General features: G+C 71.8%; 50 protein-coding genes, 1 tRNA gene and 3 pseudogenes (1 of these 54 cut by a window edge). 24 read left to right on the top strand and 30 right to left on the bottom strand.

Annotated features, from left to right (window positions below; translation table 11 throughout):
- Positions 1-48 precede the first annotated feature (48 nt).
- The 4 genes from ACLIN4_RS18440 to ACLIN4_RS18425 all read right to left on the bottom strand — a co-directional run bounded on the left by ACLIN4_RS18440 (position 49) and on the right by ACLIN4_RS18425 (position 4,211).
- Entirely contained in the window at positions 49-585 is a 537-nt protein-coding gene (locus ACLIN4_RS18440) for a YbjN domain-containing protein (RefSeq protein WP_019324907.1), read from the bottom strand.
- A gap of 192 nt (positions 586-777) precedes the next feature.
- Positions 778-3,378 carry an ATP-dependent chaperone ClpB gene (gene clpB, locus ACLIN4_RS18435; RefSeq protein WP_289908617.1) on the bottom strand — a complete coding sequence of 867 codons (2,601 nt, stop codon included), beginning with the start codon at positions 3,376-3,378 and terminating at the stop codon, positions 778-780.
- 331 nt (positions 3,379-3,709) lie between these two features.
- Entirely contained in the window at positions 3,710-4,045 is a 336-nt protein-coding gene (locus ACLIN4_RS18430; protein ID WP_100047935.1) for a hypothetical protein, read from the bottom strand.
- Between the two features lies 1 nt (position 4,046).
- Entirely contained in the window at positions 4,047-4,211 is a 165-nt protein-coding gene (locus ACLIN4_RS18425; protein WP_179342527.1) for a hypothetical protein, read from the bottom strand.
- A 128-nt stretch (positions 4,212-4,339) separates the two neighbouring features.
- Here ACLIN4_RS18425 and ACLIN4_RS18420 point away from each other — a divergent pair, with 128 nt between their 5' ends.
- Together ACLIN4_RS18420 and ACLIN4_RS18415 are read left to right on the top strand one after the other, a co-directional pair.
- Entirely contained in the window at positions 4,340-5,377 is a 1,038-nt protein-coding gene (locus ACLIN4_RS18420) for a helix-turn-helix transcriptional regulator (protein ID WP_179350471.1), read from the top strand.
- Positions 5,374-6,357, top strand: coding sequence for a helix-turn-helix transcriptional regulator (locus tag ACLIN4_RS18415; RefSeq protein WP_289908614.1), 984 nt, complete (start codon positions 5,374-5,376; stop codon positions 6,355-6,357). The genes ACLIN4_RS18420 and ACLIN4_RS18415 overlap by 4 nt, the downstream gene beginning before the upstream one ends.
- On the opposite strand, the gene ACLIN4_RS18410 is transcribed toward ACLIN4_RS18415, so the two are convergent.
- On the bottom strand, positions 6,320-7,357 hold the full coding sequence (locus ACLIN4_RS18410; protein ID WP_289908613.1) for a helix-turn-helix transcriptional regulator: 1,038 nt from the start codon (positions 7,355-7,357) through the stop codon (positions 6,320-6,322). The genes ACLIN4_RS18415 and ACLIN4_RS18410 overlap by 38 nt on opposite strands.
- 146 nt (positions 7,358-7,503) lie before the next feature.
- Positions 7,504-8,613, bottom strand: a complete 1,110-nt coding sequence (locus ACLIN4_RS18405; RefSeq protein WP_373420311.1) for a sugar ABC transporter substrate-binding protein — start codon at positions 8,611-8,613, stop codon at positions 7,504-7,506.
- Between the two features lie 323 nt (positions 8,614-8,936).
- Between ACLIN4_RS18405 and ACLIN4_RS18400 the strand changes: the two genes are divergently transcribed.
- The gene (locus tag ACLIN4_RS18400) at positions 8,937-9,497 is read left to right on the top strand and encodes a hypothetical protein (protein ID WP_411576022.1); all 561 of its coding nucleotides are present in this window, start codon (positions 8,937-8,939) and stop codon (positions 9,495-9,497) included.
- A gap of 95 nt (positions 9,498-9,592) precedes the next feature.
- Here ACLIN4_RS18400 and ACLIN4_RS18395 read toward each other — a convergent pair whose 3' ends face one another.
- From ACLIN4_RS18395 to ACLIN4_RS18375, 5 genes are all read right to left on the bottom strand, one after another.
- Entirely contained in the window at positions 9,593-10,060 is a 468-nt protein-coding gene (locus tag ACLIN4_RS18395) for a heat shock protein transcriptional repressor HspR (protein WP_043371601.1), read from the bottom strand.
- Between the two features lie 5 nt (positions 10,061-10,065).
- Complete coding sequence (dnaJ, locus tag ACLIN4_RS18390) at positions 10,066-11,256, bottom strand: molecular chaperone DnaJ (protein WP_052836527.1); 1,191 nt, start codon at positions 11,254-11,256, stop codon at positions 10,066-10,068.
- A gap of 42 nt (positions 11,257-11,298) precedes the next feature.
- The gene (grpE, locus tag ACLIN4_RS18385; RefSeq protein ID WP_107478443.1) at positions 11,299-11,985 is read right to left on the bottom strand and encodes a nucleotide exchange factor GrpE; all 687 of its coding nucleotides are present in this window, start codon (positions 11,983-11,985) and stop codon (positions 11,299-11,301) included.
- The gene (gene dnaK, locus ACLIN4_RS18380; RefSeq protein ID WP_043371594.1) at positions 11,982-13,835 is read right to left on the bottom strand and encodes a molecular chaperone DnaK; all 1,854 of its coding nucleotides are present in this window, start codon (positions 13,833-13,835) and stop codon (positions 11,982-11,984) included. The genes grpE and dnaK overlap by 4 nt, the downstream gene beginning before the upstream one ends.
- A gap of 95 nt (positions 13,836-13,930) precedes the next feature.
- Entirely contained in the window at positions 13,931-15,049 is a 1,119-nt protein-coding gene (locus tag ACLIN4_RS18375; RefSeq protein WP_411576021.1) for an MraY family glycosyltransferase, read from the bottom strand.
- A gap of 280 nt (positions 15,050-15,329) precedes the next feature.
- Between ACLIN4_RS18375 and ACLIN4_RS18370 the strand changes: the two genes are divergently transcribed.
- Entirely contained in the window at positions 15,330-17,612 is a 2,283-nt protein-coding gene (locus ACLIN4_RS18370) for a (Fe-S)-binding protein (protein WP_289908610.1), read from the top strand.
- 164 nt (positions 17,613-17,776) lie between these two features.
- Positions 17,777-18,814: a Yip1 family protein gene (locus tag ACLIN4_RS18365; RefSeq protein ID WP_289908609.1), complete on the top strand. Its 1,038-nt coding sequence runs from the start codon at positions 17,777-17,779 to the stop codon at positions 18,812-18,814.
- A 75-nt stretch (positions 18,815-18,889) separates the two neighbouring features.
- Here ACLIN4_RS18365 and ACLIN4_RS18360 read toward each other — a convergent pair whose 3' ends face one another.
- Entirely contained in the window at positions 18,890-19,387 is a 498-nt protein-coding gene (locus ACLIN4_RS18360) for a phosphoribosyltransferase (RefSeq protein WP_043371585.1), read from the bottom strand.
- 13 nt (positions 19,388-19,400) lie between these two features.
- A complete protein-coding gene (gene dcd / locus ACLIN4_RS18355; RefSeq protein ID WP_019324877.1) occupies positions 19,401-19,976 on the bottom strand; it encodes a dCTP deaminase in 576 nt (191 codons plus the stop codon).
- A gap of 528 nt (positions 19,977-20,504) precedes the next feature.
- Between dcd and ACLIN4_RS18350 the strand changes: the two genes are divergently transcribed.
- Positions 20,505-20,578: transfer RNA gene (locus tag ACLIN4_RS18350), tRNA-Gly, on the top strand.
- Between the two features lie 74 nt (positions 20,579-20,652).
- Here ACLIN4_RS18350 and ACLIN4_RS18345 read toward each other — a convergent pair.
- Entirely contained in the window at positions 20,653-20,877 is a 225-nt protein-coding gene (locus tag ACLIN4_RS18345; RefSeq protein WP_309032766.1) for a hypothetical protein, read from the bottom strand.
- 45 nt (positions 20,878-20,922) lie between these two features.
- The gene (locus tag ACLIN4_RS18340; RefSeq protein WP_289908607.1) at positions 20,923-23,316 is read right to left on the bottom strand and encodes a type I restriction-modification system subunit M/S; all 2,394 of its coding nucleotides are present in this window, start codon (positions 23,314-23,316) and stop codon (positions 20,923-20,925) included.
- 371 nt (positions 23,317-23,687) lie between these two features.
- On the opposite strand from ACLIN4_RS18340, the gene ACLIN4_RS18335 reads away from it, so the two are divergent.
- Both ACLIN4_RS18335 and ACLIN4_RS18330 read left to right on the top strand, forming a co-directional pair.
- Positions 23,688-23,903, top strand: coding sequence for a type II toxin-antitoxin system VapB family antitoxin (locus ACLIN4_RS18335; RefSeq protein ID WP_411576020.1), 216 nt, complete (start codon positions 23,688-23,690; stop codon positions 23,901-23,903).
- The gene (locus ACLIN4_RS18330; protein ID WP_107478538.1) at positions 23,900-24,322 is read left to right on the top strand and encodes a PIN domain nuclease; all 423 of its coding nucleotides are present in this window, start codon (positions 23,900-23,902) and stop codon (positions 24,320-24,322) included. The genes ACLIN4_RS18335 and ACLIN4_RS18330 overlap by 4 nt, the downstream gene beginning before the upstream one ends.
- A 138-nt stretch (positions 24,323-24,460) precedes the next feature.
- Here the strand turns inward: ACLIN4_RS18330 and ACLIN4_RS18325 are convergent.
- Positions 24,461-24,697, bottom strand: a pseudogene (locus ACLIN4_RS18325) (DNA-binding protein); the annotation flags it as partial.
- Positions 24,698-24,729: 32 nt separating this feature from the next.
- The gene (locus ACLIN4_RS18320) at positions 24,730-25,647 is read right to left on the bottom strand and encodes an alpha/beta fold hydrolase (protein WP_381911006.1); all 918 of its coding nucleotides are present in this window, start codon (positions 25,645-25,647) and stop codon (positions 24,730-24,732) included.
- A gap of 119 nt (positions 25,648-25,766) precedes the next feature.
- Between ACLIN4_RS18320 and ACLIN4_RS18315 the strand changes: the two genes are divergently transcribed.
- The gene (locus ACLIN4_RS18315) at positions 25,767-26,384 is read left to right on the top strand and encodes a TetR/AcrR family transcriptional regulator (RefSeq protein ID WP_411576019.1); all 618 of its coding nucleotides are present in this window, start codon (positions 25,767-25,769) and stop codon (positions 26,382-26,384) included.
- Positions 26,385-26,493: 109 nt separating this feature from the next.
- Here ACLIN4_RS18315 and ACLIN4_RS18310 read toward each other — a convergent pair whose 3' ends face one another.
- A complete protein-coding gene (locus ACLIN4_RS18310; protein WP_411576018.1) occupies positions 26,494-29,238 on the bottom strand; it encodes a tetratricopeptide repeat protein in 2,745 nt (914 codons plus the stop codon).
- 482 nt (positions 29,239-29,720) lie between these two features.
- Here ACLIN4_RS18310 and ACLIN4_RS18305 point away from each other — a divergent pair, with 482 nt between their 5' ends.
- The gene (locus tag ACLIN4_RS18305; protein WP_411576017.1) at positions 29,721-31,097 is read left to right on the top strand and encodes a hypothetical protein; all 1,377 of its coding nucleotides are present in this window, start codon (positions 29,721-29,723) and stop codon (positions 31,095-31,097) included.
- Between the two features lie 212 nt (positions 31,098-31,309).
- Here the strand turns inward: ACLIN4_RS18305 and ACLIN4_RS18300 are convergent.
- Positions 31,310-32,430 (bottom strand): annotated as a pseudogene (locus ACLIN4_RS18300) (SPFH domain-containing protein).
- Positions 32,431-32,537: 107 nt separating this feature from the next.
- Positions 32,538-32,975, bottom strand: a complete 438-nt coding sequence (locus tag ACLIN4_RS18295) for an NfeD family protein (RefSeq protein WP_107478533.1) — start codon at positions 32,973-32,975, stop codon at positions 32,538-32,540.
- Positions 32,976-33,201: 226 nt separating this feature from the next.
- On the opposite strand from ACLIN4_RS18295, the gene ACLIN4_RS18290 reads away from it, so the two are divergent.
- The 6 genes and pseudogenes from ACLIN4_RS18290 to ACLIN4_RS18265 all read left to right on the top strand — a co-directional run.
- Positions 33,202-34,440 (top strand): cation:proton antiporter, encoded by a 1,239-nt coding sequence (locus tag ACLIN4_RS18290; RefSeq protein ID WP_307652436.1) that lies wholly within the window; start codon positions 33,202-33,204, stop codon positions 34,438-34,440.
- Positions 34,441-34,547: 107 nt separating this feature from the next.
- Entirely contained in the window at positions 34,548-36,650 is a 2,103-nt protein-coding gene (locus tag ACLIN4_RS18285; protein ID WP_107478531.1) for a SpoIIE family protein phosphatase, read from the top strand.
- 177 nt (positions 36,651-36,827) lie between these two features.
- Positions 36,828-37,094, top strand: coding sequence for a GlsB/YeaQ/YmgE family stress response membrane protein (locus tag ACLIN4_RS18280; protein ID WP_100046545.1), 267 nt, complete (start codon positions 36,828-36,830; stop codon positions 37,092-37,094).
- 56 nt (positions 37,095-37,150) lie between these two features.
- Positions 37,151-37,726, top strand: a complete 576-nt coding sequence (locus tag ACLIN4_RS18275; protein ID WP_411576016.1) for a TerD family protein — start codon at positions 37,151-37,153, stop codon at positions 37,724-37,726.
- A 24-nt stretch (positions 37,727-37,750) separates the two neighbouring features.
- Entirely contained in the window at positions 37,751-38,335 is a 585-nt protein-coding gene (locus ACLIN4_RS18270; RefSeq protein WP_100046543.1) for a TerD family protein, read from the top strand.
- Positions 38,336-38,393: 58 nt separating this feature from the next.
- Positions 38,394-38,750 (top strand): annotated as a pseudogene (locus ACLIN4_RS18265) (GNAT family N-acetyltransferase); the annotation flags it as partial.
- Between the two features lie 25 nt (positions 38,751-38,775).
- Here ACLIN4_RS18265 and ACLIN4_RS18260 read toward each other — a convergent pair.
- Positions 38,776-40,065 (bottom strand): phosphatase PAP2 family protein, encoded by a 1,290-nt coding sequence (locus tag ACLIN4_RS18260; RefSeq protein WP_307652438.1) that lies wholly within the window; start codon positions 40,063-40,065, stop codon positions 38,776-38,778.
- A gap of 222 nt (positions 40,066-40,287) precedes the next feature.
- A complete protein-coding gene (locus tag ACLIN4_RS18255) occupies positions 40,288-40,911 on the bottom strand; it encodes a VOC family protein (RefSeq protein ID WP_307652439.1) in 624 nt (207 codons plus the stop codon).
- Positions 40,912-41,262: 351 nt separating this feature from the next.
- Here ACLIN4_RS18255 and ACLIN4_RS18250 point away from each other — a divergent pair, with 351 nt between their 5' ends.
- The 3 genes from ACLIN4_RS18250 to ACLIN4_RS18240 all read left to right on the top strand — a co-directional run bounded on the left by ACLIN4_RS18250 (position 41,263) and on the right by ACLIN4_RS18240 (position 43,693).
- Positions 41,263-41,466 carry a cold-shock protein gene (locus ACLIN4_RS18250; protein WP_019324834.1) on the top strand — a complete coding sequence of 68 codons (204 nt, stop codon included), beginning with the start codon at positions 41,263-41,265 and terminating at the stop codon, positions 41,464-41,466.
- A 247-nt stretch (positions 41,467-41,713) separates the two neighbouring features.
- Positions 41,714-43,315: a DEAD/DEAH box helicase gene (locus ACLIN4_RS18245; protein WP_411576015.1), complete on the top strand. Its 1,602-nt coding sequence runs from the start codon at positions 41,714-41,716 to the stop codon at positions 43,313-43,315.
- Positions 43,316-43,366: 51 nt separating this feature from the next.
- Entirely contained in the window at positions 43,367-43,693 is a 327-nt protein-coding gene (locus ACLIN4_RS18240; RefSeq protein ID WP_289908597.1) for an SCO5918 family protein, read from the top strand.
- 165 nt (positions 43,694-43,858) lie between these two features.
- Here the strand turns inward: ACLIN4_RS18240 and ACLIN4_RS18235 are convergent, their stop codons facing one another.
- Genes ACLIN4_RS18235 through ACLIN4_RS18220 form a run of 4 tightly spaced genes read right to left on the bottom strand, consistent with a single transcriptional unit; the run spans position 43,859 to position 45,997 of the window.
- Positions 43,859-44,401 carry a hypothetical protein gene (locus ACLIN4_RS18235; protein ID WP_411576014.1) on the bottom strand — a complete coding sequence of 181 codons (543 nt, stop codon included), beginning with the start codon at positions 44,399-44,401 and terminating at the stop codon, positions 43,859-43,861.
- A complete protein-coding gene (locus ACLIN4_RS18230; protein ID WP_043371515.1) occupies positions 44,385-44,876 on the bottom strand; it encodes an RNA polymerase sigma factor in 492 nt (163 codons plus the stop codon). The genes ACLIN4_RS18235 and ACLIN4_RS18230 overlap by 17 nt, the downstream gene beginning before the upstream one ends.
- A gap of 45 nt (positions 44,877-44,921) precedes the next feature.
- Positions 44,922-45,602: a class F sortase gene (locus ACLIN4_RS18225; protein ID WP_289908595.1), complete on the bottom strand. Its 681-nt coding sequence runs from the start codon at positions 45,600-45,602 to the stop codon at positions 44,922-44,924.
- Complete coding sequence (locus ACLIN4_RS18220) at positions 45,599-45,997, bottom strand: sortase-dependent protein (RefSeq protein WP_411576013.1); 399 nt, start codon at positions 45,995-45,997, stop codon at positions 45,599-45,601. Before ACLIN4_RS18220 ends, ACLIN4_RS18225 begins: the two co-directional genes overlap by 4 nt.
- Before the next feature lie 292 nt (positions 45,998-46,289).
- Here ACLIN4_RS18220 and ACLIN4_RS18215 point away from each other — a divergent pair, with 292 nt between their 5' ends.
- The 3 genes from ACLIN4_RS18215 to ACLIN4_RS18205 are packed head-to-tail and all read left to right on the top strand — an operon-like array spanning position 46,290 to position 49,839.
- On the top strand, positions 46,290-46,547 hold the full coding sequence (locus ACLIN4_RS18215; RefSeq protein ID WP_100046535.1) for a hypothetical protein: 258 nt from the start codon (positions 46,290-46,292) through the stop codon (positions 46,545-46,547).
- A complete protein-coding gene (locus ACLIN4_RS18210; protein WP_307652442.1) occupies positions 46,544-47,296 on the top strand; it encodes an ABC transporter ATP-binding protein in 753 nt (250 codons plus the stop codon). The genes ACLIN4_RS18215 and ACLIN4_RS18210 overlap by 4 nt, the downstream gene beginning before the upstream one ends.
- Positions 47,297-47,298: 2 nt before the next feature.
- Entirely contained in the window at positions 47,299-49,839 is a 2,541-nt protein-coding gene (locus ACLIN4_RS18205; protein ID WP_411576012.1) for an FtsX-like permease family protein, read from the top strand.
- A 124-nt stretch (positions 49,840-49,963) separates the two neighbouring features.
- Here ACLIN4_RS18205 and ACLIN4_RS18200 read toward each other — a convergent pair whose 3' ends face one another.
- Complete coding sequence (locus ACLIN4_RS18200; protein WP_107480079.1) at positions 49,964-50,980, bottom strand: hemolysin family protein; 1,017 nt, start codon at positions 50,978-50,980, stop codon at positions 49,964-49,966.
- Positions 50,977-52,317, bottom strand: coding sequence for a hemolysin family protein (locus ACLIN4_RS18195; protein ID WP_411576011.1), 1,341 nt, complete (start codon positions 52,315-52,317; stop codon positions 50,977-50,979). Before ACLIN4_RS18195 ends, ACLIN4_RS18200 begins: the two co-directional genes overlap by 4 nt.
- A 270-nt stretch (positions 52,318-52,587) precedes the next feature.
- Here ACLIN4_RS18195 and ACLIN4_RS18190 point away from each other — a divergent pair, with 270 nt between their 5' ends.
- Together ACLIN4_RS18190 and ACLIN4_RS18185 are read left to right on the top strand one after the other, a co-directional pair.
- On the top strand, positions 52,588-53,574 hold the full coding sequence (locus tag ACLIN4_RS18190; protein ID WP_411576761.1) for a sporulation protein: 987 nt from the start codon (positions 52,588-52,590) through the stop codon (positions 53,572-53,574).
- Between the two features lie 120 nt (positions 53,575-53,694).
- On the top strand, positions 53,695-53,949 hold the full coding sequence (locus tag ACLIN4_RS18185) for a twin-arginine translocase TatA/TatE family subunit (RefSeq protein WP_100046530.1): 255 nt from the start codon (positions 53,695-53,697) through the stop codon (positions 53,947-53,949).
- A 74-nt stretch (positions 53,950-54,023) separates the two neighbouring features.
- On the opposite strand, the gene ACLIN4_RS18180 is transcribed toward ACLIN4_RS18185, so the two are convergent.
- Together ACLIN4_RS18180 and ACLIN4_RS18175 are read right to left on the bottom strand one after the other, a co-directional pair.
- Entirely contained in the window at positions 54,024-55,661 is a 1,638-nt protein-coding gene (locus ACLIN4_RS18180; protein WP_290013113.1) for a penicillin-binding transpeptidase domain-containing protein, read from the bottom strand.
- 43 nt (positions 55,662-55,704) lie between these two features.
- Positions 55,705-56,500: the 3' portion of an alpha/beta hydrolase family esterase gene (locus ACLIN4_RS18175; protein ID WP_290013111.1), read on the bottom strand. It continues 203 nt past the right edge of the window; the window shows 796 of its 999 coding nt (coding positions 204-999); the start codon falls outside the window, past its right edge; its stop codon occupies positions 55,705-55,707.

Here is a 56,500-nt window from a genome sequence, read left to right as displayed (position 1 = left end):
TGACCGTCCGGGCCGGGGCTCTTCCCGTGTCTGTGTGGACGGAGCCGACTACTCGTCGCCCTCGTCCTTCGGCTTCTCCGCCTCGTTGACCTCCTGCTCCAGACCGAGCTGCTCCACGAGCCACCGGTCGAACTCGATGGCGGCGCGCACCCAGCTGACCGTCGAGGAGACGAAGTGCTCCAGGCTGACGCCCATGCCGATCAGCATCTGCGCCTCGCCGATCAGGCGGACCGTGCCGTCGTCGTGGGTGTGGGAGTACACCTTCGGCCACAGGGTGCGGCGGTTCCAGTCGTCGATCGACTCCAGCAGCTGCGGCTTCTCGTCGATCTGGTGGGGCCGGTCGTAGAACGTCCGCACCGAGAAGACCTGCTGGTCGCCCTCGCCGCGGAACATGAAGTACGTACGGAACTGCTCCCACGGCGCCGCGAGGTCACCCTCGTCGTCGACGACGTACTTGAGCTCCATCTGTTCGAGGAGCTGCTTCACAAGATCCTGATCCGGGACGACGGGGCCCGCCGGTCCTTGGGGCTGCGGCTCGGGCTGCTGGCCCCCGAAGTTCGGAATCGAGGACGGGTCGATGCTCACCGTGAATTTCCCTTCGTACGGATCTGGCCATCCTCCCCCATGCGGGGAGGGGGGTGGCAAGCCCGCCGGGGGCCTGTCAGCCCCTGGCTGACTCGATCCGGCCGGTCGGGTGCCCCCAGGGGCCGCCATGTGACGTACAGCGGCCCGCCACCCACCGGGGGTGACAAGCCGCGCGTACGGCACGGGCCGGGGCTACAGCGTCTTGCCGCCCGCCGCGGGCCCCACGATCAGGTCCTCGCCGAAGCGGTCCACGCGGACCGTGTCGCCGTCCTTGATCTCGCCGGAGAGGATCTCCCGGGCGAGCCGGTCGCCGATGGCGGTCTGCACCAGGCGGCGCAGCGGCCGGGCTCCGTAGGCCGGGTCCATGCCCTCGTCGGCGAGCCAGGCCAGGGCGTCGTCGGTGACGTGCAGGGTGAGGCGGCGCTCGGCGAGGCGCCGGGCGAGCGCGTCGATCTGGAGCCGCGCGATCCGGCTCAGCTCCTCCTTGCTCAGCGCGGAGAAGACCACGAGGTCGTCGAGCCGGTTGAGGAACTCCGGCTTGAAGGACGCCCGGACCACCTCCAGGACCTGCTCCTTCTTCTCGGTCTCGCTGGACACGGGGTCGACCAGGTACTGGCTGCCCAGGTTGGAGGTCAGCACCAGGATGGTGTTGCGGAAGTCGACGGTGCGGCCCTGACCGTCGGTGAGGCGCCCGTCGTCCAGCACCTGGAGCAGGATGTCGAAGACCTCGGGGTGCGCCTTCTCCACCTCGTCCAGCAGCACGACGGAGTACGGCCGCCGCCGCACCGCCTCGGTGAGCTGGCCGCCCTCCTCGTACCCGACGTATCCGGGCGGGGCACCGACCAGCCGGGCGACGCTGTGCTTCTCGCTGTACTCCGACATGTCGATGCGGACCATCGCCCGCTCGTCGTCGAAGAGGAAGTCGGCGAGCGCCTTGGCCAGCTCGGTCTTGCCGACACCGGTCGGCCCGAGGAAGAGGAACGAACCGGTCGGGCGGTCCGGGTCGGCGATCCCGGCCCTGCTGCGCCGTACGGCGTCGGAGACGGCCCGCACGGCCTCGGTCTGCCCGATCAGCCGCCTGCCCAGCTCGTCCTCCATCCGCAGCAGCTTCTGCGTCTCGCCCTCCATCAGCCGCCCGGCGGGGATGCCGGTCCAGGAGGCGACGACGTCGGCGATGTCGTCGGCGCCGACCTCCTCCTTGACCATGGTGTCGCGGGCGACCTCTTCCTCCGCCTCGGAGGCGGCCTCCAGGTCGCGCTCCAGGGCCGGGATCTCGCCGTACAGCAGCTTGGAGGCGGTGTCGAAGTCGCCGTCGCGCTGGGCGCGCTCGGCCTGCCCGCGCAGTTCGTCGAGCTTCTCCTTCAGCTCACCGACCCGGTTGAGGGACTGCTTCTCCTTCTCCCAGCGGGCGGTGAGGCCGCGCAGCTCCTCCTCCTTGTCGGCGAGGTCGCGCCGCAGCCGCTCCAGGCGTTCCAGGGAGGCGGCGTCGGTCTCCTTGCCGATCGCCAGCTCCTCCATCTTCAGCCGGTCGACGGCACGCTGGAGCTCGTCGATCTCGACGGGCGAGGAGTCGATCTCCATGCGCAGCCGGGAGGCGGCCTCGTCGACGAGGTCGATGGCCTTGTCGGGCAGGAAGCGGGAGGTGATGTACCGGTCGGACAGGCTCGCGGCGGCCACCAGGGCACTGTCCGCGATCTGCACCTTGTGGTGCGCCTCGTACCGCCCCTTGAGCCCGCGCAGGATGGCGATCGAGTCCTCGACGGTCGGCTCGGCGACCAGCACCTGCTGGAAGCGCCGCTCCAGGGCGGGGTCCTTCTCGATCCGCTCCCGGTACTCGTCGAGGGTGGTGGCGCCGACCATGCGCAGCTCACCGCGGGCGAGCATGGGCTTCAGCATGTTCCCGGCGTCCATGGCGGAGTCCCCGCCGGCGCCGGCCCCCACCACGGTGTGCAGCTCGTCGATGAAGGTGATGATCTGCCCGTCGGAGTCCTTGATCTCGGCGAGGACGGTCTTCAGCCGCTCCTCGAACTCCCCCCGGTACTTCGCCCCGGCGACCATGGCGCCGAGGTCCAGCGCGACCAGCCGCTTGTTCTTCAGCGACTCGGGCACGTCCCCCTTGACGATCCGCTGGGCGAGCCCCTCCACGACGGCGGTCTTGCCGACACCCGGCTCACCGATGAGAACGGGATTGTTCTTGGTCCGCCGGCTGAGCACCTGCACGACCCGCCGGATCTCCTGGTCCCGCCCGATGACGGGATCGAGCCTGCCCTCCCGGGCGGACGCGGTGAGGTCGGTGCCGAACTTCTCCAGTGCCTTGTACTGGCCCTCGGGGTCCGCGGTGGTCACGCGGCGCCCTCCCCTCGCCTTGCGGAAGGCCTCCTGCAGCTTCTTCGCACTGGCTCCCTGCCCCTCCAGCACCTCACCGGCCGCGCCGCCCTTCGCGGCGATGCCGAGGAGCAGGTGCTCGGTGGAGAGGTACTCGTCCCCGAGCTCCTTGGCGCGGGCCTGGGCGTCGGCGACCACGGCGAGCATCTCACGGTTGGGCTGCGGCGGTGCGACGGTGGCACCCGTGACGCTGGGCAGCCCGGCGAGGATGCGCTCGGCGCCGGAGCGCACGGCGGCGAGGTCGGCCTCGACGGCGGCGAGCAGGTCGGTGATGTTCTCGTTGTCCTGCCCCTGGAGCAGGGCGAGGAGCAGGTGGGCGGGGGTGAGGTCGGCGTGCCCCTCGGTCACGGCCCGGTTGCTGGCCGCGTTGATCGCGTCCCGGCTCCGGTTGGTCAGCTCGGCGTCCACGTTCTGGCTCTCCTCCTAGCGTCGGCCGTGGCGGTCGGCCGTGTCTCCCAGTGCTGACTCATCCAACGTACACAAAGTTGAGTCTATTCCACTCAAGGGCAGAACGGCGGGGGTCCCGTCCGGGTGGCACCAGGTTCCTGGCCCGCCGGCCTCCTCGCGCGGTGGGCACCGTCGCGCGACAGCCTTTTCGGCCACATCGAGAAGGGGAGGGATACGCGGCGATACCGCGAAATGTCCCCACACACGACAGCGGCGTCACCGTGTTCAGGTCACGGTGACGCCGCTGCCGGGGGGAAGCACCTGAGCGATCTGTTACGACGGGGGAATCGCGTCAGGCACTGCGGGGGGTGGCCGAGATGGTCCTCACTTCGGAATCCTCCGGCCGCGCGAGCCGGTGGTCCCTCTGGTCCAGGTTCACAAAGATCATTCCGTACCGGATGGCACACCGCACGGGCTGCGGCGCCCCGCGCGGCCGCCGCAGGCACCGGTACGCCCTCACGTCACCGTCCTCGTCCAGCGTGACGACGACCGGCTCGCCGAAGACGGTCACCATCAGGGAGTCACCGGGGTGGGGGATCGCGGTGACCAGGTCGATGAAGTGCCAGCCGGAGCGGTAGGCGGTTGCCATTTCCCGGCGGAAGGACCGGTCGTCAGGTGGCGTCGTCATGTCACGACCACACCGTGTCGTCCGTTACGGCAGTCGTGTCCTCGCCGGTCGGCGCGGCGGTCACCTCGACTGACTCGACACCGTTCGCTCGCTCATCACCCTGCGCAGCAACGAGGCCATTCAGCGCTCCGAAGGCCACGACGGCGGAGAAGGCGGCGACAAGCACCGAGCGAAGCATTCTCTTAGGCATAGTCGGCTTCGTCCTCACTTGAAGGTCCCCTCTTCCCCCGTCGGATAAGACGATGGCTCATATAGGCACGTCATGGCCACACAATCGGTGCATCATGTTCCTGCATGTTCAGGACCCTGGGGGGTGGAGATTTGACAACGAATCGGACCAATGAGGCACATGCCCACGGGATCACTGAACTGTGCGAGGAGGGAGGGCGTGTCTACGCCCACGCGCTGCGCACCGGGCGTATCGCTCGTGCGGAGACGAGCCGCGCTCCGTGCCTCATAGACTTGGCCCTCCTGCATCCCGACCCCGACGACGCGGACTGGCTGCGCCCCGTCCCTCCGTCGATCGCTCTGTCGCAACGGCTCAATCCGATCGAACGGGAAATCGCCGACCGCCGCCGGACGTCGATCGCACTGGCGGAAGCATTCGAGCCGTTCATGACGCTCAGTGCCCAGGGGACGGCTCCGATCCACTCGATCACGGTGCTGGAAGGCCTGGACCGCATCAACTCGGCACTCGACCTGGCCACTACGCAGTGCAAGAACGAAGTGCTGACCGTCCAGCCCAGTGCTCGCCATCCCGAGCGGCGGCTCGTGGAAGGCATGGAGCGCGACAAGACGCTGACCGAGCGCGGCGTGCGCATCAGGACTCTTTACCAGCACACGGCCCGGTACAGCGCGGAACGACTGGCCTACGTGGACCGGTTCTCCAACGGCAAAGCGGAGTACCGGACCATCGACGAGCTGGTCGAGCGCCTCATCATCTGCGACGACACGGTCGCGTTCATCCCTGTTCGCGATGACCGGCAGGTGGCACTGGAGATCCGTCACCCGGGCCTCGTCGCATATCTGATCAAGGTCTTCGAGTTCATGTGGGGCCGCGCCGTTCCGCTGAGCGCCGGCGCCCCGTACGAAACGGCGCCCGACGGCATCACCGACATCCAGCACTCCATAGCCAAGCTTCTCGTGGAGGGCCATGTCGACGAGGCCATCGCCCGCCGTCTGGGCATGAACGTGCGTACGTGCCGGGCCCACATCGCGAAGCTGGCGACGGCCCTGGGGAGCGGCAGCCGCGCCCAGCTCGGCTACCTCATAGCCCAGTCGGGAATCCTGGAGCAGGAGCACGAAGGGCCGGCAGGGGAAGCCGACTCATGACGGACGGGACGCACCGGCACAAGGACGAGGAACTGTGCGAGGCGGGGCTCGCTCTCTACTCCCGCGCTCTGCGCGAAGGTCATGTGGACAGCGCCGCGGCCACTGCGGCACCTTGCCTGATCGACATCGGCCTCCTGCACCCGGCCGTCGACGACCTCGACCGGTTGGAGCCGATCACACCGGCCGTAGCCCTGCAACGGCTGCTGCGCACGTCGGAAGAGCGCATAGCCCGCGAGCGGCGGCGTGGCGAACGTCTGGCGGACGTCTTCGAACCCCTCATGCGCCTCGGCACGAGCGCCGCGGCGAACGACGACACCCCGTCACTCAGAATCCTCAGCGGCAAAGAGCGCACGGGCCAGGCCATCGAGGAGGCGATGGCCGAGGGCAGGCACGAGCTGCTGGCCATCCAGCCCCACGACTCGAAGGTCACCAAACGCCCCGACATCCTCGAAGGAGCCATCAAGCGGGACCAGGCCTTCCTCGACCGCGGCGCCCGCATCCGTGCCCTGTACCAGCACACCGCACGCCACGCCCCCTACGCCCGCGCCCGCTACGAGCACCTGACCGGCGACGTGGAAGCCCGCACCCTCGACGAGGTCACCGACCGTCTCATCATCGTCGACCGCACCGTCGCCTTCATCCCCGCCAACGCCGACCGCTCACTCGCCCTCGAAGTCCGCCACCCCGCGCTCATCGCCTACTTCATCAGCACGTTCGACCGCTTCTGGCACCTCGCCACCCCCATGCACCCCCAAGCCGTCCAGCCACCCACCCTCAACGGCATCACCCCCCGCCAACGCGCCATAGCCGCCCTCCTCATCGAGGGCCACACCGACAACAGCATCGCCGAACGCCTCGGCATGAACGTCCGCACCGCCCGCGTTCACATCGCCAAACTCGCCACCACCCTCGGCAGCGAGAGCCGCGCCCAGCTCGGCTACCTCATCGGGCAGTCGGGAATCCTCGATCCGGAAGGGTGACGGGCGCGGGCGCACTGCGCGGGGGGCCGTCCAGGCCGACCTGGGCGATCCGCACCCCCAACTGCGTCCGGCTCGCCGCGCCCAGCGTCTCCGAGAGGCGGGCGATGTGCGCGCGGGCCGTGCGGACGCTGATGCCGAGGCGCTCGGCGATCACCGCGTCCTGGTGGCCCTCCGCCAGCAGCGCCGCGATGGACTGCTCGCGGTGGGAGATGCCCTCGATGCCCGTGTCCGGGAGCGGCGCGGTCAGCGGGATCGCCAGGCGCCACAGGCGTTCGAAGACCGTCACCAGGTACGCGACCAGCGCGGGATGGCGCAGTTCCAGGGCCATCGTGCGGTCCGTGTTCGCCGGTACGAAGGCCACCGTACGGTCGAAGAGGATGAGCCGGTCGATCACCTCGTCCAGCGTGCGCGCCTCCACCGCGTCGCCCATCAGCTCCAGGTAGTTGAGCAGGCCCTGCCCGTGCCGGGCGACGTGCGTGTACAGGTCCCGCATCCGCACCCCGCGCCCGCGCAGCGCCAGCGCCCGGTGCAGGCCCTCGGAGAGCTCCGCCTCACGCCGGATGCCGCCGGGCTGCACGGTCAGGACCTCCGCCGTGCAGGCCTGCGTCGCCTCGTCCATCGCGGCCTGGATGCGGGACAGGCCGTCGAGGACCCGGATCGCGGTGCCCTCCGTGCCGGCGGACGGCGTGGTACGCCCGCCCAGGCCCGCGTAGAACTCGAAGGCCTCCACCGCCGAGCCCACCCGGCGCTGGCTCGCGCTCACCTCGTCGTAGACCCCGCGCAGCAGCCGGGTCATGACCTCCTGCGGGGAGGTCGGCACCAGCCAGTCCATGTCGTCGGGGTCCGGGTGCAGCAGGGCCAGTTCGAGGAGGCAGGGGACCGGTTCGGCGTCCCGGCGCGGCACCCGGCCGCGTCGTACGGCCCGGGAGTACACGCGGTCCCCGGCCGCGCACAGCCGGTCGGCACCGTGTGGATGCTCCTGAGCCCCGTGCCCGGCCATCGCCCGTCCCACCCCCGGTATCCGGCTGTTTCCGCAGCGCAACTATGCGCGGCCGGGACCGGGTCCGCAACACGGCTGAGCACGGGACGACGGCCCGGCCGCGTCCGGTACGACGGGTCCGCCGGACGCCGACGGGGCGCTTTCGGCTACTTCAGCCCGATCTCCGCACACTCCGCCTCGTACTTGGCGGTGCAGATGTCGGAGACCTTGTAGAAGCCGTCCGCGACGACCGTGTCCTCGATGTTGTCCTGGGTCAGCGCGACGACGGGGACCAGCTGGGCGGGGATGCCCTTGTGGGTGGGGCTGTCGACCTTGTCGCGGGCGAGGGCGTCGAACTGGATGTCCCGGCCCTGGACGCGGGCCACGGCCATCTCGGCGGCGCTCTCCGCCTCCTGCGGGTAGGACTTGTACACGCTCATGTACTGCTCGCCGGTGACGATCCGCTGCACCGCCGACAGCTCCGCGTCCTGGCCGGTGACCGGCGGCAGGTCGGTGACGCCCGCGTCCTCCAGGGCCTTGATGACGCCGCCGGCCATGCCGTCGTTGGCGGAGTAGACGCCCGCGATGTTGTTCTTGCCGATCTTGTCGATCGCCTCGGCCATGTTCGCCTCGGCGTTCTCCGGCTTCCAGTCCTTGGTGTCGAAGGACTGGGCGATCGTCACCTTGCCGTTCAGCTCGGCCAGCGCACCGGCCTTGAACTGCTTGGCGTTGGGGTCGGTGGGAGAGCCGTTCATCATGACGATCTTGTCGGAGCTGTCGGAGCCGTCGCCGAGCGCCTCGACGAGGGAACGGCCCTGGACCTCGCCGACCAGCTCGTTGTCGAAGGAGATGTACGCGTCGATCGGCCCCTCGGCCAGCCGGTCGTAGGCGATGACCGGGATGCCGGCGTCCTTGGCCTTCTGCACGCTGTCCCCGATGGCCTTCGCGTCGACCGCGTCCAGGACGATGACGTCGACCTTGTCGTCGACCATCTGCTGCATCTGGTCGGCCTGCTTGGACGAGCTCGCCTCGGCGTTGGCGTACTTGACGTTGCCCTGGTCCTTGGTGAGCTCGGCGACCTTCGCCTTGAAGAAGGGGTAGTCGAACTGCTCGTAGCGGGTGTTCGCCTTCTCCGGGAGGAGGAGCCCCACGGTGATGTCGTTCCCCTTGGTCGGGCTGGCCTCGTCACTGCTCTCCGAGGCTCCGAGCGTGCCGCAGCCGGCGAGCATGAGGGACATGGAGGTGGCGGCCACGGATATGGCGGTACGACGACGCATGCGAGGGCTCACTTCAGGTGCGATTCGGGACGTGGGCACAGCAGTGCGGCCCATGTGACTGAAAAGCCAACGCTTTGGCCACCATCGGCGTCAAGGGGATCCACTTAACGAGATGGGCACAGTGCGTTCCGCCGAACTCGCGGAGACGGTGCGGCCGTAGTGCGGAGATCTGTCGAAGGCGGCCACACCGGCCGACCACGCACCGCGCACATCTGTGTGCGGGGCCGCCGGGCCGATCCGGGCGGTACGGAAACGAAGACCCGCGCGGACGCGTCTGACGTATCGACCACACGTCGGAACCGCACAGTCGAGGAAACGAACGCATGGGGCAGGACACCGACACCCACGAAGTCGAGGGCGCGCAGGAGCGGCCGGTGAGGGAATCCGTCGCCGAGGACGGCCGCTTCGGCGCCGTGACCGTCCGCCTGGACACCGCTCTGGGCGAGGTGACCGTCGAGGGCGGCGCCGTGCCCCGGGTCGAGTTGCGCCGCGCCGAGGGGGCGGAGACCGACGACCACGTCCCCGTCGGCACCCGGGACGGGAAGCGGCTCGCCCTGACCGTCGACGGCGAGGAGGCCGTACTGGCCCCGTCGAAGGGGCGGCTGACCCGGCGCTCGTTCGCCGTCGACGTCCGGCACGCGGGCCGCGCCTGGCGCCTGGTGCCCGACTCCGTGGCGGGCAGCCGTCTGCTGCGCGACGGGGAGCACGTCGGGGACTTCGGCTCGCAGGGCGACGGCCGGGTGCTGGCCGAGTGGCGTGAGGGCGCGGAGCCCGAGGCGCTGGACGCCGCCCTCGGGTACGCGCTGGCCGCCGCGTTCGGCACCGGCGCCCACCCCATGTGGATGCTGGTCGTCGACGCGGTCGGCGACATAGTCCCCGGCTGACGTCCCGCGCTGTCCCCCGGGCCGGGCCGCCGCGCACGCGAAGGGGCCCGGGGTTCGCGCACGAACTCCCGGGCCCCTTCGACGACGAACCGGCGTCAGTCCGACTGCTGCCGCTTGGGGCGCCACACCACCAGCGCGCTGGTCTGCTGCACCTCCTGGTACGGGACCAGGTCACGGCGGTACGAGGCGTGCACCGCCGCCTCGCGCTGACGCATCGCGGTTGCGGCGCCGTCGAGGGCGTCCTGCATCTCGGCCAGGCGCGCCTGGAGCGCGGCGACCTGGTTCTCCAGTTCGATGATGCGCTTGATGCCGGCCAGGTTGATGCCCTCGTCCTGCGACAACTGCTGCACCTGCCGGAGCAGTTCGATGTCGCGGGCCGAGTAGCGCCGGCCGCGCCCGGCCGTGCGGTCCGGCGAGACCAGGCCGAGGCGGTCGTACTGGCGCAGGGTCTGCGGGTGCAGTCCGGAGAGCTGGGCGGCGACCGAGATGACGTAGACCGGGGTGTCCTCGGTCAGTTCGTACGGTGAGAAACCCCCGCGCCGGGGGGGACGACGGCCGTCCATCTCGATCAAGCTCCCTTCGCGGCCTGGAACAGCTCCGCCCGCGGATCCTCGTCCGCGGTCGCCTCGCGATACGCCTCGAGCGCGTCACGAGCCTTCCCCGTCAGGTCCTTCGGAACACTCACCTCGACGGTGACCAGAAGGTCGCCGCGGGTGCCGTCCTTGCGGACCGCGCCCTTGCCCCGGGCGCGCATGGTGCGGCCGTTGGGCGTGCCCGCCGGCAGCTTCAGCGTGACGGGCGGGCCGCCCAGGGTCGGGACCCGGACCTCGCCGCCGAGGGCCGCCTCGGCGTACGTCACCGGGACGGTGACGGTGAGGTTGTCGCCCCGGCGTCCGAAGACGGGGTGCTCCTTGACGTGCACGACCACGTAGAGGTCGCCCGCCGGACCGCCCCGCTCGCCCGGTGTGCCCTTGCCGCGCAGCCGGATGCGCTGCCCGTCGGAGACCCCGGCAGGGATGCGGACCTGCATCGTCCGGGAGGACTTGGCACGTCCGGAGCCCTTGCAGACGTCGCAGGGGTCCTCGGCGATCAGGCCGCGGCCCTTGCAGTCGGGGCACGGGTCGGTGAGCGAGAAGCCGCCGCCCGAGCCCCGGGCGACCTGCCCGGTGCCGACGCAGGTCGGGCACACGCGCGGCGTGCCGTTCTTGTCGCCGGTGCCCGAACAGGCCTTGCAGGGCGCCTGCGAGGACATCCGCAGCGGGACCGTGGCGCCCTCGATGGCCTCCGTGAAGCTGAGGGTCACCTCGGACTCGATGTCCTGGCCGCGGCGCGGCTGGGTCCGCGTGCCGGTGCCGGGACCGCCGCCGGTGCGGTTGAACAGGCCGCCGAAGACGTCGCCGAGTCCGCCGCCGAAGCCGCCGGCACCCTGGCCCCCGCCCTGGGCGCCGCCTCCGAAGAGGTCGCCCAGGTCAAAGTTGAAGGTGCCGCCGCCCGCGCCCGGCCCCGGACGGAAACCGCCGTTGCCGAAGAGCGCGCGGGCCTCGTCGTACTCCTTGCGCTTCTTGGGGTCACCGAGGATGTCGTTGGCCTCGGAGATCTCCTTGAAGCGCTCCTCCGCCTTGACGTTTCCCTTGTTGGCGTCCGGGTGGTTCTCGCGGGCGAGCTTCCGGTACGCCTTCTTGATCTCGGCCTCGGTGGCGTCCTTGGGGACGCCGAGAACCTTGTAGTAGTCCTTCTCGATGAAGTCCTTGGTACTCATCCCCGACGTCCCTCCTCTCGCGCCTCATCCGTCATGTCGAGCTCAGCCCTCGTCCGGGCCACCGCTCTCCTTGGTGCCGCCGTTCCCCGCGTTGTCCGCGGAGTCGGAGCCGTCCTTGGCCTCGGCGCCCTCCTCGGCCGGCTTGACCGTCTGCGCACCCGGCTGCGGCTCGGCGACCGCCACCCGCGCGGGGCGGATGGTGCGCTCGCCGATCCGGTACCCGGGCTGCAGGATCGCCACGCACGTCGTCTCCGTGACGTCCGGTGCGTAGGAGTGCATCAGGGCCTCGTGGATCGTCGGGTCGAAGGGCTCGCCCTCCTTGCCGAACTGCTGGAGGCCCAGCTTGGCGACCGTGGTCTCCAGCGACTCCGCGACGGACTTGAAACCGCCGACCAGCTCGCCGTGTTCACGGGCGCGGCCGACGTCGTCGAGTACGGGAAGCAGCTCGGACAGGAGGTTCGCGACGGCGACCTCCTTGACCGCGACGCGGTCCCGCTCCACCCGGCGGCGGTAGTTCTGGTACTCGGCCTGGAGGCGCTGGAGGTCGGCCGTGCGCTCGTTGAGCGCCGTGCGCGCCTGGTCCAGCTGGGCCACCAGGCCCGCGTTCTCGCTCGCGTCCCCGGCCGGGGCCGCCCCCTCTTCGGAGGCGGCCTGCGGCTCGGCGTCTTCGGGGGTGGCGCCGGAGGGGACGTCGGGCTTCTCGTCGAAACCCGGGGTCTCCTCCGTCACGCGGCACCGTCCTTGCGCTCGTCGTCCACGATCTCGGCGTCGACGACGTCGTCGTCGGCCTTGTCACCGGCCTGGGCACCCGCGCCCGGGGCCTCGCCGCCGGCGGCCTGCGCGCCCTGGGCGTCGGCGTACATGGCCTGGCCCAGCTTCTGCGAGACGGCGGCGACCTTCTCGGTGGCGGTGCGGATCTCGGCGGTGTCCTCGCCCTTGAGCTTCTCCTTCAGCTCGGCGACGGCGGACTCGACCTCGGTCTTCACCTCGCCCGGGACCTTGTCCTCGTTGTCCTTGAGGAACTTCTCCGTCTGGTAGACGAGCTGCTCGCCCTGGTTGCGGGACTCGGCGGCCTCGCGGCGGGCGTGGTCCTCCTCCGCGTACTTCTCGGCCTCCTGGCGCATCCGGTCGACCTCGTCCTTCGGCAGCGAGGAGCCGCCGGTGACGGTCATCTTCTGCTCCTTGCCGGTGCCGAGGTCCTTCGCCGTGACGTGCATGATGCCGTTGGCGTCGATGTCGAAGGCGACCTCGATCTGCGGGACGCCGCGGGGCGCCGGCGGCAGACCGGTCAGCTCGAACATGCCGAGCTTCTTGTTGTACGCCGCGATCTCGCGCTCGCCCTGGTAGACCTGGATCTGCACGGAGGGCTGGTTGTCCTCGGCGGTGGTGAAGATCTCCGAACGCTTCGTCGGGATCGTCGTGTTCCGCTCGATCAGCTTGGTCATGATGCCGCCCTTGGTCTCGATACCGAGGGACAGCGGGGTGACGTCGAGGAGCAGGACGTCCTTGACCTCGCCCTTGAGGACACCGGCCTGCAGGGCGGCGCCGATGGCGACGACCTCGTCCGGGTTGACGCCCTTGTTGGCGTCCTTGCCGCCGGTCAGCTCCTTGACGAGCTCGGCGACGGCGGGCATCCGGGTCGAACCGCCGACGAGAACGACGTGGTCGATCTCGGACAGCTGGATACCGGCGTCCTTGATGACGTTGTGGAACGGCGTCTTGCAACGCTCCAGCAGGTCGGCGGTCAGCTGCTGGAACTGGGCGCGCGTGAGCTTCTCGTCCAGGTGCAGCGGGCCCTCGGCGGAAGCCGTGATGTAGGGCAGGTTGATCGAGGTCTCGGTGGACGAGGACAGCTCGATCTTCGCCTTCTCGGCGGCCTCACGCAGGCGCTGGAGCGCCATCTTGTCCTTGGACAGGTCCACGCCGTGACCGGACTGGAACTGCTTGACCAGGTAGTCGACGACGCGCTGGTCCCAGTCGTCACCACCGAGGTGGTTGTCACCGTTGGTGGCCTTCACCTCGACGACGCCGTCGCCGATCTCCAGCAGCGAGACGTCGAAGGTACCGCCACCGAGGTCGAAGACGAGGATGATCTGCTCGTCCTTGTCGAGGCCGTACGCCAGGGCGGCGGCCGTCGGCTCGTTGACGATGCGCAGGACGTTGAGGCCCGCGATCTCACCGGCCTCCTTGGTGGCCTGGCGCTCGGCGTCGTTGAAGTACGCGGGGACGGTGATGACCGCGTCGGTCACCTTCTCGCCCAGGTAGGACTCGGCGTCCCGCTTCAGCTTCTGCAGCACGAAGGCGCTGATCTGCTGCGGGTTGAAGTCCTTGCCGTCCAGGTTGATCTTCCAGTCGGTGCCCATGTGGCGCTTGACCGACCGGATGGTCCTGTCGACGTTCGTGACCGCCTGGCGCTTGGCCACCTCGCCGACCAGCACCTCACCGTTCTTGGCGAAGGCGACGACGGACGGCGTGGTCCTGGCGCCCTCGGCGTTGGTGATGACGGTGGGCTCGCCGCCCTCCAGAACGCTGACGACGGAGTTAGTCGTGCCCAGGTCGATGCCGACCGCACGTGCCATGGTGAATAACCTCCAGCTGACTTGAGTGGAACAGGCTCAAGTGTGCACGACGCCGTCGGCCGGGTCAACAGAGGTGAGTCGGGCAGACTCAACTCTTATCCGTTCCTTACACGCAATGGCGCACTGACCTGCACTTCCTCCATACGCCGAGCCTGGCGAACCGGAAAAATCGTCCCTCCGGAGGACGCGGTGACCGGCCCCCCGGTTGCCCCTGACGACTCCCGGGAAACGGCCCGTGGCCGCCCCGCCGCCCCGTACACGCGCACCCGCGACAACGCCGCCACCACGACGACCGCCCCGCCCGCCACCCACAGCACCGCCACCCGGCCGGCCCAGCCGGCGTGCACGAGCACCCCGACGAGCACCCCGCAGAACGAGGCCGCGCCGAGCAGGACCACCGCGCCCTGCGGGGTCAGCCCGAGCCGCCGCAACCGGTGGGCGAGGTGGTCGGGCCCGCCCCGCAGCAGGGGCCGCCCGGCCACCCGGCGGGAGAGGAGCACGAGGACGGCGTCGGCGCCCGCCACCGCGGTCAGCGCGAACAACACCCCCGCCCCGGTCCCCGGATCGTGCCCCGCCCGGGTGAAGACGGCCGCTGCGGCCAGCAGGAAGCCCGTGAAGAGCGCACCGCAGGCGCCGAGCGCGATCCGCGCGGGATGCCAGTTGTGCAGGAGGAACCCGGTCAGCGCGGCGGCCAGCGCGCTCAGCAGCACCGCGAGGGAGTCCATCACCTCGGCGGCGGCGCAGGCGGCCACCCCGAAGGCCGTCACGACCCCCACCGTGCCGGCCACCCCGTCCGCGTGGTCGAGCCCCTGGAAGGCGACGGCGACCAGCGCGACCCAGACCACGGCGAGCCCTCCGGCCACCGGCCCGGTCACGCCGTACGGCACCACGCACGCCGCCGCGAGGGCCGTACCGGCGACCACCCACCGCCGCCGCAGCCGCCACACGTCGGCGGCGAGGCCGAGCGCGCCGACGGCGGTGGCCGCCACCAGCAGCCGGCCGACCGCCGGACCGAGCGGCACGACGCCGGTCCAGTTCCCGGCCCACCCGGCCAGCCCGGTCACGAGGACGACGGCCGCCCCGCCGAGCAGGGGGACGGGCCGCCTGCGGCGCCGGTCGACGAGGGCGAGGCGCAGGGCGGGGGCCCTCAGCAGCCCGGTGAGCAGGGCGGCGAGGAGAAAGGAGGAGGTGGCGGCGACGATCCCGTAGAGCACGGGGCATAAACTATGCCGAATATCACTATTTGCTACGAACGGCACCCCGGCCCGGCGTGGCGCCCGCCCGGCCGACCGACCAGCCGTCCGGCCCCGACGCCGCCCCGCCGGTCAGGGTTGCCTCAGCGACGCAGATCACCGCACGTCCGACTACAGTGCGGCGGAGGATGGGGGTAGTCTCAGACAGACTGATTAAGTTACCGCTTAGTAATACCGATACCGAGCGGTGCTGAGCGCAATACCGCCCCTTCGCAACCTCGCAGGCCCGAGGAGCCCCCAAATGCAACTCGCCGCGATCATTGTGTCGCTGGTCCTGATCGTGGTCGGCGTGGCACTGTTCGGCCGCGCCGTCCTGCAGATCTACAACTCCATGCGGCTGGGCCAGTCCGTGCCGGCCGGGACGCGGACCGACGAACCCGTGAAGCGCACCCTCACCGTGGCCCGGGAGTTCCTCGGGCACACCCGGATGAACCGCTGGGGCGTCATCGGGGTGGCGCACTGGTTCGTGGCGGTGGGCTTCTTCTCCCTGCTGCTGACGATCGTCAACGCGATCGGGCAGCTGTTCCAGGCCGACTGGATCCTGCCGGTCATCGGTGACTGGGCGCCGTACAACGCCTTCGTCGAGTTCATCGGCACGATGACGGTGCTCGGCATCCTGGCGCTGATCGTCATCCGACAGCTCAGCCACCCGCGCGAGCCGGGCCGCAAGTCCCGCTTCACCGGTTCCAACTTCGGCCAGGCGTACTTCGTCGAGGCCGTCATCCTCATCGTCGGCGTCTGCATCTTCATGCTGCACGCCCTCGAGGGCGCCCTGCACCACGTGGACGGCTACGAGGCGTCGTTCTTCATCTCGTACCCGGTCGTCTCCGCCCTCCAGGGCCTGGACCTGTCGACGCTGCAGAACCTGGTCTACTTCTTCGCCGGCCTGAAGATCGCCACCTCCTTCATCTGGATGATCACGGTCGCCCTGAAGACCGACATGGGCGTGGCCTGGCACCGGTTCCTGGCGTTCCCGAACATCTGGTTCAAGCGCAACGCCGACGGCGAGACCTCGCTCGGCGCGCTGCTGCCGATGACGTCGGGCGGCAAGCCGATCGACTTCACCGACCCCGGCGAGGACGACGTCTTCGGTGTCTCGCAGGTCGAGCACTTCTCCTGGAAGGGCCTGCTGGACTTCTCCACCTGCACCGAGTGCGGGCGCTGCCAGTCGCAGTGCCCCGCGTGGAACACCGGCAAGCCGCTCTCCCCCAAGCTGCTGATCATGTCCCTGCGCGACCACGCGCACGCCAAGGCCCCCTACCTGCTGGCCGGCGGCGGCAAGACCATGGAGGGCGAGGAGAAGGCCTCCGAGGAGCAGCTCAAGGGCGTGCCCGCCGCGGCCCTCGCCGAGGCCGAGCGGCCGCTGATCGGCACCGCGGAGGAGAACGGCGTCATCGACCCGGACGTCCTGTGGTCCTGCACCACCTGCGGCGCCTGCGTCGAGCAGTGCCCGGTCGACATCGAGCACGTCGACCACATCGTGGACATGCGCCGCTACCAGGTCATGATCGAGTCGGCGTTCCCGTCCGAGGCGGGCACGATGCTCAAGAACCTGGAGAAGAAGGGCAACCCCTGGGGCCTGGCGAAGAAGCAGCGCCTGGAGTGGCTCAAGGAGGTCGACTTCGAGGTCCCGGTCGTCGGCAAGGACATCGAGGACCTCACCGAGGTCGAGTACCTGTACTGGGTCGGCTGCGCCGGCGCCCTGGAGGACCGCGCCAAGAAGACCACCAAGGCCTTCGCCGAGCTCCTGCACATGGCGGGCGTCAAGTTCGCCATCATGGGCGGCGACGAGAAGTGCACCGGTGACTCCGCCCGCCGCCTCGGCAACGAGCCCCTCTTCCAGGAGCTCGGCATGGAGAACGTCATGTCCCTCAACGCCGCCTTCGGCGAGGAGATGGACGACGACGGCAAGGTCACCGAGGAGTCGAGGAAGCCGAAGTCGGCGAAGAAGATCGTCGCCACCTGCCCGCACTGCCTCAACACCCTCGGCAACGAGTACCCGCAGCTCGGGGGCGACTACGAGGTCATCCACCACACCCAGCTGCTCCAGCACCTCGTGGACGAGGGCAAGCTCACCCCGGTCACCCCGGTCGAGGGCATCATCACCTACCACGACCCCTGCTACCTGGGCCGGCACAACAAGATCTACACGCCCCCGCGCGAGATCATCGCCGCCGTCCCCGGCGTCCGCAACGAGGAGATGCACCGCCACAAGGAACGCGGCTTCTGCTGCGGCGCCGGCGGCGCCCGCATGTGGATGGAGGAGCGGATCGGCAAGCGCATCAACAACGAGCGCGTCGACGAGGCCCTGTCGGTCAACCCCGACATCGTCTCCACCGCCTGCCCCTTCTGCCTCGTCATGCTCACCGACTCGGTCAACGGCAAGAAGAACGACGGCAAGGCCAAGGAGTCCATCCAGGTCGTCGACGTCGCCCAGCTCCTGCTGGACTCCGTGAAGACCCCGGCCGACCCGGCCGGTGAACCGGAGACGGAGAACGCCCCGGAGCCCGAGCCGGTGAAGTGACCGGCCCCACCCGGCAGCCCGACCGACGGCGGCCCCTGACTCCCGAGCGGGTCAGGGGCCGCCGCCTTTGCCGGTGAAGGACGAACAAGAGCGTCGCCGACCTGGGGGACCGAGTACGACCGCCGTACGGCCCCTAGGGGCGCCCCGGTCGACCCCCGTAAGGGATGTCACAGGTCGGCCGCAAAGGACCCCCCGAACGGCCGGGCCCCGCACGTCACTCTCCGGGACCAGGTACGTTCGAAGGCGTGGCTGGATTCAGGATCGGACGCGGCCGGAACAACGGCGCTCCCAACGCGCGACCGCAACACCCTCCGTACGGACAGCAGGCGCCCCAGGGACCGTCGTACGGCGGTCCCGCGACGCCTCAGCCGCCGTACCCGCAACAGCCGTACGGAGGTGGCGCCCCCGGCCCCGGCAACGGCGGCTCACCGTGGCCACAGCCGCACCACGGCGGCGGCGGTCACGGCGGCGGTCACGGCGAGCCGGAGTACTTCGGTGACGGCGGCTACGGCCAGGGCGGCCCGCAGGGGGGCCACGCCCCGTACGACCCCTACGCGGCCAACAACCCGGGCCACACCCAGGCGTTCACGGTCGGCGACGACCCGTACAACCAGGGCGAGACCTACCGGGCCGGCTCCACCCCGCCGCCCGGCCCCGTCGGCCCGCGCCTGCACTGGAAGGCCCTGCTGAAGGGCGTCGTACTGGCGCCCAACCAGACCTTCCTCCAGATGCGGGACTACGCCATGTGGGCGCCGGCGCTCATCGTGACGTTCCTCTACGGCCTGCTGGCGGTCTTCGGGTTCGACAACGCCCGCGAGGAGGCGATCAACGCCACCCTCTCGAACGCGATCCCGATCGTCCTGACGACGGCCGTCGCGATGGTGCTGAGCGCCTTCGTGCTGGGCGTGGTCACCCACACCCTGGCCCGCCAGCTCGGCGGCGACGGAGCGTGGCAGCCCACGGTCGGCCTCTCCATGCTGATCATGTCGCTCACCGACGCCCCGCGCCTGGTCTTCGCGATGTTCCTCGGCGGCGACGCGTCCTTCGTCCAGGTCCTCGGCTGGGCCACCTGGGTCGCGGGCGGCGTCCTGCTCACCCTGATGGTCGGCCGCTCCCACGACCTGCCCTGGCCGAAGGCGCTCGGCGCGTCCGCGATCCAGCTGATCGCGCTGCTGTCGATCGTGAAGCTGGGCACGTTCTGACGGCGTGACACGGCATGTGAAGGGCCCCCGGCGTCGCGCCGGGGGCCCTTTCACACACCACGTCCGTCCCGTCGCTCAGGCGTCGAGCACCTGCCCGGCCCGCCGCACGACGGGCTCCTGCACGGACCACGGGAAGTTGATCCACTGATCGGTCCGCTTCCACACGTACTCGCACTGGACGAGCGAGTGGGACTTCTCATAGATCACGGCGCTGCGGACCTCGGCGACCGTGTCGAGGCAGAAGTCCCGCACCAGCTTGAGCGTCTTGCCGGTGTCGGCGACGTCGTCGGTGATGAGGACCTTCTTCTCGGAGAAGTCGATGACGTTGGGCACGGGCGCGAGCATGACCGGCATCTCGAGCGTGGTCCCGACGCCGGTGTAGAACTCGACGTTCACGAGGTGGATGTTCTTGCAGTCGAGGGCGTAGGCGAGCCCGCCCGCCACGAAGACGCCGCCCCGCGCGATGGAGAGCACTATGTCGGGCTCGTACCCGTCGTCGGCGACGGCCTGCGCGAGCTCGCGCACGGCGACCCCGAACTGCTCGTAGGTCAGATTCTCCCGAACATCACTCATGCGCGCGTCCTGCTCATACCTGGGTCCGATGGAAGTTGAGGAAGGACCGGGAGGCGGTCGGCCCCCGCTGTCCCTGGTAACGGGACCCGTACCGCTCGCTCCCGTAGGGGTGCTCGGCCGGCGAGGTGAGCCGGAACATGCACAGCTGCCCGATCTTCATCCCCGGCCACAGCTTGATGGGCAGCGTCGCGAGGTTGCTGAGCTCGAGCGTCACGTGTCCGGAGAAGCCCGGGTCGATGAACCCGGCGGTGGAGTGCGTGACCAGCCCGAGCCGCCCGAGCGAGCTCTTGCCCTCCAGCCGCGAGGCCAGGTCGTCGGGCAACGTGACGACCTCGTACGTGCTGGCCAGCACGAACTCGCCGGGGTGCAGGATGAACGGCTCGTCCCCCTCCGGCTCCACGAGGCGGGTCAGATCCGCCTGCTCGACGGAGGGGTCGATGTGCGGGTACCGGTGATTCTCGAACACCCGGAAGTAGCGGTCGAGGCGCACGTCGATACTCGACGGCTGCACCATGGAGTCGTCGAAGGGATCGATGCGGACCCGCCCGGAGTCGATCTCGGCCCGGATGTCCTTGTCTGAGAGAAGCACGCACCGAGGATACGCAAGGCGCGCGGAGCAGCGACAACCGCCGCCGCGCCGCGCGCCCGGAACCGCTCTGCGTCTGTGCTACCGCTGCTCCGCTACCGCTTCACCGAACCCACGGGCACGGCACTCCTCAGCCGCGCACACCGCGGACATCGGACGAGCCGGCCGGGGCCGAGTCGCTCGGCCTGCTGCATCGGGAACGAGGCGGCGGTGAACACGTGCCCATCGGCACAGCGGACGACGGTGCGCTCCATCAAGTCCTTCAAGTCCCTTCCCCAAGAGCCGCGTCTGGCTTGCTACTACCCTGACGACAAAAGCCACAGTACGGGATCAAAGGGACGACTCTCCAGGCGGCACTCCGGCCCCTCCCGGACCCTCTCCGACCCCCTCCACGGTACGCCCCAACTCCGGCCCCCCGCAGCCGCTTCACCCCCACCCGAACGCCCGCAGGCCCCACGGCTGGAACACCGGGGGCCTGCGATGGGGTAGAGTGAGCGAGCGTCCAGGCACCGACCTCGGTCGGCGCCTTACGCGGGTGTAGTTTAATGGTAGAACATCAGCTTCCCAAGCTGAGAGCGCGAGTTCGATTCTCGTCACCCGCTCCATGCGTAACCCCCAAGTCACAGACCTGGGGGTTCTTTTTGTACGCGCTCACACACCGGCCGGCCCTTTTCTCCATCTAGTTCCGCAGTGCCGTGACCGCTCCCACCCCGGCGAAGCAGAGCCCTGCTGTCGCACCGAACGCAGCGCCCGCGAACAAGATCGCGTCAGCGATTCCCGTGCCGGTCACGTACTTCAGCGCGGCGACACACGCAGCGATCAATGTGGAGAAAAGAACGATGATCAGCAGCCAGAGCGCCCAGGTGCTGGAGGAGGAGGGGCGCGAGGTGCCGGAGGTGGTCATGGCCGGGACTTCCTTTCACTGCCTCTGCGGGCTGGGTTGGCCGGGTCACGTAGTAGGAGGAATGGCGGAGGTACGGGAGCCCGTGAGTTGTTCGACGAGCAGCGCTCGGGTCCGGGTGATGGCTGCAGCCAGTTCTCGGTGGGCGGTAGACCGTTCCCGCAGGAGCACCAGCGACTCGACGATCTCCTGTTGCACGTCGAATGGTGGCAGCAGGACTTTCTGGCTCTCCAGTACGGCCTTGGTGATGAACGGGGCGGCGGTGGCGGCCGCGCGGTCCCTGACCCAGTCGATGGCCTCCGGACGACTCAGAACAGCGAGCAGATAGCCGGGGAGGACCTGGGCATCCTCTCGGCAGCGGAGCCTGATCACGTTCGAGCTCATGAGCCATCCCGCCTGGTCCCTCCGTACCAGGGCCGGCGGCCCCATGGCACCTGCGCGGACGCAAACGATGTCGCCCGCCTCGAGCCGGTAGCGCCCCAACCGGTCGGCGAGTTCGGACGCGACGCGCTCGTCGCCGCTGTCACTCACCTCCCCGTCCCGCAGGTGCCTGGGAAAGACGACCGGCACCTCACCATGCGGAATTCGGTCCTTCGGTGCCAGCAGTGCGTGAGACGGGCCGGTCTGGATGTCACACAGATCCGCGAGGACCGCTTCGCGGCGGGGCGCCTGACACACCCGGTCGGTCTCGAGCACGGCCCGCAGGTCGGCGGTGCGCTCGTCCAGGTACCTGCAGCGCTCCGCCAGCCATGAAACCTCGGCCCAGACTTCCGCTTCCGCAATGCCGGACGTCCCGCTGTCCGGAACCGGCGACCCGCCGATGTGATCGATCGGATTGAGCGAGTAGCCGATACGGCGCAAGGACTCCCTGTCGACGCGTGCGCCGGGCACGGTCACCGCAGAGGGGTCGTGCGGTCGGGCGGGGTCGTCTCCCGGACGAAGAACCAGGTAGGAGTCGATGACGGAGCTGACGTCGTCGTACGCGAGCACACGCCGACCGCCGCTCTGCACGGTGCCCAAGTCGCGTGCGTCCAGGAACAGGACGTGATCTCCGGCATCGGCGGGGTGCCGCAGCAGCCACACGCACACCGGCACCGACGTGCCCGAGAAGAGTCTGTCGGGCAGCGCGACAACGCACTCCACCACGCCTTGTTCCACCAGCTCACGGCGAATCGCCCTCTCCGCCGCGTTCCCCGAGTTGCCCGCCTTGTTCGGCATCACAAGTGCGGCGCGTCCGCCCTTGGCCAGGACGGACAGGGCGTACTGCGGGTAGGCCAGGTTGTCGTTACCCAGCGGAGGGGCGCCGTAGGGCCAGTGCCCGGTGCGCGTGGTCTCTTTCAGGGTGTCCTTCATATTGAAGGGCGGGTTGGTGAGAACCAGGTCGACCGAGCCCTGAAGCCACGGCTGCTCCCACGGCCGCCCGCCGGTCTTCAGCCGGAGGGCGGGTCTGACTCCGCGCAGCGCCAGATTCATACTCGCCAGCGGCAAGGTGGGCCGCTTCGGCGTCTGCCCCAGCAGCCTGGGCAGCGGCGCATCCGTGAAACCCGGCCCCCCGCGTCGCGCCCGCATCGCCATGTCGGCTACTGCGCCGAGGAGTTCCCCACCGCGGAAGTAGGGGTCGTACACACTGCCCGGGGCCGTCCCCCTGGCGGCCCATCCCAATCCCGCCATCAGGTACGCCACGGGTAGCGGGGTGAAGAACTCCCGGCTCCCCAGCTGTGCCTTCTCCTCGTAGCCCTCGATGATCAGCTGGAAGGCGTGCGGACCGAGCGAGCCCACCAGCCGGACAACCTCCACGAGGTCCTCGAATCGCCTGGGTTCCAGGCGAGCCAGGGCATCCCTCGTCTCCGGAAGGGATCCCACGTCCCGCAACGCCGCGTCCGCCTCCGAGCCGATGAGCCTGAGCAGTGCGCTGCTGGACCGCGGACCGTCGCCGGACGTGGAGTACGTCTTCACCCGTTGCCAGCCCTCGGGCCTCGTCATCCGCAAGAAATACAGGGCAGCCAGCAGGTTCACATAGCCGATGGGCATGTCCGCTCCTCCGACCCTTTCGGCCGGGAGACCCACGAGCGTGCGGACGGTCTCGGCATCACCCGGAGACGGTTTCTCCCGTGGACCGAGCGCGGGCCGGGCGTCGTACGCCGTCGGACTCTCCTGGGCCACGGAACCGGACGATCTGCGCTGCCGCGCTCGATCTCCGTAGGTGCTGTGCTCGTCCTCTCCCTGCGCCCGGTGGTGTGAGGGCACTCGCCTTCTGTCGAGCCAGCTCAAGATCTCCGACTCGTGGAAGTAGTCCTGGCCGGCGGTGCGCCGGGGGGTGGGGAAATCCGCCGCGCGCCGCTCCCAGGTGGTGACAGCCGCTCGCGTCACCTCTGCCATGGCCGCGATCTGCGTACGTGTGACCAGGCGATCGCCGCCAGGCACGCCGGGGTTGTTCTCCATCTCGCACCGCCACCCTTCCCAAGTGGTCCGGCCGTCTGCTCGTTGGGCATGACTCTAGAGCTACTGCCGCAGGAGCATCCACTGAGTACTGTCAGTACTCATATGCCGTTTCACACTCGGCACGCGGAACGGGAGACAAGAGTCTCCCCCGCAGAGGCACTACGAACGCCGATCCTGCGCACGTCGATGATCTCGCCTGTGACCCGAGGGGTGCATTGGCCTTAACACTCAACCGTCTCGTGACGCTCAAGGGCAACCACTCATGGGAGCTGGACGCGGGAGAACCGAGACCCGGCCGCGACCACCATTCAGCAGGAGCGACCTCTTTGTATATACTTGATTACACTCTATATATCTATGGAGGTGCATCAATGACTCGCACCGTAATCGACCTCGATGATCAGCTAGTCGCTGACGTGGCCAAGGCCCTCGGCACCAGCACCAAGAAGGAGACCGTGAACACCGCCCTGCGCGAGGTGCTGGAGAACCGGCGGCGGGCTCTGGCCCTCACCCGCCTGCGGGCGGCGGCGGGTGAGGGCGCCTTCGATCTCGGTCTCCTCGAGGACAAGGGAAACTACCGTCGGTGAACGCCGCTCAGTTCCTGATCGACACCAGCGCACTCGCCCGGCTGTTGCGCGGCGATGCCGAGCAATACGGCTGGGACCAGGCGGCGGCGGCCGGGCTCATCGCCACGTGCCCCGTCACCGAGCTGGAGTTCTTCTACAGCGCCCGTTCCGCCGCCGACCGTGCCCGAGGCATCGAGGACCTGCGTCTGCTCTTCGGCTGGGTGCCGGTCGACGACCGCGCCTACGACCGCGCCTGGCAGGTCCAGGACATCCTCACCCAGCGCGGACAGCACCGCAGTGCCGGAGCCGTCGACCTCGTGGTTGCGGCCACGGCCGAGTTGCAGGGACTGACCCTCCTCCACCGCGACCGGGACTTCGAATGCATCGCCGCCGTCACAGGCCAGGCGCTCCAGTGGTACGGACCAGAACCCGGCAAATGAACCCAGGGGCCGGGCGTTCGGCTGTTCCGTGCGCAGTGGCACAGCAGAGCCATCCGAGGTGCCACAACCTGACAGAGGAAGACGTGCGGGCATCGCCGGGTCGTGGACGGCGGCCGCGATCTGCGTAACGCCGCGAAACAGCCGGCCGGGATGCCGCAGGGCGGTCGTGCACAGCATGGCGTCGATGGCGTACTTGTGGCCGTGCAGCCCCGCCGCGCGCAGCGAGGCGGCAGCGGATTGCGCGACGGCCTGGGTCACCGGCTCGACGGCCGGGCGGGGCAGGGTCCACTTCGGCGCGGCGGCGTCGATCTCCGGGTGGATCACCTCGACCAGTACGGCGGTTGAGGTGATCACCGGCAGGTCCGCGTCGAGCGCCTCGGCCGGCCGCATGCGCGGCTCGGCGGTCGTCAGTCGGTGGGGACGGAGGCCATGAAGGCCAGCATCCTGCGGTTCACGTCCTCCGCGTGGTCGATCTGGGGGCCGTGCCCGGTGCCGGTGACGACCTCCGCACGGGCGCCCGGTATCAGGCGCGGAACGCGCTCCCTCTGCCGCTCGGGATGCAGCAGGAGGCTGCGCTTGCCGAGCACCAGGTAGAGAGGCGTACGGATGGTGGTCAGTTCCGCCTCGGACAGGGGAAGCGGTGCCGGGCGACGGATGCGGTAGGCGCGGACGCCGGTCCTGATCATCGTGCGCAACTCGGGCATGACCAGGACCGGTTGATCCAACCAGGCCGCCAGCCGTGGCCGCAGCGCTTTGGGCGCGAAGGTCGCGAAGAAGCCGGCGAAGATCCAGACGAAGAAGCGCAGCCCCACCTTCTCCAGGCCGCCCGGGTCGAGCAAGGTGACCGAGGCCAGGCGTTCGGGAGCGCGGTGGGCCTGGTTGAGGGCGAGCCAGCCTCCGTAGGAGGTGCCGACGAGGTGGACGCGGTCGAGTCCCAGCCCGTCGAGCGTCTCGTCCAGCCACTGCGCGGCCCGTTCGGGCTGGTGGATCGGCTCGCGCTGGACGCTGCGGCCGGGATCGCCGGGGGTGTCGAGGGCGTAGACGGGGCGTTCGGCGCTGAGGGCGGGGGTGTTCGGGTACCACATGGCGGAGCAGGACCCCGCTCCGTGCACGAGGACGACCGGGGTGCGGGACCGGGCCGCGGGGTCGTCGGGCTCGTAGCGGTACACGTGGGTGGTGCCGAACGAGGTCTCCACGTCCTGTTCGGCGACGGCGGGCGCTCCGAGCGCGAAGACGGCGTCACAGGCGGCGAAGTAGCGGTCGCGCCAGGCGTCGCTCACGTAGCGGCCGACGTCGGCCTGGGCGCGGGCAGTGGTCTCGGACACGGCCACCTCCGGAGGTCTCGATTTTCGTGATACGACCGTACCATGATGCTGATACGGCCGTATCATCAAAAGTGCCCGGCCCGGCGGGGCGCGGCGTACGACGAGCGGAGAACCAGCCGATGCCCAAGCGTGTGGACCATGCCGAACGGCGCACCGAGATCGCGGAGGCGCTCGTCCGGGTCGCCGCGCGCCGCGGGCTGCATGCCGTAGGAATGCGCGATGTGGCAGCCGAGGCAGGCGTGTCACTGCGGCTGGTGCAGTACTACTTCGAGACCAAGGAGAAGCTGCTGCTCTTCGGACTGGAGCATCTGACCGAGAAGTTCGGGGAGCGGCTCACCGCCCGCATCCGGGCCGCCGGGGACGGGCCGGGGCCGCGCGCGTTGGTCGAGGCGCTGCTGATGACGGCCTTGCCGACCGACGAGGAGAGCCGTGTCTTCCACCACCTCTACACCTCGTACGCCGTTCTGGCCGTGACCGACCGGACACTCGCGGCCCAGCCCTTCATCAAGGACCCCGATGCCGCCGAAGCCGCTCTGACCGACATCCTCCGGCAGGCGCAGGGCGCGGATCTGCTGCAGCCCGGTGTGGACGCGCGGTTGACGGCGGCCGGGCTGCTCGCGATGTCCGCAGGGCTCGGCACCAGCATCCTCGTCGGACAGCGCAGCCCCGAGTCCGCCATCGCGGTCCTGGACGACCACCTCGACCGCGTCTTTCGCGCCGCGGATGCGGCCAGTTGACGCAGGAACGGTGCGCGGGCTCCTGCCGCGCGGAAGTCGAGGAGGTCACCTCCCCGGGCCTTGCTCCGTGACATCGCGCGACTTCACCCGAGCGGTCGGCCGCGCCTCGCTAGTAGGGCTCGTCGCCGTATCCGGACGTGCTGCTCCCGCTGTGGCCGGACGCGGAGTCGTCTCCGTACGAAGAGTCGTGCCCCGCGTCGTCCGAGGACGAGTACGAGGACCCGGAAGAGGAGTCGTAGGCGTCGGATCCGCCGGTTGCAGAGCTGTCGTCGGCGGTGACGGACGAGCCGTGGTCGCCGCCGCTCGTGTCGCGGGTGCGTGATCCGCCGAGGGTGTCGCCGTACGTGGTCCTCGGGGCGGGCCGGTCCTCCGCCGCGTCCACGGGCAGCGGGGAGGCGGCGGGCGCGGTCTCGGTGACGGCGCCCACGGGGAGAGCGGTGAGTACGTCGTCGTCCGGGAAGGACGGCTCGGCCAGACCGTGCGAGGCGGTGTAGCCGTCCGGGTAACGAAGCGCGAGGGCGGGACCGCCGGCGGGGTCCGGGCGGACATCGTGCAGAAGGAGTGCGCCGGCCGGCGGCAGGGCGACGAGAGGGCTGAACGGGTTCAAGGGGATGCGCCGCAGGGAGGCGCGACCGCGGGCGAGACCGCGAATGCCTCGGCGCGCCTGCCGTGCCTGTTGCTCCGGCTTCCGCGCCTCATGCAGCGCCGCATCCGGGTGGGCCTCGGAGAACTCCCGGATCGCGGTGTCCAGCCAGTCACGGGTCTGGCGCACGTCACCCGTCGCCGCCCAGGCGAGCCCCAAGTTGTACGCGGCCTGCCCCCGGGCGAACCGGTCCTCGGCCGGGAAGGCGCGGAAGGCCCGTAGGTAGGAGTCCCGGGCGGACGGGAGATCGCCGCTGTGCAGCTGGACGTTTCCAAGATGCAGCAGCGACTGGCCCTCACCGTGTCGGTCGCCGGCACGTCTGCTGTGTTCGACGGCACGCTCGTGACGTGCGAGGGCCCGCAGGTCGTCTCCTTGCCGGGCCTCCACGACACCGAGATTGTTGAGGATCGCCGCGACCCCGCGCCCGGTCTCCGCGGCGGCCGTGGTCCCGGGAGGCCGCTCACACGCCTCCAGCAGGCTTTCCAGCGCGGCGACGCCCTCGCCACCGGGGTTCAAGGGCTCGCCCAGTTCGCTCAGCGCCCGGTACATGAGGGAGACCGCGGTGTCCGGGCGGCCGTCGCGAGGGTCCCAGGCGTCCACCGCTTGCCGGTATCGGGCCAACGCCTGGTGCAGCCGACCCTGTTGGTGGTGAGCCCGGCCGATCTCGCACAGCAAGTGGCTGCGGTGCTCCCTCAGCCCCAGACGCCCCGCGAGATCGGCCGCCACCTCATGGGTGAGCAGCCAGTCGTCCCAGTGCTTGCGCAGGTCGAAGAACGCGGTCAGTCCCAACGCCAGGAGCACGGCGCGCCCCTGCGCCTCCTCGTGGTCCTGGGAGCGGAGCACGGCGGCCACCAGATTCGGCAGCTCCGCGTCCAGCCAGGCGAGCGCGGATCCGGCCGCGTTCAGGCCCGCTCGCGCACGGGCGGCGGAGTGCGGTGCCCGGCTCCGCAACAGTCCCTCGTGGAGCTCGGGGCGGGGGCGGCGGGGAGCACCGGGCAGTTTCTCGACGGCGGCCCCGGCAGTGACCGTGTAGTGGTCCATGAGCCGGGAGAACGCGGCCGCACGCTCGTCGGCGGCGACCTCCTGGCCGTGCTCGCGAGCGTAGAGCAGCACCAGGGACTCGAAGCGGTATCCGTCGTAGCAGGTGCTTCGTTCGAGGAAGCGCAGGCCGTGCAGCTCGCTCAGCCGCTTGGCGGCCGTGAGCGGTGAGACCGCGGCGAGCGCGGCGGCGGCGTGGACCCCGATGTCGAGCCCGGGGTGGAGGGGCAGGAACTGGAACAGTCTCCTGGCCTGGGGCGAGAGCAGCCGGTACGACTCGTCGAGGGTGGAGCGTACGCTCCGGCCGCCGGTGTCCAGTTCGGCCAGTCGGCTCGACGAGTCGGCGAGCCTGTCGCGGAGCCTGCCGACGGACATGCCCGGGCAGGTGACGAGAAGGTGTGCCGCCCGCATGAGGGCGAACGGCAGGTGGTCGCAGAGCTCGGCCACCGCTCGCGCGCCTTCCGCGTCGTCGGTGACCCGACGGTCCTCGCCGAACGCGTTCTCCACGACGGCGCCCAGGAGGGCCACGGCTTCGGCGGGCGCGAACCGTTCGAGCGCGTGGAACGCCGCGTGCTCGTCCAGCAGTTCGGTCAGCTGTCGACGGCTGGTGACCAGCAGCCGGCCCGTGCCGCCGGGCGGCAGGAACGGGGTGACCTGGTCGGCGGCGGTGGCGCCGTCCACGACGATCAGCATCGGCTTGCCGTGCGCCTCGGCGTGGTCCAGCAGGTACCGGCCGAACAGCTCCCGCTGCTCGTCGAGCGTCCCCGACCGGGGCACCGGCAGGTCCAGCGCCCCGGCCAGCAGCCGCAGTGCCCGGCTCAGCCCGTCGCCGACCACGCCCGCGTCACCGGGCCGGTTGTCCATCTCGACGACCAGTTCGCCGCTGAACCAGCGGCGCTCGGCACGTCTCGCCTCCTGTGCCACCGCCCGGACAAGGAGGGTCTTGCCCACACCCGCCGGGCCGTGGACGACCACCGGGCCCGGAGCACCGCAGCCGGGGTCCAGCCCGGCCAGCAGCTGCCGGGTCTCGTTCTCCCGGTCGATCCATCGCCCGACGTCGGGCATCCGCCCCACCACGTGGGCCCTGCCGTCCCGGGGCGGGTTCCAGTTGTTGATCTGGAAGTTCTGGTACCCGGCCTGCACGGCACTGCTGTGGAACGTGTTCCCGGTCACGCGCGGGATGTCCGGCCGCCACCCGCCCGGACCGCCCGGGACGCCCGGACCGCCCGGGACACCGGAGTCACCGGAGTCACCGGAGTCACCAGGGACACCGGGGACACCGAGGTCACCGGATTCACGCGTCACGCGTCGGAGCCGTGGTCGCCCGGACACTCCCCCACGCGTCCGTCCCGGCGGCCCGCACGACGGCGGTCACCGCCCGCCGCGGCCGGCGCGATCATCGACTCGGTCGGCATCCCCGCACCCCTCCCCCGGACACGAACGACACCTGCCTTCTCCCCGGCCCCGCCCGCGGACAAACGACGTCGCCGTTGCGGACACTGTGACGTCTGCGTGGGCCTGTGCGCTGGGAAAGTGCCGCCTGCCGATCATGACAGCGGCAGGACGGGCGCAGCGCCTGACCGCCGTGCCCGTCCTGCTGTCGAGCGGTGCTCACCACCAGACGATGTCCTTGAAGAAGGAAAGCGACCGATCACGTGCGCATAAGACAGTTTGTCGAAAGAGCGGCGCTTTCCGCTGCTCTGAGCCTCTCGCTGCTCGGCCTCGGCACGTCCGCAGCCGCCGCGGACACCGGTGTCCCCCTGCCGATCAGCTCGTACCGGGACATGGCCGTGGACGCCGTTCACCAGCGGGTCTTCCTCAGTGACCCCTTCGGTGACAGCATTGTGGTGACCGACTACACCGGCCAGGTCGTGAAGCAGATCAGCGGTGCGGACGGCGCCTGGGGGTTCGCGCTGTCCGGCGACTCCAGGACGCTGTACGTGGCGCTCCGCGACGCCGGCGCGATCGCCGCGATCGACACCGTCACCCTGCAGGAGACCGCCCGGTACGACACCGGCACCGGCGCGGGCGCCTACGCCGGTCCGACCTCCCTCGCCCTGGCCGGGGGCAAGATCTGGTTCGGCTACAGCCTCGACACCTGGAGGGGTGCTCTCGGCTCGCTGGATCTGAGCGGTGCGCAGCCGGTCGTCACGAGGAACCAGGCCCTCGACACGTTCCGGGGCTCCCCCCGCCTGGCCGCCACGCCGCAGGTCCCGAACACTCTCGTGGCAGCCGAGTCCGACGGCAACACGGCCGCCGTGGCGGTGTACGACGTGGGCAGCGGTCAGGCCGACGCCCAGGCGAGGCGCGTCGATCCGGGGCCGGACGGGTGCGCGAGCCTGCAGGACGTCGCCCTGACCCCGGACGGGCAGCAGGTCGTCGTCGCCTGCGCCTCGGCCCACTACCACCAGGCGCTGCGCACGGCCGACCTGGCGGACAACGGCACCTACACCACCAGCTGGTCCCCCACGGCAGTGGCCGTCGACCCCGCCGGGACGATAGCGGCGGGCGTCTACGGGCCGTCCGCATCCGACGTGCACCTCTTCGCGCAGGGCAGCCCCACGGCCTACACGGCCTGGGACTTCCCGGAGCCCTCCGACTACGCCGACACCACCCTCGTGTCGGGCGGACTGGCCTGGGCCCCGGACGGCAGCCGGATCTTCGCGGTCACCGAGACCAGCGGCTCCTCGTCCCTCACGCTCCAGGTCCTGAACCACCCGCGGGTCGACACCACCGTCACCGTGCGGGCACCGGCCTCGTCACCGCGGAACCAGGACCTCACGCTGACCGGGAAGCTCGAAGCGCCCGTGGGCTTCGGCGCCGGCAACACCGTGGACATCTGGCGGATCGACGACCCTATGGCGGGTGAGGGCACGCTCATCGGCTCCGCGAGCGTCGCCGCGGACGGCACGTTCGAGTACACCGACCAGCCGAAGGCCAAGGGCGATGTCCAGTACACCGTCCAGTACTACGGCGACACGCGGCACGCGTACGCCTACGGCTCGGTCACGGTCCGCATCACCTCGGACTGACGCACGCGAAGGGCGTCGCGGCACACGGTGAGCGATCGGGCCGCGATCCGCCCCGGCAGGTGCTCGGCCGGACCTTCCCGGCCGAGCATGCGCGCGTGGGTGGCAGGTCGGCGACGAGGACGCGGCGGCGGCAGGACGGCGCCCTGATCACGGGTTCCGCAGTTCCGCTTGGAGGCGGCGCTGCTCCACGTCGTCCGCCGCCGTGGCCCGGCTCAGTCGCCGGACGTCCGCCCCGGTGGGGAATCTGGGTCGACTGAGCCGCCTCCGCTTCCGCCTTGGCGTCGTGCACCGCGGCGGCGGCCTGCTTCCCGGCCTCGTCGGCGGCCGTGGCGGCGTCGAGGGAGACGGCACGGCCCGCCGCGCCGAGCTGCGGCGTCCCCGTTCCGGCCACCGTGTCGGAGGTGTCGGTGGCGTCGGCGGTGGCTTCCTCCTCCGCCGGCACCGGCGCCGGCGGGCCCGCCGCCGACCGGTCGCCGAACGCGTGGGTGACGGTCCGGACCGCTTCCGTCAGCTCGCCCGGGATCACCCAGAACGTGTTGTTGTCGCTGCTCGCCAGGTGCGGGAGCGTCTCCAGGTACTTGTAGGCCAGCACCTTCGGGTCGGCGTTGTTGCGGTGGACGGCCTGGAAGACGAGTTCCACCGCCTTGGCCTCGCCGTCCGCCCGCAGGATCATGGCCTGCTGCGTGCCCTGGGCCTCCAGGATGTCCTTCTGCCGCGTGCCCTCGGCGGTGAGGATCTTGGCCTGCCGCTCCCCTTCCGCGTGCAGGATGGCCGCGCGCTTGTCGCGTTCGGCGCGCATCTGCTTCTCCATCGCCTCCTTGATGGTGTGCGGTGGGTCGATGGCCTTGATCTCGACGCGGTTGACCCGGATGCCCCACTTGCCGGTGGCGTCGTCGAGTACGGCGCGCAGCCGCGAGTTGATCTCCTCGCGGGAGGTGAGGGTCTCCTCCAGGTCCATGGAACCGATGACGTTGCGCAGTGTCGTCACGGTGAGCTGGTCGATCGCCTGGAGGTAGTCGGCGACCTCGTAGGCCGCCGCGCGCGGGTCGGTGATCTGGTAGTAGAGCACCGTGTCGATGTTCACCACGAGGTTGTCCTCGGTGATCACCGGCCGGGGGTCGGACGAATAGACCTGCTCGCGCACGTCGAGCTTGGTGTTGATGCGGTCCGCCACCGGCACGACCAGGTTCAGGCCGGGCTGCAGCGTCCGCCGGTAGCGGCCGAACCGCTCGACGTTGTAGCGGCGCGCCTGCGGGACGATCCGCACGGTGGAGGCCACGAGGAAGACGACGACCAGGGCCGCCACGAGGATGGGGATGACAAGCGGATCCACAGTGCCTCCGTTGCTCGCTCCGTTTTGTGCCGTTCACGGTCGTTCAGGGTGTCGTGGCGTCGTCGGCTTCACGGCTTCATGGCTTCACTGCTTCATGGCTTCACTGCTCACGGCAGGAGTTCGCGGGGGTAGACCACGGCCGTCGCCCCCTCGATCTCCATGACGTCCACCAGCGCCCCCACCGGGATCACCAGGCTCTCGTCGAAGGCGCGGGCGGACCACTCCTCACCGGAGAGTTTGATCAGGCCGTGGGTCGCGGTGACCTCCTGCATCACCTCGGCCCGCTTGCCTATCAGCGCGTCGCTGCCCTCGCGGGTGAGGGGCTGCTGGGTCATGTGGCGCAGTGCGACGGGCCGGACGATGACGACGCCCGCCACCGCCGCCACGGCCAGCGCCACCAGTTGGCCGAGGAGGCCGACGCCCAGCCCGGCGACCACGGCGGCGACCAGCGCGGCACCGGCCAGCAGACCGAGGACCAGCGTCAGGGTGAAGAACTCCGCGGCACCCAGTGCCGCGGCGGCGAGCAGCCATACGAACCACGGCATCGAATCGCCCTCCTTCAGGGGCCTTCTCCACCAAAGTACCTTCAGGAGTGCCGAACAGACAGATACGGCGGAAGTGGTTTCTTCCGTGATCATGCGGCGTCTTCCACCGTGTCCCGGCGTTCCCTCCGTCGGCCCGGGCCGGGTGGTCCGGTGCCGCCCGGCGGGTGAGAGTGGCAGCGGCCGTGTACGACGACGGCCCGCGCACGCCGCCTGCCAGGGAGACCCGATGACCCACCCCGGCACCCTGGTCCTGATCATGGCGGCGGCCGTCCTGGCTCCGCTGCTCGTGCACGTCACGGGGCGCCGGGTCCGGGTTCCGCTGGTCATCTTCGAGATCGCCCTCGGCATCGTCATCGGCCCGCAGGTCCTGGGCTGGGCGCGTCCCGACGAGGTCGTCGACACGCTCGCCGACCTCGGACTGTCGATGCTGATCTTCCTGGCCGGTTACGAGATCGAGTTCGCCGCGGTCCGGGGAGACACCCTGCGCCGGGCGTTGTGGGCCTGGCCGGCCTCACTCCTGCTCGGTATCGGTGTGGGGTTCCTGTTCAGCGGCGGCGAGGTGTTCGAGGCGTTCGTCGTCGGTACGGCCCTGACCAGTACGGCGCTGGGGACCGTACTGCCGATGCTGCGGGACGCCGGGGAGCTGCGGGGCCGCTTCGGGACGGTGGTGTCGGCGTTCGGCGCGGTGGGCGAGTTCGGTCCCGTCGTGGCGATGGCGCTGCTGCTCAGCGGTCGCCGGCCGGCCGAGTCGGCGGCCCTGCTCGTCGCCTTCGGGGTGGTCACCGCCGGTGCCGTGTTCTGGGCGCTGCGCCCGCGGCCCCGGTGGTTCGGTGAGCTGACCGAGCGGACCCTGCACAGCAGCGGGCAGTTCGCGGTCCGGTTCGTCATGCTGCTGCTGGCCTGCATGCTCGGCCTGGCCGAGGTGTTCGGTCTGGACGTGCTGCTGGGCGCGTTCGCCGCCGGGGTGCTGACCCGGCTGGTGCTGCGGCGGGCCGTGCCGGAGGCCGGCGAGGAGGTCGTCGGCAAGGTGGAGGCGATGGGGTTCGGGTTCCTGGTGCCGTTGTTCTACGTGGTCACCGGGATCGAGTTCGACCTCGACGCCCTGCTGCACGACCCGGTCGCCCTGTCGCTGGTGCCGGTCTTCCTGGTGCTGTGCCTCGTGGTGCGCGGCGGACCCGTGTACGTCCTCGCCCCGAAGGACCTGCGCCGCGCCGACCGGACGGCGCTCGCCCTGTTCGCGTCGACGTGCCTGCCCCTCGTCGTGGCGATCACGACGATCGGCGTGGACCAGGGGCTGCTCGGCACGGACCGGGCGGCCGCCCTGGTCGGGGCCGCGATGATCTCCGTGCTCGTCCTGCCGCTGCTCGCGACCCGGCTGCGGAAGGCGAGCGGCGGGGCGGCAGGGGGCGAGCGCCGCGAACCCCGGCCGGCGCGGGGGACGGCGGACGACACGGAGGCGTGGTGAGCGAGGCGGCGTGCGGCCCGGCGGACCCCACCGCGCCGCAGCGGCCGAGTTGCCGTGCCCGGGCGATGCGAGAGGGTGGGGACGGAGGTCCGCGAAGGGAGCTTGCGGTGACGGGCGGTCCCGTTGACGACGCTGCGGTGCTGAGCGCGCTGTTCGCCGATTCGCCTCAGGGTCTGTTCGTCTTCGACGCCGAACAGAAGGTCACGCGCTACAACCCCGCCGGGCGGGGGGTGCGCGGCCTGTCCGCCGAGGACGTCGTCGGGCGCGGCGTCGAGGATTTCGCCCCCGGTTTCGAGGGCGGTGAGCTCAGGGCGCTGATCGACGAGGTCCTGGCGACCGGTGAGCCGCTGCGCAGCCGGCTGGTCCGTGGCCGGTCGCCCTCCGAGCCGCACCGGACCCTCGCCGTCGAAGTGTCCCTCTTCCCGCTGCGCGGACCCGGCGACGGCGTCCCCGGACTGGTGGGCGTGGTGGAGGACGTGACCGAGCGGCAGGCCGCCGCGGACCGCCTCGCCGTGCTCAGTACGGTGCACGCCACCGTCGGTTCCACGCTGGAGGCACGGGTCACGGCCGACGAGCTGGTCCGGGCCCTGGCGCCCGGCTTCGCCGACATGGCGAGCGTCGACCTGATCGACGACGGACCGGACGGCACCGTGCGCCGGGCCGGCCCCGTGCCGTCGGCGGTGCCGCTGCGCCGGGTGTCCTTCGCTCCCCCGGACGCGCCGGTGAGCAGGGCGGAGGGCGACAGCCGCCCCTTTCCCTTCCCCACCCCGTACACGCAGGCCCTCAACGACGCCCGGGCCCGTCTCGTGCACGTCTCCGCGGACGCCCCGTGGCTCTCGGCCGACCCGGACGGCTTCGCGCCGCTGATCGCCGCGCACGTCCGCTCCATGATCGTCGTGCCGCTCACGGCCCGGGACACCGTGCTCGGGCTGCTGACCCTGTACCGCAACCGGGTCGACCCCTTCGAGGAAGCGGACCTGGACGTCGCCCGGCAGGCGGCCGCCACCGCGGCGGCCCACCTGGACAACGCGCACAGCTACCGCCGCGAGCGCACCGTGGCGTCCACGCTCCAGCGCAGGCTGCAACCCGGCGTGATCCCGCGCCTGTCCGCGGTGGAGACCGCCCACGTCTACCTGCCCGAGGGGGCCGGCGGCGGCTGGTTCGACGTCATCCCCCTCTCCGGCACCCGGGTCGCCCTCGTCGTCGGGGACGTCGTCGGCCACGGCATCGAAGCCGCCGCGACGATGGGCCAGCTCCGCGTCGCCCTGCGCACCCTCGCCCTTCAGGACCTGGAGACCGACGAGCTGCTGACCCACCTGGACGAGGTCGCCGCCCAGCTCTCGGCCGCCGACGCGCCCGCCGCGGCGACCGCGCCCACCGCGGCGACGCATGTGGCGACCTGCGTGATCACCGTCTACGACCCCGTGTCCCGGCAGTGCGTGACGATCCGGGCGGGGCATCCCGCCCCCGTGGTCATCGACCCGGACGGCTCGCCGGTCGCCGTGGACTTCGCGCAGGGGCCGCCCCTGGGCACGGGCGGCGGGCGTGCCTTCACCCCGACCGTGTTCGAGGTTCCCCCGGGCAGCCTGCTCGCCCACTGCACCGGCGGTCTCCTCACCGCCGTCGGCGAGGGCGAGGCGGCAGCCCGGCGGCACCTCGAGCACGTCCTCGCCCCCACCGCCCGGCCCCTGCAGGAGCTGTGCGACACCGCCGTGTACCGCATGGCGCCCTCCCGCCACGACGACGCCGTCCTCCTCCTCGCCCGCACCCACGTGCTGCCGCCGGAGCAGGTCGCGGACTGGACCCTGCCCGCCGACGCGTCCGTCGTGGGCACGGCACGCCGGCTCGTCGACCAGCAGCTCGCCGTCTGGGACCTCGACGGTGCGGCCCACACGACCGAGCTCATCGTCAGCGAGCTGGTCACCAACGCCATCCGGCACGGCAACGGCCCGGTGCGGCTGCGGCTCATCCACGACCAGGGGCGGCTGCTGTGCGAGGTCACGGACACCAACAGCGCCAGCCCTCATCTGCGTCAGGCCCGCGCGAGCGACGAGGGCGGGCGCGGTCTCTACATCGTGATGCGGCTCAGCTCCCACTGGGGGGTGCGGCACGGGCGCCGGGACAAGACGATCTGGTCCGAGCAGCGGCTCGACGGGGAACTCCCGGACGCCATGGACGTGTTCGACATCGCCGACGTCACGGACGTGTGACCGTTCCCGTCGCGCACGGGGTCCCGGGCCTCTCGGACGGTGTGCGGCTCCGTCGATCCGCCCTTTCCGCCACCGCCCCGACTTCTACATCTCTGTAGAAGCTAAGCTGTCCGGACACCGCCCGGCCCCGCACGGGCGGAACACACGGACAGAGCAGTGGAAGGGAGCACCGGAACGATGGGTGTCATCGCCTGGCTGGTACTGGGACTCCTCGCCGGAGCGATCGCCAAGGCGATCCTGCCCGGACGGGACCCCGGCGGTTGTGTCGGCACGACGGTGATCGGCATCGCCGGCGCCTTCCTGGGCGGCTGGCTGTCGGCCACGTTCCTCGACCGTCCGGTGCAGCGGGAGTTCTTCGACGCCGCGACGTGGGGGTCCGCCGTCGTCGGCGCCCTCGTCCTGCTGGTCGGCTACCGCCTGGTGCTCGGCAACTCCCGCCGCTGACCGGCCCGACCGCCGGGCCCCACTGTCACGACGCAGACATCGAGAAGGAGTACGCAATGGGAGTCTCCCTGGCCAAGGGCGGCAACGTCTCGCTGAGCAAGGAGGCACCGGGCCTGACCGCCGTACTGGTCGGTCTGGGCTGGGACGTGCGCACCACGACCGGCACCGACTACGACCTGGACGCCTCGGCGCTGCTCCTCGACGCCTCCGGCAAGGTCCTGACGGACGGGCACTTCGTCTTCTACAACAACCTGACCAGCCCGGACGGTTCGGTCGAGCACACCGGCGACAACCTCACCGGCGAGGGCGAGGGCGACGACGAGGCCGTCAAGGTGAACCTGACCGCCGTTCCCGCCGAGGTCGACCGGATCGTCTTCCCGGTCTCCATCCACGACGCGAACAACCGCGGCCAGAGCTTCGGCCAGGTCCGCAACGCCTTCATCCGGGTCGTCAACCAGGCGGACCACCAGGAGATCGCCCGCTACGACCTCTCCGAGGACGCCTCGACCGAGACCGCGATGGTCTTCGGCGAGCTCTACCGGCACGGCGCCGAGTGGAAGTTCCGGGCCGGCGGACAGGGCTACGCCTCGGGGCTGGCCGGTATCGCCGCCGACTTCGGCGTCAACGTCTGACACGACAGCAAGGAAGAAGCGCACATGATCACGCTGACCAAGGAAGACGGCCCCGCGGACCTGGACGGAGTGACCCACCTGTCCATCGGCGTCTCCTGGGACCCGACCGCCGGCAGCAGCGGCGGAGTGCTCGGGAAGCTGCGCCGCAAGACCGGCACCGACCTCGACCTGATCGCCGTCGCCATGCAGGGCGGGGACCCGGTGCGCCTCGCCGGCCTGGACTCCCTCGACCCGATGGGCAACGGTTCGCTCCTCCACAGCGGCGACAACCAGACCGGGCACGGGGACGGGGACGACGAGACGGTGACGGTCGAGTTCGCCGGCCTGCCCGCACCCATCACGTCGATCGTGTTCGTCGCCGCCGCCTACAAGAAGGGCAGCTCCTTCCAGAAGGCCCGCAACATCAGCTTCAAGGTGTACGACGCCACCGGGGGCAGCACGCAGCAGGTCGCCGACATCTGGCCCAGCCTGCTCAGCCAGGACAACGCCTGCGCCGTGGCCAAGGCCGTGCGGGTGGGCGGCGTCTGGAAGCTGGAGGTCGTCAACGAGACCGGGAAGCTCAAGCAGGGCGACGAGCACGCCCTGATGCGGTTCGCGGTCAGCAAGTAGTGCGCGGCGCGGCGAGACCGGCCTCTTCCGGGCCGGTCTCTTCCCGGCGGTGCCTCTCGAGTTCGCCGCGGACGTGGGGGAAGCCGTCACCGTCGACGCCGGATCCTGGGCCGGCACCCGGTTCGCCGACAAGAGCTACACCTTCTGGGAGACCCCGGACGGCATCCCCGTCTCCATGGCCGGCGCCAACCCGATGATCGCCGGGGTGGTCCAGGTGGACCCCGTCCACACCCCGGCCCCCCTGAGCGGCCGCGGCTACGCGGGTGCCGTGACGGCCGAGGCCAGCCGGGCCGCGCGGGCGGCCGGTGCCAAGGAGGTCGTGCTGTACACGAACGCCGCCGATCCGACCAGCAACGCCCTGTACCGGCGCCTCGGTTACCGCCCGGTCGTGGACTGGGCGGTGTACGACTTCGCGGAGGCGGCCCGCCGATCAGGCGGGCTCAGGCCGGTTCGAGCTGGGCTTCGGCCTGTCGCGGCACCGTCGCCGTCCTGGGCTCCCACCGCCTGGTGGTCCGCACGTAGCCGTGGATCACCGAGGCCATGGCGAGGAGGAGGAGCGGTCCGTACAGCCACGGGTGGTGGGCCATCTCCAGGGACAGGTAGCGGGACGCCGCCAGGACCGCCGCGAACACCACCACGCCGTGAGCGACCAGCCGGGTCCCCGACCGGTCCCAGCCGCGGTCGTACGAGCGCAGTGCCGCCTCGATCGTGACCGCGAAGACCACGCCGGCGACGAGGTCGATACCGTAGTGGTAGCCGAACCCGAGGGTCGCGGTGAGCGTGGCGACCAGCCAAAACGTTCCTGCGAAGCGCAGGGGGCGCGGGCTCCTGCGGGTGTGGATGAAGATCGCGACGGCCCAGGCCGTGTGCAGGCTGGGCATGCAGTTGCGGGGTGTGACACCGTCGTACGTCACCGGGTGGGGAGGGCCGAGCGGCGGCAGGGCGTCCGGCCAGATGTCGGCCACCGCCCACTCCGCCCCGCCGGTGCCGAAGGCGCCGGTGCCGTAGAGGAAGACCGGCCCGACCACCGGGTAGATCATGTAGACGGCCGGTCCGAGCAGGCCGATCAGCAGGAAGGTGCGCACCAGGTGGTGGCGCGGGAAGCGGCGCTCGGCGGCGACGTTGCGCAGCTGGTACAGGGCGGCCACGGCCGCGGCCACCGCGAGCTGGGCGTAGACCCAGTCGAGGACGTGGGGGCCGACCGGTGCGGTGGCCTCGACCAGGCGCCCCATCACCCACGACGGGTTGCCGAGCGCGTGGTCGGCGGTGGCCACGTACTGGTCGAGCACCGCCGGGCGGGTCTTGGAGGTGATCAGCAGCCAGGCGTCGCCGGTCTTGCGGCCGGCCACCAGCAGCAGGCCCAGCCCGACGCCCTTCAGCAGCAGGACGCGGTCCGGGCCGGTGCGGCGCGTGACGGCGACGACCGCGCAGCCCAGGATCGCCCACAGCGCGCCGTTGCCGAACGAGTGCCCCTCGGTCACCCGCGCCCCGGCCGCCCACCGCACCAGGGTGAAGGCGACGTCGATGCCGACCGCGGCGCCGGCCGCGACGAACCGCTGCCGCCAGGTGAGTACCACGATCGTCAACGCCAGGCCCGCGTACAGCAGCGGTCCCGACGCGGGGGCGAATATCGCCTCTCTCGCCTGATTGGTGAGCGGCCCCGGCTCGCCGTAGCGACGCGCGGCGACCTCCAGCACGACCATGAAGGCGAGGGCCGCCACACCCGCCACGGCCCAGAGTCTCGCCCGTGGTCGGCGGCATATTCGTGAAAACACCCGCGGTGGCATGTATCTCAATCTTTATTCTGTTTGCTACGAAATGCGCTCAATAGCAAGGAATCCGGCGAAAACGACGGGCGGTGAGCTGGAGGCTGTCGTCTTCCTGTCGAAGGGAAATGTACGGGCCCGCCGACAGAAGAAGACGGGAAGGTGACAGATCGGGTTCCGACCCGGTCACGTCCTGGCGGGCTCGGTCTCCCAGACGAATCCGTCCGGGTCGCTGAACGGGCGGGAGGCGCCCGAGAGCACGAGCCGGTGCGACCCGGTGCCGTCGGCCGGGACACCGGCGACCTTGGCGAGGCCGCGACGCTTGTACAGGGACAGCTTGACGGCGCCGGAGCCGGTGTCGAACTCGACGTACTTGCCGCCGAAGCTCTTGGCGACGGCGAGGCCCTGCTCGACGTAGAACCGCTTGCTGGCCTTCACGTCCTCGACGCCCAGCAGCAGCACGAGTTCGTCGAAGTCCCGGGTGACCGGGCCGGTGTCCTTCTTCTTGGAGGTCGCGAGCTGCCAGATCGTGCCGTCGGGTGCCTGGACCACGCCGCCGTAGCCCCACAGCGACCTGGCGGGCGGCTTGACGACGGTGGCGCCCGCGTCGACGGCGGCGGTGAAGAGCGCGTCGACGTTGCCCGGCTGGGACACCACGAGCGAGAGCGTGAAACCGCGGAAGCCGGACGTGGGGGTCTCGCAGGCGCGTAGGCGCACCCTCGACGGGTCCAGCCCGAAGGCGGCGGAATAGAAACGGGCGGCGGCCTCGGGGTCGGCCACTTCCAGGGTGATGGCGTCGATGGCGTTCATGGCGTCGACGGTATGGGCGGCCCGCCAGCCGGTGCTTCTCGAAAACTGACGGGTCCGGGCGGCCCCGGCCGCCCCGACGGCGCCCGGCCTCACGCCGAGGCAGTGAAGCACGTCACCGCCCAGGTCCGGGGGTGGGCCGCCGTCCCCGCAGGTCGGTCCGGGGCCGGCTGAGAATATTCCCCGACCGGCCGGTCGAACCGGCCTTTTTCCGGCGCCCCGGGGAACCCGGCGTGCTACTGTCGTAGGAAGTTGCAGTTGTGGTTGCCTGAAGGTTTTTTCCGACGGGGTGATCATCACGGCGACCGGAGTTCGCACAGGGTGAACTCCGAGCACCGTACCGAAGGAGAAAACATGGCTTCCGGCACCGTTAAGTGGTTCAACTCGGAAAAGGGCTTCGGCTTCATCGAGCAGGACGGCGGCGGCCCCGACGTCTTCGCCCACTACTCGAACATCGCCGCCCAGGGCTTCCGTGAGCTGCTCGAGGGCCAGAAGGTGACGTTCGACATCGCGCAGGGCCAGAAGGGCCCGACGGCCGAGAACATCGTCGTCGCCTGACGCGCTCGCATCACCTCGCAGCCGGGGCCCGCACCGTGGGGTGCGGGCCCCCGCTCGCGTTTCGTTTTGACTTCTCCGCGTTTCGCGTCTCTCCGTCGCGTTTCGTTTCTCATTTTTCGTTTCCCGGTCCGCGTCCGCGTGAAGCAATACGCCGACAGCGGCCGAGGCCGGCTCGTTCTTGCGATTCACCGCGCGGTTCCTCGCTGCGGGACTCCCTTGATACGTGCCGTATCAAGGAAGGTTCCCCATGAACCGCGTACGCACCAGTGACCGCCGACGCTCCGGCGGCGGCCCCCGCCGCGCCCAGACCCCCGGTCGCAGGCCGGCCGCCCCGCAGGGGGAGTTCGCGCTGCCGAAGACGGTCACACCGGCACTGCCCGCCGTCGAGTCGTTCGCCGAACTCGACATGCCCGCCCGGCTGCTGGCCGCGCTCGGCGACGAGGGCGTGACCGTCCCGTTCCCGATCCAGGCGGCGACCCTGCCGAACTCCCTGGCCGGCCGCGACGTGCTCGGCCGCGGCCGCACCGGGTCGGGCAAGACCCTCGCCTTCGGCCTCGCCCTGCTGGCCCGTACTGCGGGCCGGCGCGCCGAGCCCAAGCGGCCGCTCGGCCTGATCCTCGTCCCCACCCGGGAGCTCGCCCAGCAGGTCACCGACGCGCTCACCCCCTACGCCCGGGCCCTCGGCCTGCGCTCGGCGACCGTCGTCGGCGGCATGTCGATCGGCCGGCAGGCCGGCGCGCTGCGGGCCGGCGCGGAGGTCGTCGTCGCCACGCCCGGACGGCTCAAGGACCTCATCGACCGGGGCGACTGCCTGCTGGACGACGTGGCGATCACCGTCCTGGACGAGGCCGACCAGATGACCGACATGGGCTTCATGCCGCAGGTCACCGCCCTGCTCGACCAGGTGCGCCCGGACGGGCAGCGGATGCTGTTCTCGGCCACCCTGGACCGCAACGTCGACCGGCTGGTCCGCCGCTACCTGACGGACCCGGTGGTCCACTCCGTCGACCCGTCGGCCGGCGCCGTCACCACGATGGAGCACCACGTGCTGCACGTCCACGAGGAGGACAAGCAGCGCACCACCGTCGAGATCGCGGCCCGCGACGGCCGGGTGATCATGTTCCTGGACACCAAGCACCGGGTGGACCGGCTGGTGAAGCAGCTGCTGAAGAGCGGCGTGCGCGCGGCGGGCCTGCACGGCGGCAAGTCCCAGCCGCAGCGCACCCGCACGCTCGCCCAGTTCAAGGACGGTCAGGTGACCGCGCTGGTGGCGACCAACGTCGCGGCCCGCGGCATCCACGTCGACAACCTCGACCTGGTCGTCAACGTCGACCCGCCCGGCGACCACAAGGACTACCTGCACCGGGGCGGCCGTACGGCCCGCGCCGGCGAGTCCGGCAGCGTCGTCACCCTGGTGACCCCGGACCAGCGGCGCGAGATGACCCGGCTGATGGCCCTGGCGGGCATCAGCCCCCTGATCACACCGGTGCGTTCCGGTGAGGCGGAACTGTCCCGCATCACCGGTGCGCAGGCACCGTCCGGCGTCCCGGTCGTCATCACGGCGCCGGTCGTGGAGCGCCCGCGGCGCGCGGCGTCCGGCGGCGGTTCCTCGTCCCGGCGGCGCCGGGGCGGCGGCGGTGGCGGTGGCGGCGCGCAGGGCCGCACCGGCCAGGACCGCACCGGTCAGGGGTCCACGGGGCAGGGCCGTTCCCGCCAGGAGAACTCCGGTCAGAGCCGCACCCGTCAGGAAGGCGGCTCCGGCCGGCGACGGGGCGCCCAGGGCCGGCCCGCCGGTGACGCCCCGCGTCGCGGGCCTCGGCGCCCGTCCTCAGGTGGCGCGTCTGCCTAGAACACGCGCGACCGGCAAACCCATCCGCCCCGTCCCTCTCGTGGAGGCATCATGCGCTGTGTCATCGCCCGGTACCCGTTCGACCTCACCAAGGGCGGGGTGGTGGAGTCGATGAAGGGCATCACGCCCGAGCCCATCACCGGGGAGTCCGTGACCGTCGGACGCCGCCGCTACCCCGTCAAGCAGGTGGGCGAGGTCGTCACCCGGCAGGACCGCCGCGACTTCTCCGCCGGTGAGGTCACCCGGGCGATGGCGCGCCTGGGCTTCACCTGCCACGCCGCACCCGGAGCGGCGCCCGCGCCGGCCCCCGACGCCACGCCGGTCCAGACGGCGTCGGCGCTGCTCGGCGGGAACACGGCCACACCCCTGGACGGCTGAGGCAGAGCGGGGGCGGCCCGGCACCACCGCTGAAGCGTCCGGGTACGGGAGCACCGGACCGGACGCTACGGCTCCGGTCGGTGCCGGGGCGGGGTCCGGTCGGTGCGGGGTCGGCGGCTGATCATCAGTGCCGGATCAGCGTTCGCCGGATCAGCCTCCGCCGGGTCAGTGTCCCGCCGTGGCGGTAGTGCCGCCGTACTCCGACGGTGTGCGCGGCGTGCTCGGGCGGGCCGACGGCCCGGTCCCGGGTGTGCTCGCCGACGGCGGGTTCCCGGTGGGCGGCGTGCTCGGTACCGCCGTCGGCGGCGTCTTCGTCGCGGAGGGCGGGGACGCCTCGGGCGTGGCGACCTCCGAGGGCAGGCTCGAGGGCTCCCGGGACGGCACCGGGCCGGGCGACGCCGGTGGCGGGTCGGCGGGAGCCGGGGCCAGCGGAGCCGTCGGACGGGCGGGGGGCGACGGGGCCGCCCAGTTCAGCGGCAGTGCGATCAGTGCGGCGGCGGCAGCGGTCGCGGCGGCGCCGGCCGCTGCGCGCAGCAGCCGCCGGCGGGACGCAGCCCGGCGGATCGCCTCGTAGCGGCCGGGCGGCGGGCCCAGGTAGTCGGCCCCCGGACGCAGCACGACCAGCAGCGGATCGTCGTCGTCCCGCCCGAACCCCTGGCCGCCCCGGTCGTCCTGATCGTCCTGGCCGCCCTCAAGGCGTGTGGTCAACGCTTCTCCTCAGGTGGACGCGGAGCAGTTCACGGGCCGCGTGCAGGTCGGCCTTGACGGTTCCCTCCTTGCGCCCGGTCAGCACGGACACCTCCCGGATCGGCATGTCGGCGTAGTAGTGCAGCAGGATCGGCACGCGCAGCCGCTCCGGCAAGGACTGTACGAGCAGCCGCACCGAGGGGTCGGCCTGCTCCGGGTGCGGGCGGACGGCGACCTCGGCCGTGACCCGGCGCACCGCCCGGCGCTCGCGCTCCAGTTTGCGCCAGTGGTCGCGGACGAGGTTGGCGGCGGTGACGTAGAGGAAGCCCCGGGGTTCGTCCACGGACGTCCAGCGGGCCCAGAGGCGGGTGAACGCCTCCGAGGCGATCTCGTGGGCCGTCTCGTCGTCGTCGACGAGCCGGCGGCACCAGCCGGCGAGGCGCGGGTACAGGGCGGCGAACAGCTCGGACGCCGCCCTGTCACGGGACCGTTTCAACGCTCTCCATGGTCGTGAGGGTATGCCGGTGCGCGGGGCCGTCGGTCAGGAGACCGCGGGGCTCCGCGCGCTGGTGGTCGCGCCCGCGGTCGCACCGGTGGTCGCGGTCAGCTCGGCGAAGACGATGACGTTGTCCCGGTACTCGTCGCCGCTGCGCGGCCCGCCGCAGGTGATGAGCCGCAGCTCCGGGCGGTCCACGTCGCCGTAGACGTCGTCGGTCGGGAATTCCGCCTTCGCCACCGTCCGTACCTCGGTGACCGCGAACTCCGCGGCCGTGCCGTTCGCCAGGCGCGCCTCGACCCGGTCGCCCCGGTGCAGCCGCGCGAGCCGGCGGAAGACCCCGTCCCCGTGGCTGCCGACGGTGACGTGGCCGAGGACGACGGAGGGACCGATCTGGCCGGGGGTCGGCGAGTGCCGGTACCAGCCCGCCAGGTCGTCGTCCGTGACCGGCGGGACCTCGACCGTGCCGTCGGACGCCAGTCCCAGCCGCATCACCGGGGTGTCCACTCCGATGGCCGGGATGCGCAGGCCGACCGGCGCCGAACGCGCCAGGGGCCGCACCGGTTCCGCGGACGGCTGCGCGGGCGGGGCGGTGGTCGCGGGCCGGGCGGACCCGTCCTCTCCGCCCGCCCGGCCACCGCCCGCGTCACTCCCCTGCCCGCCGCAGCCCGCGAGGACCGCGGCCAGTACGACGGCGGCGAGGGCGCGCCCGGAGCGCGGGGTCATGCCCCGGTCGCCGCCCGCCGGCGGCGTACGACGAAGAGGACCGCGCCGCCCGCGAGGAGCCCGGCACCGGCGCCCGCGCCGATGAGCCCGGCGTCGCTCCCGGAGGACTGCGCGGCCCCCACCCCGGTGTCGGCCGCGCCCTCGGGCACGACGGACACCTGGCCGTCGGCCGGGACCTCGGACGGCTCGGCCGCCGGGGCCGGGGCGCTGACGGAGGGCGTCGGCACCTCGGACGGCCCGGTACCGGTGCCGGGCGCCTCGGACGGCTCGGCGCTCGGGGTGGCGGCAGCGGGGCTGGAGGGGACCGGGGTGGGGTCGGTGGCGAACGCGGGGGCGATGCCCGCCAGTACGGCGGTGCAGGCCAGGGCCACGGCGCTGAGGATGGTGCGGCGCATCGGGTCGCTCTCTCTCGTCGGTCTCGTCGGTCGTCGCGTGTGTCGCGTGGGGTGCGGATCGGACGGAGAGACGAGGCGGCGCAGGGGCGGGTTGTAAAGAGAGGGCAAAGTCGTCGGCGGGCGGGCTTCCGGCGGCCCGCCCCCGGTCCCCGACAGGGCCCCAGCCACGCCCGGAGCCGGAAGGTACAGCCTGCTGTACCCCGGACCGGGCGGCCCACGGGATCGGCCGGAGGGGGTCGGGGTCCATAGCGTCGGTGACGTACCGAGAGCGCAGCCCACGGAGGACGCCGCCATGACGCACCAGGACCCGTACCGCTTGACCGCACCGCCCGCGGGCGCCCCCACGGGCGGTGCGGACGACGGCCCGGACGCCGTCTCCCGCGGGGACGTCCTCCGCGCCCTGCTGTGGGCCCTCGTGGTGGTCAGCGCGGTCGCCAACATGACCGCCTCCTTCGGCGGCGCCCCCACCTGGGTGCACCTGGCCAGCGGCGTCGTCACCGTGCTCGCCGCCGGGACCCTCGTCGTGCGCGCCCTGCGGGGGCGTCGATGAGCACCGCGGTCACGACGGCCACCGCGCTCAGGGCCCCCGCCATCGCGCTGGCGCACGTCGCCAGGACCTACCCGGGGGACGTACGGGCCCTCGACGACGTGTCGCTCACCGTGGAGCACGGCACGTTCCTCGCCGTGATGGGCCCCTCGGGGTCCGGCAAGAGCACGCTGATGCACTGCGCCGCCGGGCTGGACTCGCCCACGTCGGGCAGTGTCCGCATCGACGGGCAGGAGATCTCCGGGATGAACGAGACCCGCCGCACCGAACTGCGCCGCGAGCGCGTCGGCTTCGTCTTCCAGGCGTACAACCTGATCCCCTCCCTCAGTGTCGAGGACAACATCACGCTGCCGCTGCGCCTGGCCGGCCGGCGCCCGGACCGGGACTGGCTGCGCACCCTGACCGAGCGGGTGGGGCTGGCCGGCCGGCTCGCGCACCGCCCGGCCGAGCTGTCCGGCGGGCAGCAGCAACGGGCCGCCGTCGTACGGGCGTTGGCGGCCAAGCCCGCCGTCGTCTTCGCGGACGAGCCGACCGGGGCGCTGGACCTGCGCAGCGCCCACCAGGTGCTGGACCTGCTGCGCGGCCTCGTCGACGACCTGGGCCAGACGGTGGTGATGGTCACCCACGACCCGGCCGCCGCGGCCCGCGCGCACCGGGCCCTGGTGATGGCCGACGGCCGGGTGGTCGAGGCGCTGGAGCGGCCGACCGCGCCGCACCTGGCCGACCGCCTCGTGGCGTTGGGAGAGCGGTAGACGTGCTGTACCTCGCCTGGCGGATGGCCGCGCACCGGGTCACCGCACTGCTGGCCGTGACGTGCGCGGTCCTGGGCGGCGCGGCGCTGATCACCACCACCGGCGTACTGGCCGAGTCGGGGCTGCGCTCCCAGCTGCCGCCCGGACGGCTCGGCGGCGCGGACGTCGTGGTCGCGGCCGACCAGGAGTTCCACCCGCGCGGGGACCTGCCGATCGCGCTGCCCGAGCGCGCCACGGTCCCGGACCGGCTCGTGGACCGGCTGGCCGCCCTGCCCGGGGTCACGGCGGCGGTCGGGGACATCGGCTTCCCGGCCGCGCTGGTCGGCCCGCGCGGACAGGTCCTCGCGTCCGCCGACGACCCGAGGACGGCGGGCCACGGCTGGTCGTCGACGAAGCTGCTGGCGGACCCGCGCGTGACGGGCCGGGCGCCGTCGGGCGCGGGCGAGGTCGCCGTGACCGCGGCGGCGGGCGTCGCGGTGGGCGAGCGGGTCGAGGTCGTGGCGAACGGCCGCCCCGCCACCGCCTACCGGGTCTCCGCGGTGGTCGACGCCCCGGGCGCGGGCGTCTACTTCGCGGACGGGACGGCCTCGCGCCTGGCCGGTCGCGGCGGCGACGGCGACGGGACGCGCGCCGGGACCGTCGACCTGATCGGCCTGCGGGTCGACGACGGAGCCGGGGACCGGGTCGCCTCGGCGGTGCGCGAGCAGGTGGCGGGCACGGGCCTGGAGGTCGTCACCGGCGCGGACCGGGGTGAGGCCGTGGAGCCCGGCGTGGGCTCGGCGCGCTCGCTGCTGATCCTGCTGGCCGGTTCGCTCGCCGGGATCGTGCTGCTGATCACCGGGTTCGTCGTCGCGGGCGCGCTGGGCGTGACGATCGCCGGGCAGCGCCGCGACCTGGCGCTGATGCGGGCCGTCGGGGCGACGCCGAAGCAGATCCGCCGGCTGGCCGCCGCGCAGTCCTCGGTCGTGGCGGCGCTGGCCCTGGTACCGGGCGTGGCGCTCGGCTACCTGCTGGCGGGCCGGTTCCGGGAGCTGCTGGCCGGGCGCGGGGTGCTGCCGGACGAACTGCCCCTCACGCTCTCCCCGCTGCCCGCGGTCGCCACGCTGCTGCTGGTGGCGGCGGCCGTGCAGCTCTCCGCCCGCTGCGCGGCCTGGCGCACGTCCCGCAGGCCGGCCACGGAGGCGGTCGCCGAGTCCCGCAGCGAGCCGCGCCGGCCCTCACGGGTGCGCACCGGCGCCGGCCTGCTGCTGATGCTCGGCGCGTGCGTGCTGTCGGCGGCGCCGCTGATGTCGCGAACGGTCCTCGGGGCCTCGGCCACGTCCATCGCGGGCATCCTGGCCGCCATCGGCCTCGCCCTGTCCGGGCCGGCGCTGGTCCAGCGGGCCGGTGCGGCGGTCGCAGGGCGGCTGCGGCCCGGGGTCGCGGCCCCGACATGGCTGGCGCTGGCCAACGTGCGCGGCTACGCGCTGCGCCTTTCGGGGGTGATCAGCCCGCTGGCCATGGCGGTCGTCTTCGTCCTGACGTACACGTTCGCGCAGACGACGGTGCTCGCCGCCACCTCGGACGACACCCGCGGCGGCACGCTCGCCCAGTACGAGGTGACCGCGCCGGCCCTGGGCGGGCTGCCCGCGGACACGCTGCCCGCCGTGCGGGAGGTGCCGGGCGTGCGGGCGGCGGCGCCCGTCGGCACGACCACGGTGGTGTGGGAGTACGAGGAGTTCGGTGAGCCCGCGGCCGAGTCGGCGTCGGCGATGGTGCTCGGCCCGGACACGGGGGACGTCGTCGACCTCGGCGTGACGGAGGGCGGCCTGGACCGGCTCACCGGCGACACGGTCGCCGTCAGCGGCGAGGCCGCGCGGACCCGCGGCGCGGGCCTCGGGGAGCGGGTGCGGCTGGTGCTGGGCGACGGGACGCAGGTCGACGCCCGGGTCGTCGCCGTGTACGACCGGGGGCTGGGCTTCGGCCCGGTCGTCCTCTCCCGGGAGCTGGCCGCCGGGCACACCACGACGGACCTCGACCGGAGCGTCCTGGTCCGCACAGACGGCACCGACGCGGCCGCGCGGGGTCTGACCGCGCTGGCCGCCGACCGCGCCGGCCTCGCCGTGGCGAGCACCGCCCCGGACGCGGACTCCCCGGGCGCGGACACGCCGCCGGAGGTGTGGGTCAACCTGGCCACCGTCGTCGTACTGCTCGGCTACCTGCTGCTGAGCATCGCCAACAAGCTGGTCGCCGCCACCGCCCAGCGCCGCGCCGAGATCGCCGCGCTGCGTCTGGTCGGCACGACGCCTCGGCAGGTCCGCGCGATGATGCGCCGCGAGGCCGCCGTCGTGGCCGCCGCGGCCCTCGTCTCCGGCCTGCTCCTGTCCGCCCTCCCCCTCGCCCTGCTGGGCCAGGGCTTCCTCGGCCGGCCCTGGCCGGCGGGGCCCGCCTGGCTGCTGCCCGCGGTGGCGGCGACGGTCGTCCTGACCGCGTACGTCACCATCGAGCTGCCCACCCGGCACGCCTTGCGCACGCCGCCGGCGGACGCGCTGCGGGCGGCGTGAGGCGGGCGGCGTGAGGCGGAGCCGGTGCACCGGGCGCGCGCCGGTGGACCGGCGGGACGAGCCGTGGCCGCCCCCGCAGTGGTGTCACCGCGGGAGGCGGCCACGTTCGCCGGACGGCGGAGGATCAGACCGGTGTCGGCCCCACCAGCTCCGTCAGGACGTCCTCCATCGTCACGAAGCCCAGGACCGCGCCCGTCTCGCCGGTGACGGCGGCCAGGTGACTGTCCTCGGTGCGCAGGGCGGTGAGGGTGTCGTCCAGCGGGGTGTCGATGCGGACCCGGGTCACCCGGTGCAGCGCCGAGCGCGGGAAGGGGGCGTCGCGGTCGGTGAGGCCCAGGGTGTCCTTGATGTGCAGGTAGCCCAGGACGGTGCCGCCGGGGCCGGTGACCGGGAAGCGGGAGTAGCCCGCCTCGGCGGCCAGGCGCTCCAGCTGGGCCGGGGTGACCGTGTGGCCGACGGTGCGCATCTTCGGGACCGGGACCAGGATCTCGCCGACCGGGCGGGTGCCCAGCTCCAGCGCGTCGCGCAGCCGCTCGCCGTCGGCCGGGGTGAGCAGTCCGGCCTCGCTGGCGTCCACCACCATGCGGGCCAGCTGGTCGTCGGTGAAGACGGCCTCGACCTCGTCCTTCGGCTCCACCCGCAGCAGCTTGAGGAGCGTGTTGGCGAAGGCGTTGATGCCGAAGACGACCGGCTTGAGTGCCCTGGTGAGGGCGACCAGCGGCGGGCCGAGGACCATCGCGGTGGTCGCCGGGGCGGCCAGGGCGATGTTCTTCGGGATCATCTCGCCGATCAGCATGTGCAGGTACGTGGCGAGGGCCAGGGCGATCGCGAAGGCGACCGGGTGGACCAGCGCGTGCGGCATGTGGACCGCCTCGAACGCCGGCTCCATCAGGTGCGCGATGGCCGGCTCCGCGACGGCGCCGAGCACCAGGGAGGAGACGGTGATGCCGAGCTGGGCCGTGGCCATCATCTGGGAGATGTGCTCCAGGCCCCACAGGGTCATCCGGGCGCGCTTGTCGCCCGCCTTCGCGCGCGGCTCGATCTGGCTGCGGCGCACCGAGATCAGGGCGAACTCGGCGCCGACGAAGAACGCGTTGGTCAGCAGCGTCAGGGCGCCGATGAAGAGCTGTACGACGGTCATCGGGCGGCCTCCGGCTCCCGGTCGGCCGGCATGACCGGCGCGGGCGCGGTGATCCGCAGGCGGTCGGCGCGGTGGTGGTCGACGTCGAGGACGTCGACGCGCCAGCCGTCCAGGTCGACGACGTCGCCCTTGGCCGGGATGCGTGCCAGGTGGGTGGCGACCAGGCCGGCCAGGGTCTCGTACGGCCCCTCCGGCGCGGTCAGTCCGATGCGCTCCAGGTGGTCCAGACGGAGCGAGCCGTCGGCCTCCCAGGCGGCGCGGCCGTCGGCCTCGGCGGGGGCGGGGAGCAGGTCCGGTATCTCGACCGGGTCGTGCTCGTCGCGCACCTCGCCGACGACCTCCTCCACGATGTCCTCGACGGTGGCCACGCCCGCCGTGCCGCCGTACTCGTCGATGACGACGGCCATGGTGCGGGTGGAGCGCATGCGCTCCAGGAGGCGGTCGGCGGGCAGGCTGTCCGGCACCAGCAGCGGCGCGGTGGCCAGCTCGGTGACGGGGGTGGCCCGACGCCTGTCCGGCTCCAGGGCCAGCACGTCGCGGATGTGCACGGTGCCGATGACCTCGTCGAGGCTGTCCCGGTAGACCGGGAAGCGGGACAGGCCGGTGGCGTGCGAGAGGTTCGCGGCGTCGGCGGCGGTCGCGTGGGCCTCCAGTGCCTTGACGTCCACGCGCGGCGTCATGACGTTCTCCGCGGTCAGCTCGCTCAGGTGCAGGGTGCGCACGAACAGCTCGGCCGAGTCCGCCTCCAGGGCGCCCTCGGCGGCCGAGTGCTGGGCCAGGGCGACCAGTTCCTCGGCGCTGCGGGCGGAGGCCAGCTCCTCGGCCGGTTCCAGGCCGAAGCGGCGCACGAAGCGGTTCGCCGTGTTGTTCAGGTGGCGGATGAAGGGGCCGAAGGCGGTGGTGAAGCCGCGCTGCGGGCCGGCGACGACCTTCGCGACGGCCAGCGGGCGGGAGATCGCCCAGTTCTTGGGGACCAGCTCGCCGACGACCATCAGGACGACGGTGGAGACGACCACGCCGAGCACGGTCGCCACCGTCGGGGCGGCACCGCCCAGGCCGATCGCCGTCAGCGGGCCGCGCAGCAGCACGGCGACCGACGGCTCGGCCAGCATGCCGATGACCAGGGAGGTCACGGTGATGCCGAGCTGGGCGCCGGAGAGCTGGAGGGTCAGCGACCGTACGGCCTTCAGGGCGCCGTCGGCGCCGCGCTCACCGCACTCGGCGGCACGCTCCAGGTCGGAGCGCTCGACGGTGGTGAGAGAGAACTCGGCCGCGACGAAGACGGCGCAGGCCAGGGTGAGGAGGAGGGCCAGCAGGAGCAGCAGGACCTCGGTCACCGTGCCACCCCGCTTCCCTCACGCGCATTCGGGGGGACTGGCGGGCCGGCCATGGCACGGCCGGTACTGGGAGGCTCCATTACGGAACGGGACTCCTTAACGGGGTCGGTGGGGGCCGGTGCCTGCCGGCCGCCCTGGGGTCAAACCTCATGGTAAAGGACGAGCAAAGACAAGGGGAGTCCTTCGGCCCCTATGCTTCTACTCGCCTGTAGAGAACGGCCGGAGGGCTCCGGTTGTTCCCCGCACGAACGTGAAGGAGTGGACGCCTCGATGGTGTTCAAGCGGTTGCTCGGTTCCCTCGGCGTGGGCGGACCCACGGTGGACACGGTCCTGGACCCGGGCGCCGCCCGGCCCGGGGGCGTGCTGTCCGGCCGGGTCGAGCTCGTCGGCGGCACCGCCGACCATCACATCGAGCACATCGGGCTGGAGCTGGTGGCCCGCGTCGAGGCCGAGCACGAGCACGGGGAGGGCGAGGGCGTCGTCGCCTTCGACCGGCACACCGTCGGCGGCTCCTTCCGGCTGGCCGCGGGCGCGCGGCACGAGGTGTCGTTCTCGGTGCCGCTGCCCTGGGAGATGCCGGTGACCGAGCTGCACGGGCAGCCGCTGGGCATCGTACTCGGCGTGCGCACCGAGCTGGCGGTGGCGGGCGCCCGCGACAAGGGCGACCTGGACCCGCTGACCGTGGCGCCGCTGCCCGCCCAGGAAGCCGTCCTGGACGCCTTCGGGCAGCTCGGCTTCGGCTTCCGCTCCGCCGACCTGGAGTACGGCCGCATCGGCGGCACCGGGCAGCAGCTGCCCTTCTACCAGGAGATCGAGCTGACCCCGCCCGCCCGGTACGCCCACCAGATCAACGAGATCGAGCTGACCTTCCTGGCCGTCCCGGGCGCGCTGGAGGTGGTGCTGGAGGCGGACAAGCGCGGCGGCCCGTTCGCCGACGGCCACGACGCCCTCAGCCGCTTCACCGTCCCGCACGAGGGGCCGGCCGGACCGCAGGACTGGAACGCGCTCGTCGAGGGCTGGATCCAGGAGCTGGTGGAACACCGGGCGTCGTACGGCTCCCACGCCGTGTACGGGCACGAGTCCGGGCTGCCGGGCGGCGCCCCCCGCGTCGGCACCGCGGTGGCGGCGGGCGCGGCCGGGCTCGCGGTGGGCGTCGCCGGCGGGATGGTGGCGGCCGAGGTCGTCGACGAGGTGGGGGACTTCTTCGAGGGTGACGACGAGGGCGGGGACGGCTCCGAGGGCGAAGAGGGCCGATAACTTCTACGCAACTGTAGAAGAATTGTGGGAGATCGCCTCCGGCGCCCGTCGGCCATGCCGTAGATTCCGTGCGGGCCCCTGCCGCGGGTCCGCACCGTACGTCACCAGGGGAGCGCCGCCGTGTTCGGACTGAGCGAACTCGCGATCATTCTCATCGTCGTCATCGCCGTCATCGCCGCCAAGAAGCTCCCCGAGCTGACCCGCTCGGCGGGCAAGTCGGCGCGCATCCTCAAGGCCGAGGCCCGCGCGATGAAGGACGAGGAGCGGACACCGGCCGAGGACCGCGCGGCGCCGCGCGTGATCCGGGGCGAGACGGTCGAGCGCGGGGAGAGCGACGGCACGGCCGGGGGCCGGGGCGGCGCGACGCAGGGCTGACCGACCGGGCCCGGTCCGCCCGCGCCCCGGCTGGTTCCGCCCGCGCCCGTCCGCCCGCGGACACCGGCCGGCGCTCAGGACGGGTCCTCCGGTACGGCGGACAGCAGGCTGTGCACGACCGGGCCCGCCGAGCCGCCGCCGGTGACGCCCTCCTCGACGACCACGGCGACGGCCACGTTGCCGCGGTGGGCGACCAGCCAGCCGTTGTTGTCCTGGTCGTCGGAGACCTCGGCGGTGCCGGTCTTGGCGCCGATCTCGCCGGGCAGGTCGGCGAGGACGTGCGCGGTGCCGTCGGTGACCGTGGCCCGCATCAGCTCCCGCAACTGGGTCACGACCTCGTCGGGCAGCGGCTCGGTGCGGGTGCCGTCCTCGTTCCCCGCGGTGATCGACGGCTGGTGGAACTCGCCGGACACCGCGGTGGCCGTCACCGACGCCATGACCAGCGGGTTGGCCTGGACGCGGCCCTGCCCGATCATCGACGCGGCCTTCTCCGTCTCGTCCTTGGGCACCGGCACCGACCCGTCGTAGGTCGGGATGCCGATGTGCCACTCCTGGCCGACCCCGAAGTAGGTGCGGGCCACCTTGCCCAGCTCCCCCTCGTCGAGCTTGCCGCGCAGGCTGATGAAGGCGGTGTTGCAGGACTCCGTGAAGTCCTTGCGGAAGGTGGCGCCGGGGAACTCGGAGGTCTCCACGTTGTGGAACTCCTTGCCCACGGTCAGGTACTTGGGGCAGTCCACGACGTCGTCGGGCTTCACCGCGCCCTTGAGCAGCAGGGCGCTGCTGGTGACGATCTTCCAGGTGGAGCCGGGCGCGTAGGTGCCGGAGGCGGCGCGGTTGAAGCCGGACGCGGGGGAGTTGGCGAGGGCGAGGATCTCGCCGTTGTCGATGCGCAGGGCGACGAGGGCGGCGTTCTTGCCGTCGGCCCGGGCGAGGGCCTTCTCGGCCGCCGCCTGCCAGGTGGCGTCCAGGGTGGTGCGCACGGGCCGGTCGTCGGCCGCCGGGTCGGGCCGCTCGCCGAAGGACGCCTCGGTGCGCACGGTCTCGCCGGTGGCCCGGTCGACGAGCTGCACGGCGCCGCGCGGTCCGCCGCCGGTGCGGTCGGCCAGCCGGCCCAGGAGCGGGGTCAGGGAGGGGTACGAGCCGTCCGCGACCGAGGTTCCGTGGCGGTCGGTGACCTTCGGCGGGGTCGTCTCCTCGCGCTCCAGGCGGAACTTCTCCGTGTCGCTCAGTCGCGGGTGGACCAGTGACAGCCGCCAGTCCACCTTCCAGCCGCCGTCCTTCTTCTCGCGCACCAGGGGCAGTTCGGACTCGTACGTCCAGGTGCCGAGGCCGGTGATCGGCATCTTCGCGGTGAAGGGGACGGTGACGGTGCCGTCCTCGGTCTCCTCCGCGTCCTCGGCCGCCGCCAGCCGGGGCCCCTCGATGTCGAGGCCCGCGGTGAAGCTCCGCAGTACGTCCCGGGCCGTGTCGGGTCTGGTGGTGCGGTCGGCCGCGCCCGGCAGGCGCCCGGCGGCCCAGTCGGCGAGGAAGGCGCGCGCCTGTTTCGTCGCGGCGGGGTCGGGGCCGTCGTCACCGCGCGCGAAGGGGCCGAGTCCGGCGGCGTAGGAGCCGCCCGCGGCGACCGCCAGCACGACCGCCACGGCGGTGACGGCGCGTACGCCGTTGCGGGGCCGGCGACGGGAAGGAGGGGTGAGGTGGGGAGTGTCCGGCATCGGAGTCTTCTCCTGTCCGTGGGTCGGTGCGCCGCCGCACCGGTCAGCCGGCGGCGAAGAAGTCGAGGATCGTGTCCGTGGCGTCCAGGGCCTTGCTGGTGGGACCGAGCCGCTTGTCCGGGACGAAGGACGAGCCCGGCCAGGTGTGACCGCCGCCGTGGACGACGAGGAGCTGGACGTCGCCGGGGGCCCGGTCGGAACCGGACTCGTTCTTCAGGTGCCAGACCGTGCGGTCGTACCCCTTCTCCTCCTCCGTGACCGGCTCCCCCGCGCCGCCCGCCGCGGCGAACGCCTCCGCCGTGTCCCGGGCCGACCGGCTCGGGAGGATCGGCTCCTCGGGGTCCGGCGGCGGCGAGGGCCAGCCGCCGATCGGGCGCACGGGGTCCTCGGCGCCGTAGACGACCATGACCGGGACGGCGCCGGTGGGCTCCACCGCGGCAGCTCCCGCGGGCAGCTGGCCGGCGACCGAGGCCGCGCCCGCCAGCAGACCGGGCCGCTCGGCGGCCATGCGCAGGGCCATGGAGCCGCCGTTGGAGAAGCCGGCGACGTAGACGCGCTCGGGGTCGGCCTGTTCGGTGCGGACCAGGTGCTGGATCAGCGCCTCGGTGAACCGCACGTCGAGGCCGGGGTCCGGCCGCTGCGGGGTCTTCTGCGTGCCGGCGCCCCAGCCGCTGTCGATGCCCTCGGGATAGGCGACCAGCATGCCGCGCGCCCCGGCGGCCTTCTCCAGCCGGCTCTGCTCGCGCAGTTCGGCGGCGTCGGAGCCGCGGCCGTGGAAGGCGATGACGAGGGGCCGGGGGCCGTCGGCGGAGGCGGGACGGTGCAGGAGGTACTCGCGG

Origin of the sequence: Streptomyces mutabilis (assembly GCF_046628145.1) — a bacterium.
GTDB classification, from domain to species: Bacteria; Actinomycetota; Actinomycetes; order Streptomycetales; family Streptomycetaceae; genus Streptomyces; species Streptomyces mutabilis.
Note: the sequence above shows the minus strand (reverse complement) of the source record. Positions and strands in the feature narration are given on the sequence as shown.

What these genes read in the sequence shown, in the direction of transcription:
- ACLIN4_RS18180 (WP_290013113.1), bottom strand. Translation starts at nt 55,661, where the DNA reads ATGCCGGACACTCCCCACCTCACCCCTCCTTCCCGTCGCCGGCCCCGC.
- ACLIN4_RS18335 (WP_411576020.1), top strand. Translation starts at nt 23,688, where the DNA reads ATGACTCGCACCGTAATCGACCTCGATGATCAGCTAGTCGCTGACGTG.
- ACLIN4_RS18290 (WP_307652436.1), top strand. Translation starts at nt 33,202, where the DNA reads ATGACCCACCCCGGCACCCTGGTCCTGATCATGGCGGCGGCCGTCCTG.
- ACLIN4_RS18360 (WP_043371585.1), bottom strand. Translation starts at nt 19,387, where the DNA reads ATGAGTGATGTTCGGGAGAATCTGACCTACGAGCAGTTCGGGGTCGCC.
- ACLIN4_RS18210 (WP_307652442.1), top strand. Translation starts at nt 46,544, where the DNA reads ATGAGCACCGCGGTCACGACGGCCACCGCGCTCAGGGCCCCCGCCATC.
- ACLIN4_RS18370 (WP_289908610.1), top strand. Translation starts at nt 15,330, where the DNA reads ATGCAACTCGCCGCGATCATTGTGTCGCTGGTCCTGATCGTGGTCGGC.
- ACLIN4_RS18250 (WP_019324834.1), top strand. Translation starts at nt 41,263, where the DNA reads ATGGCTTCCGGCACCGTTAAGTGGTTCAACTCGGAAAAGGGCTTCGGC.
- ACLIN4_RS18275 (WP_411576016.1), top strand. Translation starts at nt 37,151, where the DNA reads ATGGGAGTCTCCCTGGCCAAGGGCGGCAACGTCTCGCTGAGCAAGGAG.
- dnaK (WP_043371594.1), bottom strand. Translation starts at nt 13,835, where the DNA reads ATGGCACGTGCGGTCGGCATCGACCTGGGCACGACTAACTCCGTCGTC.
- ACLIN4_RS18420 (WP_179350471.1), top strand. Translation starts at nt 4,340, where the DNA reads ATGTTCAGGACCCTGGGGGGTGGAGATTTGACAACGAATCGGACCAAT.
- ACLIN4_RS18240 (WP_289908597.1), top strand. Translation starts at nt 43,367, where the DNA reads ATGCGCTGTGTCATCGCCCGGTACCCGTTCGACCTCACCAAGGGCGGG.
- ACLIN4_RS18225 (WP_289908595.1), bottom strand. Translation starts at nt 45,602, where the DNA reads ATGACCCCGCGCTCCGGGCGCGCCCTCGCCGCCGTCGTACTGGCCGCG.
- ACLIN4_RS18410 (WP_289908613.1), bottom strand. Translation starts at nt 7,357, where the DNA reads ATGGCCGGGCACGGGGCTCAGGAGCATCCACACGGTGCCGACCGGCTG.
- ACLIN4_RS18255 (WP_307652439.1), bottom strand. Translation starts at nt 40,911, where the DNA reads ATGAACGCCATCGACGCCATCACCCTGGAAGTGGCCGACCCCGAGGCC.
- ACLIN4_RS18190 (WP_411576761.1), top strand. Translation starts at nt 52,588, where the DNA reads ATGGTGTTCAAGCGGTTGCTCGGTTCCCTCGGCGTGGGCGGACCCACG.
- ACLIN4_RS18295 (WP_107478533.1), bottom strand. Translation starts at nt 32,975, where the DNA reads ATGCCGTGGTTCGTATGGCTGCTCGCCGCCGCGGCACTGGGTGCCGCG.
- ACLIN4_RS18245 (WP_411576015.1), top strand. Translation starts at nt 41,714, where the DNA reads ATGAACCGCGTACGCACCAGTGACCGCCGACGCTCCGGCGGCGGCCCC.
- ACLIN4_RS18365 (WP_289908609.1), top strand. Translation starts at nt 17,777, where the DNA reads ATGTCACAGGTCGGCCGCAAAGGACCCCCCGAACGGCCGGGCCCCGCA.
- ACLIN4_RS18280 (WP_100046545.1), top strand. Translation starts at nt 36,828, where the DNA reads ATGGGTGTCATCGCCTGGCTGGTACTGGGACTCCTCGCCGGAGCGATC.
- ACLIN4_RS18270 (WP_100046543.1), top strand. Translation starts at nt 37,751, where the DNA reads ATGATCACGCTGACCAAGGAAGACGGCCCCGCGGACCTGGACGGAGTG.
- ACLIN4_RS18430 (WP_100047935.1), bottom strand. Translation starts at nt 4,045, where the DNA reads ATGACGACGCCACCTGACGACCGGTCCTTCCGCCGGGAAATGGCAACC.
- ACLIN4_RS18345 (WP_309032766.1), bottom strand. Translation starts at nt 20,877, where the DNA reads ATGACCACCTCCGGCACCTCGCGCCCCTCCTCCTCCAGCACCTGGGCG.
- ACLIN4_RS18395 (WP_043371601.1), bottom strand. Translation starts at nt 10,060, where the DNA reads ATGGACGGCCGTCGTCCCCCCCGGCGCGGGGGTTTCTCACCGTACGAA.
- ACLIN4_RS18215 (WP_100046535.1), top strand. Translation starts at nt 46,290, where the DNA reads ATGACGCACCAGGACCCGTACCGCTTGACCGCACCGCCCGCGGGCGCC.
- ACLIN4_RS18400 (WP_411576022.1), top strand. Translation starts at nt 8,937, where the DNA reads ATGGGGCAGGACACCGACACCCACGAAGTCGAGGGCGCGCAGGAGCGG.
- ACLIN4_RS18415 (WP_289908614.1), top strand. Translation starts at nt 5,374, where the DNA reads ATGACGGACGGGACGCACCGGCACAAGGACGAGGAACTGTGCGAGGCG.
- ACLIN4_RS18220 (WP_411576013.1), bottom strand. Translation starts at nt 45,997, where the DNA reads ATGCGCCGCACCATCCTCAGCGCCGTGGCCCTGGCCTGCACCGCCGTA.
- ACLIN4_RS18340 (WP_289908607.1), bottom strand. Translation starts at nt 23,316, where the DNA reads ATGGAGAACAACCCCGGCGTGCCTGGCGGCGATCGCCTGGTCACACGT.
- ACLIN4_RS18405 (WP_373420311.1), bottom strand. Translation starts at nt 8,613, where the DNA reads ATGCGTCGTCGTACCGCCATATCCGTGGCCGCCACCTCCATGTCCCTC.
- dnaJ (WP_052836527.1), bottom strand. Translation starts at nt 11,256, where the DNA reads ATGAGTACCAAGGACTTCATCGAGAAGGACTACTACAAGGTTCTCGGC.
- ACLIN4_RS18315 (WP_411576019.1), top strand. Translation starts at nt 25,767, where the DNA reads ATGCCCAAGCGTGTGGACCATGCCGAACGGCGCACCGAGATCGCGGAG.
- ACLIN4_RS18200 (WP_107480079.1), bottom strand. Translation starts at nt 50,980, where the DNA reads ATGACCGTCGTACAGCTCTTCATCGGCGCCCTGACGCTGCTGACCAAC.